This window comes from Pantoea alhagi (genome assembly GCF_002101395.1).
Classification (GTDB): domain Bacteria; phylum Pseudomonadota; class Gammaproteobacteria; order Enterobacterales; family Enterobacteriaceae; genus Mixta; species Mixta alhagi.
Map to the genome: position 1 here is coordinate 1,838,397 of NZ_CP019706.1, position 57,671 is coordinate 1,896,067.

Annotated in this window: 45 protein-coding genes, 5 tRNA genes, 3 rRNA genes and 1 other RNA gene (2 of these 54 cut by a window edge); 43 read left to right on the top strand and 11 right to left on the bottom strand. The window is 53.4% G+C overall.

Annotated features, from left to right (window positions below):
- Positions 1–882 carry the 3' portion of an AbrB family transcriptional regulator gene (locus tag B1H58_RS08635; RefSeq protein WP_085069475.1) on the top strand. 165 nt of this gene lie to the left of the window's left edge, so 882 of the gene's 1,047 nt are visible here — the last part of the coding sequence; its start codon lies off the left edge, out of view; the stop codon is at positions 880–882.
- Here B1H58_RS08635 and rarD read toward each other — a convergent pair.
- Positions 862–1,761 (bottom strand): EamA family transporter RarD, encoded by a 900-nt coding sequence (gene rarD, locus B1H58_RS08640; protein WP_085069477.1) that lies wholly within the window; start codon positions 1,759–1,761, stop codon positions 862–864. The genes B1H58_RS08635 and rarD overlap by 21 nt on opposite strands.
- A gap of 59 nt (positions 1,762–1,820) precedes the next feature.
- Complete coding sequence (locus tag B1H58_RS08645; protein ID WP_085069479.1) at positions 1,821–2,291, bottom strand: thioesterase family protein; 471 nt, start codon at positions 2,289–2,291, stop codon at positions 1,821–1,823.
- A 191-nt stretch (positions 2,292–2,482) separates the two neighbouring features.
- Here B1H58_RS08645 and pldA point away from each other — a divergent pair, with 191 nt between their 5' ends.
- The 3 genes from pldA (at position 2,483) to rhtC (ending at position 6,051) form a co-directional block, all read left to right on the top strand.
- Positions 2,483–3,361 (top strand): phospholipase A, encoded by an 879-nt coding sequence (pldA, locus tag B1H58_RS08650; RefSeq protein WP_085069481.1) that lies wholly within the window; start codon positions 2,483–2,485, stop codon positions 3,359–3,361.
- Between the two features lie 97 nt (positions 3,362–3,458).
- A complete protein-coding gene (recQ, locus tag B1H58_RS08655; protein WP_085069483.1) occupies positions 3,459–5,285 on the top strand; it encodes an ATP-dependent DNA helicase RecQ in 1,827 nt (608 codons plus the stop codon).
- A 136-nt stretch (positions 5,286–5,421) separates the two neighbouring features.
- On the top strand, positions 5,422–6,051 hold the full coding sequence (rhtC, locus tag B1H58_RS08660) for a threonine export protein RhtC (protein ID WP_085069485.1): 630 nt from the start codon (positions 5,422–5,424) through the stop codon (positions 6,049–6,051).
- Between the two features lie 508 nt (positions 6,052–6,559).
- On the opposite strand, the gene rhtB is transcribed toward rhtC, so the two are convergent.
- Positions 6,560–7,183 (bottom strand): homoserine/homoserine lactone efflux protein, encoded by a 624-nt coding sequence (gene rhtB / locus B1H58_RS08665; RefSeq protein ID WP_085069487.1) that lies wholly within the window; start codon positions 7,181–7,183, stop codon positions 6,560–6,562.
- Between the two features lie 99 nt (positions 7,184–7,282).
- Between rhtB and pldB the strand changes: the two genes are divergently transcribed.
- A complete protein-coding gene (pldB, locus tag B1H58_RS08670; RefSeq protein WP_085069489.1) occupies positions 7,283–8,275 on the top strand; it encodes a lysophospholipase L2 in 993 nt (330 codons plus the stop codon).
- Positions 8,276–8,323: 48 nt separating this feature from the next.
- Positions 8,324–9,124, top strand: a complete 801-nt coding sequence (gene yigL / locus B1H58_RS08675; protein ID WP_085069491.1) for a sugar/pyridoxal phosphate phosphatase YigL — start codon at positions 8,324–8,326, stop codon at positions 9,122–9,124.
- 57 nt (positions 9,125–9,181) lie between these two features.
- On the opposite strand, the gene glpQ is transcribed toward yigL, so the two are convergent.
- Together glpQ and glpT are read right to left on the bottom strand one after the other, a co-directional pair.
- Positions 9,182–10,234, bottom strand: a complete 1,053-nt coding sequence (gene glpQ, locus B1H58_RS08680) for a glycerophosphodiester phosphodiesterase (RefSeq protein ID WP_085069493.1) — start codon at positions 10,232–10,234, stop codon at positions 9,182–9,184.
- On the bottom strand, positions 10,231–11,586 hold the full coding sequence (glpT, locus tag B1H58_RS08685; protein WP_085069495.1) for a glycerol-3-phosphate transporter: 1,356 nt from the start codon (positions 11,584–11,586) through the stop codon (positions 10,231–10,233). Before glpT ends, glpQ begins: the two co-directional genes overlap by 4 nt.
- A 370-nt stretch (positions 11,587–11,956) precedes the next feature.
- On the opposite strand from glpT, the gene B1H58_RS08690 reads away from it, so the two are divergent.
- The gene (locus B1H58_RS08690) at positions 11,957–12,802 is read left to right on the top strand and encodes a carboxylate/amino acid/amine transporter (RefSeq protein ID WP_085072263.1); all 846 of its coding nucleotides are present in this window, start codon (positions 11,957–11,959) and stop codon (positions 12,800–12,802) included.
- A gap of 378 nt (positions 12,803–13,180) precedes the next feature.
- On the opposite strand, the gene metR is transcribed toward B1H58_RS08690, so the two are convergent.
- On the bottom strand, positions 13,181–14,104 hold the full coding sequence (gene metR / locus B1H58_RS08695; protein ID WP_085069497.1) for an HTH-type transcriptional regulator MetR: 924 nt from the start codon (positions 14,102–14,104) through the stop codon (positions 13,181–13,183).
- A gap of 233 nt (positions 14,105–14,337) precedes the next feature.
- Here metR and metE point away from each other — a divergent pair, with 233 nt between their 5' ends.
- Entirely contained in the window at positions 14,338–16,608 is a 2,271-nt protein-coding gene (gene metE / locus B1H58_RS08700) for a 5-methyltetrahydropteroyltriglutamate--homocysteine S-methyltransferase (RefSeq protein WP_085069499.1), read from the top strand.
- Positions 16,609–16,658: 50 nt separating this feature from the next.
- Here metE and B1H58_RS08705 read toward each other — a convergent pair whose 3' ends face one another.
- Entirely contained in the window at positions 16,659–17,498 is an 840-nt protein-coding gene (locus B1H58_RS08705) for a dienelactone hydrolase family protein (protein WP_085069501.1), read from the bottom strand.
- Positions 17,499–17,775: 277 nt separating this feature from the next.
- On the opposite strand from B1H58_RS08705, the gene udp reads away from it, so the two are divergent.
- The 9 genes from udp to tatD all read left to right on the top strand — a co-directional run bounded on the left by udp (position 17,776) and on the right by tatD (position 25,975).
- Positions 17,776–18,540, top strand: coding sequence for a uridine phosphorylase (gene udp / locus B1H58_RS08710; protein WP_085069503.1), 765 nt, complete (start codon positions 17,776–17,778; stop codon positions 18,538–18,540).
- Positions 18,541–18,699: 159 nt separating this feature from the next.
- Positions 18,700–20,241, top strand: coding sequence for a DNA recombination protein RmuC (gene rmuC, locus B1H58_RS08715; protein WP_085069505.1), 1,542 nt, complete (start codon positions 18,700–18,702; stop codon positions 20,239–20,241).
- Between the two features lie 79 nt (positions 20,242–20,320).
- Positions 20,321–21,076 (top strand): bifunctional demethylmenaquinone methyltransferase/2-methoxy-6-polyprenyl-1,4-benzoquinol methylase UbiE, encoded by a 756-nt coding sequence (gene ubiE, locus B1H58_RS08720; protein WP_085069507.1) that lies wholly within the window; start codon positions 20,321–20,323, stop codon positions 21,074–21,076.
- Between the two features lie 12 nt (positions 21,077–21,088).
- On the top strand, positions 21,089–21,694 hold the full coding sequence (gene ubiJ / locus B1H58_RS08725; protein WP_085069509.1) for a ubiquinone biosynthesis protein UbiJ: 606 nt from the start codon (positions 21,089–21,091) through the stop codon (positions 21,692–21,694).
- A complete protein-coding gene (gene ubiB, locus B1H58_RS08730; RefSeq protein WP_085069511.1) occupies positions 21,691–23,328 on the top strand; it encodes a ubiquinone biosynthesis regulatory protein kinase UbiB in 1,638 nt (545 codons plus the stop codon). Before ubiJ ends, ubiB begins: the two co-directional genes overlap by 4 nt.
- A gap of 127 nt (positions 23,329–23,455) precedes the next feature.
- Positions 23,456–23,707, top strand: a complete 252-nt coding sequence (tatA, locus tag B1H58_RS08735) for a Sec-independent protein translocase subunit TatA (RefSeq protein WP_085069513.1) — start codon at positions 23,456–23,458, stop codon at positions 23,705–23,707.
- Between the two features lie 2 nt (positions 23,708–23,709).
- A complete protein-coding gene (gene tatB, locus B1H58_RS08740; RefSeq protein ID WP_085069515.1) occupies positions 23,710–24,366 on the top strand; it encodes a Sec-independent protein translocase protein TatB in 657 nt (218 codons plus the stop codon).
- Positions 24,356–25,114: a Sec-independent protein translocase subunit TatC gene (gene tatC / locus B1H58_RS08745; RefSeq protein ID WP_085069517.1), complete on the top strand. Its 759-nt coding sequence runs from the start codon at positions 24,356–24,358 to the stop codon at positions 25,112–25,114. Before tatB ends, tatC begins: the two co-directional genes overlap by 11 nt.
- An 81-nt stretch (positions 25,115–25,195) precedes the next feature.
- Positions 25,196–25,975 carry a 3'-5' ssDNA/RNA exonuclease TatD gene (gene tatD, locus B1H58_RS08750; protein ID WP_085069519.1) on the top strand — a complete coding sequence of 260 codons (780 nt, stop codon included), beginning with the start codon at positions 25,196–25,198 and terminating at the stop codon, positions 25,973–25,975.
- Positions 25,976–25,999: 24 nt separating this feature from the next.
- Here the strand turns inward: tatD and rfaH are convergent, their stop codons facing one another.
- Positions 26,000–26,488 carry a transcription/translation regulatory transformer protein RfaH gene (gene rfaH, locus B1H58_RS08755; protein WP_085072264.1) on the bottom strand — a complete coding sequence of 163 codons (489 nt, stop codon included), beginning with the start codon at positions 26,486–26,488 and terminating at the stop codon, positions 26,000–26,002.
- Positions 26,489–26,843: 355 nt separating this feature from the next.
- Here rfaH and ubiD point away from each other — a divergent pair, with 355 nt between their 5' ends.
- Both ubiD and fre read left to right on the top strand, forming a co-directional pair.
- The gene (gene ubiD / locus B1H58_RS08760; protein WP_085072265.1) at positions 26,844–28,328 is read left to right on the top strand and encodes a 4-hydroxy-3-polyprenylbenzoate decarboxylase; all 1,485 of its coding nucleotides are present in this window, start codon (positions 26,844–26,846) and stop codon (positions 28,326–28,328) included.
- A gap of 40 nt (positions 28,329–28,368) precedes the next feature.
- A complete protein-coding gene (gene fre / locus B1H58_RS08765) occupies positions 28,369–29,070 on the top strand; it encodes an NAD(P)H-flavin reductase (RefSeq protein ID WP_085069521.1) in 702 nt (233 codons plus the stop codon).
- 77 nt (positions 29,071–29,147) lie between these two features.
- Here the strand turns inward: fre and fadA are convergent, their stop codons facing one another.
- Together fadA and fadB are read right to left on the bottom strand one after the other, a co-directional pair.
- Positions 29,148–30,311, bottom strand: coding sequence for an acetyl-CoA C-acyltransferase FadA (gene fadA, locus B1H58_RS08770; protein ID WP_085069523.1), 1,164 nt, complete (start codon positions 30,309–30,311; stop codon positions 29,148–29,150).
- Positions 30,312–30,322: 11 nt separating this feature from the next.
- Positions 30,323–32,509, bottom strand: a complete 2,187-nt coding sequence (gene fadB, locus B1H58_RS08775; RefSeq protein WP_085069525.1) for a fatty acid oxidation complex subunit alpha FadB — start codon at positions 32,507–32,509, stop codon at positions 30,323–30,325.
- Positions 32,510–32,694: 185 nt separating this feature from the next.
- On the opposite strand from fadB, the gene pepQ reads away from it, so the two are divergent.
- The 10 genes from pepQ (at position 32,695) to birA (ending at position 44,369) form a co-directional block, all read left to right on the top strand.
- Positions 32,695–34,026: a Xaa-Pro dipeptidase gene (gene pepQ / locus B1H58_RS08780; protein ID WP_085069527.1), complete on the top strand. Its 1,332-nt coding sequence runs from the start codon at positions 32,695–32,697 to the stop codon at positions 34,024–34,026.
- Complete coding sequence (locus B1H58_RS08785) at positions 34,026–34,643, top strand: IMPACT family protein (RefSeq protein ID WP_085069529.1); 618 nt, start codon at positions 34,026–34,028, stop codon at positions 34,641–34,643. The genes pepQ and B1H58_RS08785 overlap by 1 nt, the downstream gene beginning before the upstream one ends.
- Before the next feature lie 24 nt (positions 34,644–34,667).
- Positions 34,668–36,119, top strand: a complete 1,452-nt coding sequence (gene trkH, locus B1H58_RS08790; RefSeq protein ID WP_085069531.1) for a Trk system potassium transporter TrkH — start codon at positions 34,668–34,670, stop codon at positions 36,117–36,119.
- Between the two features lie 16 nt (positions 36,120–36,135).
- On the top strand, positions 36,136–36,672 hold the full coding sequence (gene hemG, locus B1H58_RS08795) for a menaquinone-dependent protoporphyrinogen IX dehydrogenase (protein ID WP_085069533.1): 537 nt from the start codon (positions 36,136–36,138) through the stop codon (positions 36,670–36,672).
- A 376-nt stretch (positions 36,673–37,048) separates the two neighbouring features.
- Positions 37,049–38,590, top strand: a 16S ribosomal RNA gene (locus B1H58_RS08800).
- A gap of 84 nt (positions 38,591–38,674) precedes the next feature.
- A tRNA-Glu gene (locus B1H58_RS08805) sits at positions 38,675–38,750 on the top strand.
- Between the two features lie 191 nt (positions 38,751–38,941).
- Positions 38,942–41,847, top strand: a 23S ribosomal RNA gene (locus B1H58_RS08810).
- 97 nt (positions 41,848–41,944) lie between these two features.
- Positions 41,945–42,060: ribosomal RNA gene (gene rrf / locus B1H58_RS08815) — 5S ribosomal RNA — on the top strand.
- The 16S, 23S and 5S rRNA genes sit together here with 1 tRNA gene alongside, the layout of an rRNA operon.
- A gap of 312 nt (positions 42,061–42,372) precedes the next feature.
- Positions 42,373–43,410 (top strand): UDP-N-acetylmuramate dehydrogenase, encoded by a 1,038-nt coding sequence (murB, locus tag B1H58_RS08820; protein ID WP_085069535.1) that lies wholly within the window; start codon positions 42,373–42,375, stop codon positions 43,408–43,410.
- Positions 43,407–44,369, top strand: coding sequence for a bifunctional biotin--[acetyl-CoA-carboxylase] ligase/biotin operon repressor BirA (gene birA, locus B1H58_RS08825; protein ID WP_085069537.1), 963 nt, complete (start codon positions 43,407–43,409; stop codon positions 44,367–44,369). The genes murB and birA overlap by 4 nt, the downstream gene beginning before the upstream one ends.
- A gap of 65 nt (positions 44,370–44,434) precedes the next feature.
- Here the strand turns inward: birA and coaA are convergent, their stop codons facing one another.
- On the bottom strand, positions 44,435–45,385 hold the full coding sequence (coaA, locus tag B1H58_RS08830; RefSeq protein WP_085069539.1) for a type I pantothenate kinase: 951 nt from the start codon (positions 45,383–45,385) through the stop codon (positions 44,435–44,437).
- Positions 45,386–45,980: 595 nt separating this feature from the next.
- On the opposite strand from coaA, the gene B1H58_RS08835 reads away from it, so the two are divergent.
- The 14 genes from B1H58_RS08835 to rpoC form a co-directional block, all read left to right on the top strand.
- Positions 45,981–46,056 (top strand) — tRNA-Thr (locus B1H58_RS08835).
- Positions 46,057–46,074: 18 nt separating this feature from the next.
- Positions 46,075–46,159 (top strand) — tRNA-Tyr (locus B1H58_RS08840).
- Between the two features lie 45 nt (positions 46,160–46,204).
- Positions 46,205–46,329: non-coding RNA, RtT sRNA (locus tag B1H58_RS08845), on the top strand.
- A 128-nt stretch (positions 46,330–46,457) separates the two neighbouring features.
- A tRNA-Gly gene (locus B1H58_RS08850) sits at positions 46,458–46,532 on the top strand.
- Between the two features lie 5 nt (positions 46,533–46,537).
- Positions 46,538–46,613: transfer RNA gene (locus B1H58_RS08855), tRNA-Thr, on the top strand.
- 111 nt (positions 46,614–46,724) lie between these two features.
- Positions 46,725–47,909 carry an elongation factor Tu gene (gene tuf, locus B1H58_RS08860; RefSeq protein WP_085069541.1) on the top strand — a complete coding sequence of 395 codons (1,185 nt, stop codon included), beginning with the start codon at positions 46,725–46,727 and terminating at the stop codon, positions 47,907–47,909.
- Between the two features lie 231 nt (positions 47,910–48,140).
- Positions 48,141–48,524, top strand: coding sequence for a preprotein translocase subunit SecE (gene secE, locus B1H58_RS08865; RefSeq protein ID WP_085072266.1), 384 nt, complete (start codon positions 48,141–48,143; stop codon positions 48,522–48,524).
- A 1-nt stretch (position 48,525) separates the two neighbouring features.
- Positions 48,526–49,071, top strand: coding sequence for a transcription termination/antitermination protein NusG (gene nusG, locus B1H58_RS08870; protein WP_085069543.1), 546 nt, complete (start codon positions 48,526–48,528; stop codon positions 49,069–49,071).
- 151 nt (positions 49,072–49,222) lie between these two features.
- Positions 49,223–49,651, top strand: coding sequence for a 50S ribosomal protein L11 (gene rplK / locus B1H58_RS08875; RefSeq protein WP_085069544.1), 429 nt, complete (start codon positions 49,223–49,225; stop codon positions 49,649–49,651).
- A 3-nt stretch (positions 49,652–49,654) separates the two neighbouring features.
- Positions 49,655–50,359 carry a 50S ribosomal protein L1 gene (rplA, locus tag B1H58_RS08880; RefSeq protein ID WP_085069545.1) on the top strand — a complete coding sequence of 235 codons (705 nt, stop codon included), beginning with the start codon at positions 49,655–49,657 and terminating at the stop codon, positions 50,357–50,359.
- 348 nt (positions 50,360–50,707) lie between these two features.
- The gene (gene rplJ, locus B1H58_RS08885) at positions 50,708–51,205 is read left to right on the top strand and encodes a 50S ribosomal protein L10 (RefSeq protein WP_012772934.1); all 498 of its coding nucleotides are present in this window, start codon (positions 50,708–50,710) and stop codon (positions 51,203–51,205) included.
- Between the two features lie 62 nt (positions 51,206–51,267).
- The gene (rplL, locus tag B1H58_RS08890) at positions 51,268–51,633 is read left to right on the top strand and encodes a 50S ribosomal protein L7/L12 (RefSeq protein WP_038629792.1); all 366 of its coding nucleotides are present in this window, start codon (positions 51,268–51,270) and stop codon (positions 51,631–51,633) included.
- Between the two features lie 325 nt (positions 51,634–51,958).
- A complete protein-coding gene (rpoB, locus tag B1H58_RS08895; RefSeq protein ID WP_085069547.1) occupies positions 51,959–55,987 on the top strand; it encodes a DNA-directed RNA polymerase subunit beta in 4,029 nt (1,342 codons plus the stop codon).
- A 96-nt stretch (positions 55,988–56,083) separates the two neighbouring features.
- On the top strand, positions 56,084–57,671 hold the start of the coding sequence (gene rpoC / locus B1H58_RS08900; protein ID WP_085069549.1) for a DNA-directed RNA polymerase subunit beta'. 2,636 nt of this gene lie beyond the right edge of the window; only the first 1,588 of its 4,224 coding nucleotides appear in the window; the start codon lies at positions 56,084–56,086; its stop codon lies beyond the right edge, outside the window.

The following is a 57,671-nucleotide window of genomic DNA, read 5'->3' on the forward strand; positions in this document are numbered from 1 at the left end:
CGGCTGTTTATTCTCTGTCAGGCAGTGCTGGGCTGCATGATTGCGCAAAGCCTGTCGCCCTCGGTGATCGAGCCGCTGATTGCCGACTGGCCGATCGTGCTGACGGTTCTGCTGCTGACGCTGGCAGCCAGCGGACTGTCTGGCTTCTTGCTGGTGCGCTACAGTGATTTGCCCGGGCCAACCGGCGCGTGGGGTTCTTCGCCAGGCGGAGCATCAGCGATGGTGGCGATGGCCGCGGATTATGGCGCTGATGCGCGGCTGGTAGCGTTTATGCAGTATCTGCGTGTGCTGTTTGTCGCCACCGCGGCAGCGATGGTGGCGCGTATCGGTTTGGGTGATGATGCGCAGCATGCCGCGCCGCAGCTCTGGTTTCCGCCGCTGGATATGCGTTTTGTTATTACGCTGGGCATTGTGCTGCTGGGAGCGTTTCTGGGGCAGCGCTTTCGCATCCCTTCCGGCGCGCTGCTGCTGCCTGCACTGGCGGGCGCGGCCCTGCAAAGCAGCGGGACAGTAGAGCTACAGGTGCCGGAGTGGTTGCTGGCGACCGCCTACGCATTAATCGGCTGGTCGGTTGGGCTACGTTTTACGCGCCCGATATTTCGTCTGGCGCTGCGCACGTTACCGCAGATGCTTGCCTCTATTATCGGGTTAATGCTGTTGTGCGGCGCAATGGCCTGGATGCTGACGAAGCTGCTGGATATCGATCTGCTGACTGCTTATCTGGCAACCAGCCCTGGCGGGCTGGATACCGTGGCGATTATCGCGGCAGGGAGCCGCGTTGATATCGCTTTTGTTATGGCGCTGCAAACCCTTCGGCTGTTTACCATTTTACTTACCGGTCCGGCGCTGGCGCGTTTTATATCACGCTTTGCGCGTTCCTGACCGGCGCAGGGTATAGAGCGCATCAATAATAAACAGCGCCAGCGCCAGCCAGATAAAGCCAAAGGTGACTGCTTTATCTGGCGTCATGATTTCGTCATAAAACAGCACCGCCAGCAGGAACATCAGCGTAGGGCCGAGATATTGAAAAAAGCCCAGCGTCGACAGTCGCAGATGCGTGGCGGCGGCGGTGAACAGCATCAGTGGAACGGTGGTGACGACCCCGGCGGCAATCAGCAACAGGTTGAGCGAGGCGCTATTGTTGCCGAGATGGCTGGTGGCACTGTCGGCAATGCCAAACAGATAAATCGACGCCAGCGGAAACAGCCATAATGTTTCAATCAACATCCCGCTCTGAGCATCTACCGCAATTTTCTTACGCACCAGCCCATACAGGGAAAAGCTCAACGCCAGTCCCAGCGCGATAATTGGCAGTGAACCAAACTTCCACAGCTGTACCAGTACGCCGCAGGTCGCCAATGCCACCGCAACCCACTGCATGCGCCGAAAACGTTCGCCCAGAAACACCATGCCGATGACCACGTTCAGCAGAGGATTAATAAAATATCCCAGGCTGGCCTCCAGCATATGATGATTATTTACTGCCCAGATAAACAGCAGCCAGTTGCCGCCGACCAGCGTGGCGGAGAGCGCCAGCAGGAGCACTTTTTTGGGCTGCTGAATGACCGATCTTACGCGCCGCCAGCTGCGGGTCAGTGAGATAAGCCCCAGCATAAACAGCGCCGACCAGATAACGCGATGCGTCATGATCTCGCCGGGAGCCACTTCCTGAAGCAGTTTGAAATAGGCGGGCGCTATGCCCCAGATAAAATAAGCGCACAGCGCACAGAGAATGCCCTGGCGCGTTTGTTGTGTATCCATCACCTTGTTCTCGGGGTAAAGGCGCCAGTGTAAAGGAAAAGCGGGCGCAGCGGTTAAAATTAGCCGACCAGATAGGTTGCGGTAGCGCTGGCGATATGAACGTCCGCATCGTTATGCAACTCGACACGCGCCACGGAAATTTTATTGCCGGCGCGCAGTAAGCTACTGGCGGCAATAAAATGCTCGCCGCGTCCGGGCCGCAAATAATCTACGCGCAGATCAATGGTTCCCATGCGCGCCAGGCGCTGGCGTAATTCCTGTTCGGTAATCTTCTCATGTCGCGTCAGCGAGGCAGTGACGCACACCAGGCCCGCCGCCACATCCAGTACTGAGGCAATAACGCCACCGTGCAAAATCTGTTGAGCTGCATTGCCCACCAGCATCGTTTTATTGGCAAAACGCAGTTCGGCGTAATCGGCATCAAGGCGTTTTAGCTCCAGGCCGAGCGCCTGATTAAAGGGCATATGATAAACAAATGTCTCGCCAATAAGCTGACGTGCCGCTGCCGAAGTTAACTGAGTCTCTGACATAAAAGGTTTTTCCTGAAGCCCATGCGTAATGTGCGATCATGTTAACAAATTGTGTATTCTATGCTGCCAGGAAAGTGCTTTCCACTTTCAGAAAACAGCGCTGAATTCATCCGGAAATTGTGTGTAGAATGGCCTGCTTTTTTTACATAATGGCCCTTTGAATGGCACACAGCGCTTCACCGGAGAATACTATGCGGATGCTAAGAGGATTAGTTGCGGCGGCTTTATTACTGCCCGTACTGGCGCAGGCTAAAGAAGCCACCGTCAAGGAAATACATGATGCCCCAGCGGTACGCGGCAGCATTATCGCTAACCTGCTGGAAAAACATGATAATCCCTTTGTGCTGTATCCCTATGAACGCAACTATCTGCTCTATACCTGGACCAGCGACCTTAACAGAGAAGCCATTGAGTCCTATGATTGGGCTGACAACGCGAAAAAGGATGAGGTACAATTCCAGCTCAGCCTGGCGTTTCCTTTATGGCGCGGTATTCTGGGCGATAATTCGGTGCTGGCCGCTTCTTATACCCAACGTTCCTGGTGGCAGCTCTCTAACCGTGGCGAGTCATCGCCTTTCCGTGAAACGAATTACGAACCACAAATTTTTCTCGGTTGGGCAACGGATTACTCGTTGGCCGGCTGGACGCTGCGCGATGTGGAGTTTGGCTTTAGTCATCAGTCCAATGGGCGCTCCGATCCCACTTCCCGCAGCTGGAACCGCGTTTATGCGCGCCTGATGGCGCAAAACGGCAACTTCCTGGCGGAAATTAAGCCCTGGTATCGCCTGCCGGAAGGCTCCAGCAGCGATGATAACCCTGACATCACTAAATACATGGGTTACTATCGCGCCAAACTGGGCTACCAGATGGGCGACAGCATTTTCAGCATTCAGGGCACCTATAACTGGAATACCGGTTACGGCGGCGCGGAGCTGGGCTGGAGCTATCCGATTAGCGAGCATGTGCGTTTTTATACCCAGGTATTTAGTGGCTACGGCGAATCGTTAATCGATTATAATCACCGCCAGACTCGCGTCGGCGTTGGCGTAACCTTAAACGATCTGTTCTGATCCAGGCCCGCCCGGCGGGTCTGTCACTTAGCTATTCTCTCTTCGGGCGGCATGCCGCCCGTCAAGTCATCATTATGCAGTGCAATACGGGGAAGACGTGTCTACGGCGGCAGTAATCAATCACGAAGCGCTGGCTGAACAGGTATTACGTGATACCTTCGGCTATCAGCAGTTTCGCCCCGGGCAGCAAACCATCATTCAGGCGTCGCTGAGCGGCCGGGATTGTCTGGTAGTGATGCCCACCGGCGGCGGAAAATCGCTCTGTTATCAAATTCCGGCCTTGCTGCGCGACGGCCTGACGCTGGTCGTTTCTCCGCTTATCTCGCTGATGAAAGATCAGGTCGATCAGTTGCTGGCGAATGGCGTGGCGGCAGCATGCCTGAACTCATCGCAAACGCGGGAAGAGCAGCAGGCGGTGATGGCGGGATGCCGTAGCGGCGAGGTGCGATTACTGTATATCGCGCCGGAACGCCTGATGATGGATAACTTCCTCGACAGCCTGACGCGCTGGAACCCGGCGATGCTGGCGGTAGACGAAGCGCACTGTATTTCCCAGTGGGGCCACGATTTCCGCCCGGAATATGGTGCGCTGGGTCAGCTGCGCCAGCGTTTTCCAGCGCTGCCGGTGATGGCCTTAACGGCCACCGCCGACGAAACCACCCGTAACGATATTGTTCGGTTGCTGCAGCTTGAGGATCCGCTGATTCAGATCAGCAGCTTCGACCGGCCCAATATTCGCTATATGCTGGTAGAGAAATTCAAGCCTACCGAGCAGCTCTTGCGTTACGTACAGGATCAGCGCGGCAAAAGCGGCATCATTTACTGCAACAGCCGGGCCAAAGTAGAAGACACGGCCGCCCGCCTGCAAAGCCGCGGTCTGAGCGTTGGCGCCTATCATGCCGGAATGGACAATGCGCATCGAGCTCAGGTACAGGAGGCTTTTCAGCGCGACGATTTACAAATCGTGGTGGCGACTGTCGCTTTCGGTATGGGCATCAACAAGCCCAACGTGCGCTTTGTGGTGCATTTTGATATTCCACGTAATATCGAATCTTACTATCAGGAAACCGGCCGCGCCGGACGTGACGGCCTGCCGGCCGAGGCGATGCTGCTCTACGATCCGGCGGATATGGCCTGGCTGCGTCGCTGTCTGGAAGAGAAGGCGCCCGGCCCGTTGCAGGATATCGAACGCCATAAGCTTAATGCGATGGGCGCTTTTGCCGAAGCGCAAACCTGCCGCCGTCTGGTGCTGCTGAACTATTTTGGCGAAGGTCGCCAGCAACCATGCGGCAACTGCGATATTTGTCTCGATCCGCCACGACGCTATGATGGCCTGGTTGAGGCGCAAAAGGCGCTCTCTACGATTTACCGCGTTGGTCAGCGTTTCGGCATGGGATACGTGGTGGAAGTACTGCGCGGTGCCAGCAACCAGCGCATTCGCGACCAGGGGCACGATAAGCTGCCGGTGTATGGTATTGGTCGCGAGCAAAGTCACGAGCACTGGGTCAGCGTATTGCGCCAGCTGATTCATCTGGGGCTGGTGGCACAGAACATCACGCTACATTCGGCGCTACAGCTTACCGAGGCGGCGAGGCCGATTTTACGGGGTGAAGCGCCGCTGATGCTGGCCGTGCCGCGTCTGGTCACCGTTAAGCCGAAATACAACAACCAGAAAAGCTACGGCGGCAATTACGATCGCAAGCTATTCGCTAAACTGCGCAAGCTGCGTAAAGCGATCGCCGATGAAGAGAATATTCCGCCTTATGTGGTGTTTAACGATGCAACGCTGATTGAGATGGCGGAACAGATGCCAATTACCGCCTCGGAAATGCTCAGCGTCAACGGCGTCGGACATCGTAAGCTGGAGCGTTTTGGTAAACCTTTCCTGGTAATGATCCGCGAACATGTGGATGGTGAAGAGTAAAACCCACCCTAAAAATCGTGCGTGCAGCAATTACTGCAGATAACAGATGAACAGAATAGCCTTTGGCGTAATAATCACAGGCACCCGGGGATAGCCAGACGGCTGTCCCGTTTCATTTACCGGCAAGGAAACTGTTATGCTCGCGCTTTTTCTTACCGTCGCTGCAGTGCATTTGGTTGCACTGATGAGCCCCGGACCAGACTTCTTTTTTGTTTCGCAAACTGCTGCCAGTCGCTCCCGTAAAGAGGCGATGATGGGCGTGCTGGGCATTACGCTGGGCATTGTTATCTGGGCTGGCGTCGCGCTGATGGGGTTACATCTGATCCTGCAAAAAATGGCGTGGCTGCACGAAGTGATTATGGTATGCGGCGGGATCTATCTAACCTGGCTGGGCTGGCAGCTGATGCGCTCGGCGCGTCGGCAGCATCATCAACCCGCTGCAGAAAATGCGGAAGTGCAGGTGGAGCTGGCAAAAAAAGGGCACAGTTTTCTCAAAGGCTTCCTGACTAATCTTTCTAACCCTAAAGCGGTTATCTATTTCGGCAGCGTTTTTTCACTGTTTGTTGGCGATGATGTCTCCGCAGGCGTGCGCTGGGGACTGTTCGTGCTGATTATCAGCGAAACGTTCGCCTGGTTTACGCTGGTGGCGGCGGTCTTCGCGCTCCCCTGGATGCGTCGCCAGTATCAGCGTATGGCGAAATGGATCGATGGCATGGCAGGGGTGTTGTTCGCCGGGTTCGGTATCCACCTGATCCTCTCCCGCTAGGTGTGGCCTGGCTTACTTGCCATTTGCTGACCGGGCAGTACTCGCTTCCTCACGTAGGGTACGCTCGGATCGCTGCGTGCTGGCCGTGTGCTAACAGGTACGGCCTGGTTTACTTGCCATTTGCTGACCGGGCAGTACTCGCTTCCTCACGTAGGGTACGCTCGGATCGCTGTGTGCTGGCCGTGTGCTAACAGGTACGGCCTGGTTTACTTGCCATTTTCTGACCGGGCAGTACTCGCTTCCTCACGTATTATTATACGCTCGGATCGCTGTGTGCTGGCCGTCCAGCAACTGGCTGCGACACCAACGGCCTCTAACCGCAAAGCAAGTATTCAGGGAAGCGGCAGACACCGAAGCCAGGGAAGCGGGGGCAGTCAGCGGAGTAAAGCCTCCGCGTCATGGATGACGCGGCGGAGCCTCCAGGGATGGATTCACGGCGTCTTTACGTAGCTGCCTGCCCCCGCTGAGCGGAACCTGAGCATCTGATTCTCTGCCGCTCCAGCTCTTTCTAAGCCATACGTCGTGCGGAAGCCAACAGCGCTCCTACGGCAACAAACAGCCCGCCAAACACCCGATTTAACAGCTTCATCTGATGCGGCCCTTTAATCCAGACGCCAATACGCCGCGCCAGCGTGGCATAACCGATCATCACCACCACATCCACCACAATGGTCGTCACACCTAAAACCAAATACTGTGCCGCCTGCGGTTGATGCGGAATAATAAACTGCGGAAACAGCGCCGCGAGAAAAACAATACTCTTGGGATTAGTCAGGTTCACTAACACTGCACGCTGAAAAAGACGGCGGCGCGGCATCGCCTCAGCAACCGCATCCAAATCGATCGCTCCTGCGGCCCGCCACTGCTGAATGCCCAGCCAAACCAAATAAGCGGCACCCGCCCATTTCAAAACCTCAAATGCCAGCAGCGAGCGGGAAAACAGCGCACCCAGCCCAATCCCCACTAACACGATATGCATGCCCAGCCCAACCTGCAAACCGGCAATAGATGCCGCCGCACCGCGGTAGCCGTGACTAATGCTGGTGCTCATGGTATTTATCGCTCCCGAACCGGGCGACAGGCTAAGAATGACGGTGGTTAACAGATAAGTCATCCACCATTCAATAGTCATGGTAACGCTCCCTGATTGCGCAGAATTGTGCCACAATACGCCATTGCCAGCGGTTGCGCTACGGCGGCGGCATGCCGAAAGCTGTAAGGGAGTCGAGCTATGACCAGTCATAAAAAACACTGGCCAACACGCGAGCAGGCGTTTGCTGCTTTTGCCACCGGGCCGCTGCTTGATTTCTGGCACCGGCGTCAGGAGTGCGAATTTACTGGCGTAGAAAACGTACCGATTCGCTATGTGCGCTTCACATCGCCGAAACACGATAAAGTCATACTGATCGTGCCGGGACGCATTGAAAGCTACGTCAAATATCCAGAGCTGGCTTACGATCTCTGGCACTGCGGCTATGATGTCATCATCGTCGATCATCGTGGACAAGGGCGGTCGGGGCGGCTGCTAAAAGATGCGCATCGCGGCCATGTTGTGCACTTCGATCACTATGTCGATGATTTAGAAACGCTCTACCTGAAAGAATTGATCGCCGGACACTATCGGCAGCGCTATGCGCTGGCGCATTCGATGGGTGGCGCCATTCTGACGCTATTGCTGGCGCGGAATCCCACCGCATTTAACGCTGCGGTACTGGCTTCACCGATGTTCGGCATCTATTTACCCATGCCCGCCTGGATGGCGCATCGGATCCTTGAGTGGGCGGAAAAACGCCCGGCGATGCGCGATGGTTATGCTTTGGGAACCGGCAAATGGCGGGTGCGCCCGTTCAGCCTGAATCTGTTAACGCACAGCCGTGAACGTTACAGGCGCAGCCTGCGCTTCTATGCAGATGACCCTGCGATTCGGGTTGGCGGGCCAACCTATCATTGGGTGCGCGAAGGCATACAGGCAGGACAAAACATCCTGAACAAGGCGGCGACCATCAGCACGCCGCTGCTGCTGCTGCAGGCTGGCGATGATAAAGTCGTGGATAACCGCTCACAAGACCTTTTCTGTGCGGCAATGCAGGCCGCTGGCCATCCCTGCGAGGGCGGCAAACCCTATGTTATTGAAGGCGCGCGTCATGAGATCCTGTTTGAAAAAGACAATATGCGCGCCGAGGCTTTACATGCCATCGTCGATTTCTTCGCGCGGCATGAATAAATTGCACTACTCAGAACCTTATCACTCTCTTCGAAACCAGAGGTTTTCATGTACCACGTAGTTGCTTCCGATCTGGATGGCACCCTGCTTTCTCCCGATCATCGTTTAACGCCATACACCAAAGAAACGCTCCGCTTGCTCACTGCGCGTGGCGTACACTTTGTTTTCGCCACCGGTCGTCATCATGTCGATGTGTCACAAATGCGTGATAACCTGGAAATCGAAGCGTATATGATCACCTCCAATGGCGCGCGCGTACACAACACCGCTGGCGAGCTGATTTTTAGCCATAACCTCGATGAAGATATCGCTCGCGAACTCTATGCGCTCAAATATGACGATGCCGAAATCCTGACCAACGTCTACCGCAACGATGAGTGGTTTCTTAACCGTCATCGCCCGGAAGAAGAGCGCTACTTCCGTGAATCGGTCTTTACCTACCAGGTTTATGAGCCAGGCGTGCTGCCCACTGACGGCATCAGCAAAGTCTTTTTTATCTGCGATGATGCTGAAAAACTGGTGCCGCTGGAAGAGGCGATTTTGGCTCGCTGGGGCGATCGGGTTAACGTCAGTTTCTCTTTCCCGACCTGCCTGGAAGTGATGGCGGGCGGCGTTTCAAAAGGCCATGCGCTGGAAGAAGTCTCAAAACTACTGGGTTACTCGCTGGCATCCTCTATCGCCTTTGGCGACGGCATGAATGATAAAGAGATGCTGATCATGGCCGGAAAAGGCTACATCATGCGCAACGCGCATCAGCGTCTGAAAGACCTTCTGCCGGAAATGGAAGTGATTGGCTCTAATGCGGAAGATGCAGTGCCGCGTAAACTGCGCGAGCTGTTTCTGGGCTGATCGAAAAAATTAACAATAATGCAGCCAGGGTGCTTCATCAGCGCCCTGGCTTTTTTATTAACGTTCTAAAAAGCGTACGGCCTTATCCGGAAAATCGGTAAACACCCCGTCAACCTGCGCTTTGTTATACAGCGCATCAAACAGCTGATTAATATCCGTTGCGTAAGGCGGCAGCCGATCGGCACGTACCGTATAGGGATGGATCTGTAAATCACTGGCGTGCACCTCCTGCGCTAAAGGGGTCAGACGAATGTCCCCTGGTTTTGAATCGGCGCTGAACAGTTGATGATAATCGGGGCCAATGCCATCAACATACTTCGCCAGCTCCTGCATCGCGCCTGGCTTAAACATCCAGTCGTAGCTGTAATTGACCCATTTCCCCTGTTTTAACTCTTCTGTTTCATGTGAATCGGTTTCGGTAATCAACTGAACCAGCCGGAGATCCATGCCCATCTTTGGCTCCAGCTCATTTTTAATGCGCTTTAGCTCATTGAAATCGAAACACTGTAGCCAGACATTATCCTGCTTAGTGCGATAGCCATACTGCTTCAGTACCTGCAAAACGCTGGTGGCGATATCCTTGCCTTCCTGATGATGAAACCACGGGGCTTTGATCTCGGTGTAGATACCGATATTTTTGCCGGTCGAGTGGTTCAGTCCCTGAATAAATTCAATTTCCTCTTCAAAAGTATGAATATGGAAAGTGGATTTTCCGCCCGGGAAACGGCCCGGCCAGGTTTGCACCTTTTTGCCATCTTTAAACGTAAAGCCTTCGGTAAAGCGCAGGCTGCGGATCTCCGCCAGCGTAAAATCAATGGCATAGTAGCGGCCATCCTTGCGCGCGCGCTGAGGGAAACGATCCGCGACATCGGTAACGCGATCGAGATAGTGATCGTGCAGCACCACCAGACGATCGTCTTTGGTCATGACAAGATCCTGCTCCAGAAAATCCGCGCCCTGCGCATAGGCCATTGCCTTGGCGGGCAGCGTATGTTCCGGGAGATAGCCGCTGGCACCGCGATGGGCAATCACCAGCTTGTCATCAATTTGCGCACTTGTGCCGTAGGCGATACTAAGTAACAGCGCCGCCAGTAACGGATTTATTTTCATTGTCTCTCCTCCTGCTGCAGCCGTTGTTTGTGTTTGTTTTCACTCAGCATGGTGAGCAGCAGCAGAATGACCGCCAGCACGCAACCGCCGATCATAATCAGAAAACCGCCGTCCCAGCCAAAGTAGTCAACGGTATAGCCAACAATAGCGCTGGCCGCGACTGAGCCGCCGAGATAACCAAACAGGCCGGTAAAGCCTGCGGCGGTTCCTGCGGCTTTCTTCGGCGCCAGCTCCAGCGCATGCAACCCGATTAGCATCACCGGACCATAAATCAGAAAGCCGATAACAATCATACAGGCCATATCAACACCAGGATTACCGACCGGATTGAGCCAGTAAATCACCGTGGCAATGGTCACCAGCGTCATAAAGAATACGCCGGTTGCGCCGCGGTTGCCTTTAAATACCTTATCTGACATCCAGCCGCACAGCAGCGTGCCGGGGATCCCCGCATATTCATACAGGAAGTAGGTCCATGACGATTTATCCAGGGTGAAATGTTTTACCTCTTTCAGATAGGTCGGCGACCAGTCGAGAATGCCGTAGCGCAGCAGATAAACAAAAACGTTCGCCAGCGCGATATACCACAGCAGTTTATTGGGCAGGATGTACTGCATAAAAATCTGTTTTGCGGTTAATTCCTGTTCGTGCTGTTCGTTATAGTCAGGCGGATAATCGTTTTTATACTCTTCAATCGGCGGCAGCCCGCATGACTGCGGCGTGTCGCGCATCAAAGCAAATGCGATCAGCGCAACGATAATGGCAGCAAAGGCTGGCATATAGAGCGCTGCTTTCCAGTCGTTAAACCATGCCATACCCAGCAGGAACAGAAGGGGAGGAATACCGCCGCCAACGTTATGCGCACAGTTCCAGACGGAAACAATGCCGCCACGTTCTTTTTGCGACCACCAGTGCACCATCGTACGCCCGCACGGCGGCCAGCCCATTCCCTGAAACCAACCGCAGAGAAACAGCAGCCCAAACATCACCAGAATGCTGGAGGTCGCCCAGGGAACGAATCCCATGAACAGCATGACCAGCGAAGCTAAAATCAGCCCGGCGGGCAGGAAAAAGCGTGGATTAGAGCGATCGGAAACCGAGCCCATAATAAATTTTGAAAAGCCATAGGCGATAGAAATACCGGACAGCGCAAAGCCGAGATCGCCGCGTGAAAACCCCTGTTCCACCAGATAAGGCATCGCCAGCGCAAAGTTTTTGCGAACCAGATAGTAAGCGGCATAACCAAAAAAGATGCCGATAAAAATTTGCCAGCGCAAACGACGATAAAGCGGATCGGTACGATCCGTAGCGACACGTGATTGATGAGGTGCTGGCTTAAAAATGCTAAGCATAAACGGTCTCCGGAGACGCAAAATGGTTTTAAACACTCACTAAATGAGCGAAAAAAGGTTTTTGAATGAAGGATGTTCCATTTCGCGCAAAGAATAGGGGCTGCAAAGAAAGGGGTCTGTGAGGCAGGGCGCAAATGTTACACTTTTATGACAAGACGTTGTAAAGCTCGTCACAAAAACCCGCTTTATGCGCTGCCTGACTCAGGTTAAAAACGCTTTTTTTAACCGAACCACAGACTTTCGCTTTCGCGCATCGCCAGGTAAGGACGGCATGAGTGATGGTAAAGTGTACAGATGTAAACCAGATATCCACTAACGCGCAGGCGCATTCCGCTACAATGGCGTTCTGTTTAACTAATGGATGCGTAATGTGGCGTTACTCATAATCACCACTATTCTGTGGGCATTTTCGTTTAGCCTGATTGGCGTTTACCTGGCGGGGCAGGTGGACAGCGTCTTTGCCGTTCTGGTGCGTCTGATGCTGGCGGCGCTGGTGTTTTTGCCTTTCCTGCGCTGGCGTGGTTACCGCGCCTCTACGCTGCTGCTCTATATGCTGGTGGGCATGATGCAGCTGGGCATAATGTATCTGCTGAGCTTTGAAGCTTACCTCTATCTGACCGTACCGGAATTTTTGCTATTCACTGTGATGACCCCGCTCTATATCACGTTGATTTACGATCTGCTCAGTGGGCGCGGCGTGCGCATGGGCTATCTGTTTAGCGCGCTGTTAGCGGTGCTGGGCGCGGCAATTATTCGTTATGATCAGCTCAGCGATCATTTCTGGACAGGATTGATTCTGGTGCAGCTGGCAAATATCTGCTTTGCCATTGGCATGGTGGGCTACAAGCGTCTGCAGGAAACGCGCCCGATGCCGCAGCATACTGCTTTTTCCTGGTTCTATATGGGCGCAGTATTGATAGCGATTATCGCGTGGTTTCTTTGGGGTAATCCGCAAAAATTACCTACCACTCAACTGCAATGGGGCATTCTGATTTGGCTGGGCATTGCAGCGTCGGGGCTGGGTTATTTTATGTGGAACTATGGCGCAACGCAGGTCGATGCCGGAACGCTGGGCATTATGAACAACATGCATGTTCCTGCGGGACTGTTGGTTAACCTGGCTATCTGGCAGGAGCAACCGGACTGGCCGCCATTTATTGTTGGCGGCGGGCTTATTATCGCCTCTTTATGGATCCATCGACGCTGGGTTCGTTAAGCAAAAAAATACCGGCGTGAACATAACGCCGGTATTAACTGCTTTATTCGCCGATCACGCCGACCTTATAACCCACGTCAAATAGCTTGTTCAGCACATTAACGGTATGCAAAAAGAAATTGCCGTACGCACCGGATAATGTCTCTTGTATCCGGCCTGCGCCGCTGACTACCTGAACTTCTGTTGTGTTAATACTTTCATGATGAATCCCTCTTGATGGCTATTTCCATATAGGGGAAATGACCTCTCCCCGGTGGGATTATGCGTTTCAGGGCTTTATCGTCAATTAACTACGCGTCAGCTTCTAGTTGATCAATCAACCCAAAATAAGGTTACTTTTACGCCAGATGGCTGAATTTATCTGTCCGACATGAAAACTTATCCCGTGGGCAATGCATTGCGCGACGCGTCCCTTACAAAAGGCAAATGCTGGCAGGCGTGCTGACGAGCAGAGCGGATAAAGCCATCAATCACCGGTTGCCGCTGCTCGCCATCCCGGACGGCGGCATAAAGACGGCTCCATAAACCTGCGCCCAGCGTTTTAGTGGTAATCAGGCCCTGACGCTCAAAGTTTTCCACTACCCAGTGCGGCAGAGCGGCTATACCCATATGCGCCGCGACCATTTGCACCAGCAGCAGCGTGTTATCAACGCTTTTCAGCGCCGGGCTAACGCCAGCAGGCTGTAAAAAATGCCGCCAGATATCCAGCCGCTGACGCTGTACCGGATAAATCATCAAAACCTCATGCGCCAGATCTTCCGGCGTGATGGTGGCTGCCTTCGCCAGCGGATGATCCGGTGCCAGCACCAGACGCACCTCGAAATCAAACATTGGCGAATAGTGTAGCCCGCTACGCGTCAGGATATCTGACGTCAGCACGACATCCAGTTCACCCTGCTGCAGGGCTGGCTGGGGATCGAAGGTGACGCCTGATTTGAAGTCCATCATCACCTGCGGCCAGCTTTGACGAAATGTATCCAGCGCCGGCGTCAGCCACTGAATACAGCTATGACATTCAATAGCGATACGCAGCGTGGCCTGGTGCGGCTCATGACAGGCCTGCAGCGCCTGCTGAATCTGCGGAAGCACCTGTTCTGCCAGCTGTAACAAAATTTCTCCCTGCGGCGTAAAGCGCAGCGGCTGACTTTTTCGCACAAACAGGCGGAAACCGAGGCGTTGCTCCAGATCGCTGAATTGGTGAGATAACGCCGACTGAGTCTGATGAAGCTGCGCTGCCGCTGCGGCCAGAGAGCCGGTATTTCTGAGAGCCTGCAGCGTTCGCAGGTGCCTGATTTCGATCATGAGAGTCCTTCACATCGACAATGAACAATTTGCGCTTGAGGAATATACAGTACCTGCAGATTATAGCGGTGTAAACATCTGGACGGCTAAACATCCCAGTCGGCCCGTCATTTTACGTTCGGGCAGGGTTTTGCAACCCGAGAAACGGCATCGCGCCCCGGCTGTTGCGCTGGTCGTACGTAAACTGACTGTGCCGATACCGCTACATCATTAAGCTTTAATGGAGAAACAGTATGACTATTTTAAATCACACGCTTGGCTTTCCTCGTGTCGGCCTGCGCCGTGAACTGAAAAAAGCGCAGGAAAGCTACTGGGCCGGCAACAGCAGCGAACAGGATTTGCTGGAAGTGGGGCGTGAGCTACGTGCTCGCCACTGGCAGCAGCAAAAAGAAGCGGGTGTGGATCTGGTGCCGGTAGGCGACTTCGCCTGGTACGATCACGTGCTGACCACCAGCCTGCTGCTGGGCAATGTACCGGCGCGTCATCAGAACAGTGACGGTTCAGTAGATCTGGATACGCTGTTCCGTATTGGTCGTGGTCGTGCGCCAACCGGCGAACCCGCTGCTGCCGCTGAAATGACCAAATGGTTTAACACCAACTATCACTATATGGTGCCGGAGTTCAGCAAAGGGCAGCAGTTCCGCCTGAGCTGGACGCAGTTGCTGGATGAAGTGGACGAGGCGCTGGCGCTGGGCCATAAAGTGAAGCCGGTTTTGCTGGGCCCGGTAACTTATCTGTGGTTAGGTAAAGTAAAAGGTGAACAGTTCGATCGTCTGACGTTGCTGAAGGATATTCTGCCCGTTTATCAGCAGGTGCTGGCCGAACTGGCGAAACGCGATATTGAATGGGTGCAGATCGATGAGCCAGCGCTGGTGCTGGAGCTGCCGCAGGCGTGGCTGGAAGCGTTCAAACCAGCCTACGCAGCGCTACAGGGCCACAGCAAACTGTTGCTTACCACCTATTTCGATAGCATCGGGCAGAATATCAATACTATCCGCGAACTGCCGGTGCAGGGACTGCATGTCGATCTGGTGCATGGCAAAGATGATATTACCAGCCTGAACCAGCAAATCCCCGCCTCCTGGCTGCTGTCACTGGGCGTGATCAATGGACGTAACGTCTGGCGCGCCGATCTCAGCGCCTGGTTTGAGCGCCTGCAGCCGCTGGTAAGCCAGCGTCAACAGCTGTGGCTCGGTTCTTCCTGCTCGCTGCTGCACAGTCCAATCGATCTGAATAGCGAAACCCGCTTGGATGAAGAAGTGAAAAGCTGGTTCTCCTTTGCGCTACAGAAGTGCGGTGAGCTGGCGCTGCTGAGTCAGGCGCTGAACAACAATGATGCAGCTTCGCTGGAAGCGTGGAGTGCCCCGATCCGTGCGCGCCGTAGCTCTGCACGCGTTCATAACGCGGCGGTCGCTCAGCGTCTGGCAGCAATTAACGCACAGGACAGCGAACGTAAAAGCAGCTACGCCGAGCGCGCTAAAGCACAGCGTCAGCGTTTTCAGTTGCCGGCATGGCCAACCACCACTATCGGCTCTTTCCCGCAGACCACGGAAATCCGCGGGCTTCGCCTTGATTTCAAGCAGGGACGTCTCGACGGCAACCGTTACCGTACCGGCATTGCTGAACACATCAAACAGGCTATCGCTGAGCAGGAGCGCCTGGGACTGGATGTGCTGGTTCATGGCGAAGCTGAGCGTAACGACATGGTGGAATATTTTGGCGAACACCTGGACGGCTTTGTCTTTACTCAAAATGGCTGGGTGCAAAGCTATGGTTCCCGCTGCGTGAAGCCGCCAGTCATTATCGGTGATGTCAGCCGCCCGGAACCGATTACCGTTGAGTGGGCGAAATATGCACAATCACTGACCAGCAAGCCGGTAAAAGGCATGCTGACCGGTCCGGTAACTATCCTTTGCTGGTCTTTCCCGCGTGAAGATGTGTCGCGTGAAACCATCGCTAAACAGATTGCGCTGGCGCTGCGTGATGAAGTAGAAGACCTGGAAAAAGCGGGCATTGGTATTATCCAGATTGACGAACCGGCATTACGTGAAGGTCTGCCGCTACGCAAATCGGACTGGGCCGCTTACCTGACCTGGGCGGTGGATGCCTTCCGTCTTAACGCCGCCGTTGCCCAGGATGATACGCAGATTCATACCCATATGTGTTACTGCGAGTTTAACGACATCATGGATTCCATCGCCGCGCTGGATGCCGATGTGATTACCATCGAAACGTCGCGCTCCGATATGGAATTGCTGGAATCCTTTGAGGAATTTGAGTATCCGAATGAAATCGGCCCAGGCGTATATGACATTCACTCGCCGAACGTGCCTGACGTTGAATGGATGGAAGCGCTGCTGCGTAAAGCGGCGAAGCGTATTCCGGTAGAGCGTCTGTGGGTGAACCCGGACTGCGGCCTGAAAACGCGTGGCTGGACCGAAACACGCCTGGCGCTGGCCAATATGGTGCAGGCAGCACAGAACCTGCGCGCAGAAAACCGCTAATTTATGCGTTAACGTTATGATAACTAAGAGGGGCGCCAGGCGCCCCTTGTTTATTTGCTGGTGGGCTTCACGCCATACTGATGAAACCAGGCCAGCATTCGTTGCCAGCCATCTTTGGCTGACTCTGCATGATAGCTCGGTCGATAGTCCGCGTTAAACGCATGTCCCGCTTCCGGATAAACGATGATTTCCGCCGTCGCGTTGGCTGCATGCAGCGCCTGACGCATTGAATCCACGCTTTCCAGCGGGATCCCTTCATCTTTCGCACCGTACAAGCCCAGCACTGGCGCATTAAGGTCAACGGCGATATCAATTGGATGCTTCGGCTGTTTCATGCTTTTTTCGCCAACCAGACGGCCATACCAGGCGACGCCCGCTTTCAGCTGCGGATTATGCGCTGCATAGAGCCAGACAATGCGGCCGCCCCAGCAAAAGCCGGTAATCGCCATATTACGCATATCGCCGCCGTGTTTCGCCGCCCAGTTAGCAACGTGATCGAGATCCGCCAGCACCTGAGCATCAGGAACCTTACTGACTACATTGTCCAATAGCTGTTTAATATCGCTATACTCGCTGGGATCGCCCTGACGGAAATAGAGCTCTGGCGCCACCGCCAGATAACCTTCTGCCGCCAGACGCCGACAGATGTCGCGGATATGTTCGTGAACGCCAAATATCTCCTGTACCACCAGCACCACCGGCAGCGCGCCTTTAGCCTCTTTGGGGCGCGCAAACCAGGCAGGCATATTTTCGCCCTGGGTATTAATGGTGGTTTCGCCGCCAAGAATGGCGTCGTCATGCGTGATAATGGTTGTCGCGGCCGTAGGGGAGGCCGCCGGGGCGAATCCGCTATCGCCTTCTTTCTTGCCCAGGTTGTTTTCGCTGTTCATTGTTATCTCCGTGCTGCTATTAGCGCATCCGGTAACTATAGCCAAAATCAGCCAAAGACCCCGGCCTGCATGTCCGTCTTCTCTTTAACATTCTGTTGAATAAATACACACAGCAACTTGTAGCAAATCCGTAAGGCAGAATGGCTTAATGTGATGTTAATCACGTTATCTTTGAAGATAAATGTAACTTTCATTTTCTGCGGTGATTGAACTCACATATTTTTGGCGGCACTTGCCGTAGAGTAGCGCCATCAAGTGAATTTTCTCAGGAGGGGCTATGGCTCAGTCAGATGTGTTTCATTTAGGTCTTACCAAAGCGGATCTGCAGGGCGCGACGCTGGCGATTGTGCCCGGCGATCCTGAACGCGTGAAAAAAATTGCGGCGCTGATGGATAATCCTCAGCCTTTGGCCTCGCATCGTGAATTCACCAGCTGGCGTGCAGAGCTGGATGGCAAAGCGGTAATTGTTTGCTCTACCGGTATCGGTGGTCCTTCCACCTCGATCGCTGTGGAAGAGCTGGCGCAGCTGGGTATCCGTACCTTCCTGCGCGTGGGCACCACCGGCGCTATCCAGCCTGACATCCATGTCGGCGATGTGCTGGTGACCACTGCGGCGGTACGCCTGGACGGCGCAAGCTTGCACTTCGCCCCAATGGAGTTTCCGGCCGTTGCCGATTTCGCCTGCACCACTGCGCTGGTTGAAGCCGCGAAAGCCGCAGGCAGTACGCCGCATATCGGGGTTACCGCCTCTTCTGATACGTTCTACCCAGGCCAGGAGCGCTACGATACTTTCTCTGGTCGGGTAGTGAGTCGTTTTCAGGGCTCGATGAAAGAGTGGCAGCAGATGGGCGTGCTGAACTATGAGATGGAATCCGCCACGCTGTTGACCATGTGTGCCAGCCAGGGTCTGCGTGCCGGGATGGTAGCAGGGGTGATCGTTAACCGTACGCAGAAAGAGATCCCTGATGCGGCGACCATGAAGCAGACCGAAAGTAATGCGGTGGCGATTGTGGTTGATGCCGCGCGCCGTCTGCTGGCGTAATTCCTTCGCGCCAGGCGATATTTTTTCGGAATGGCTCTCTGACGCAGCGAGGCGGTCGGGGTTTTCAGGGCTGGCTTATGCCAGCCCATTTATTTGTGTGGACATTCATACAGTGCGCCTCTACCTTTGCTCTGTTTGTAGCGGGAAGGAGAGGACGCGGTGGATAACCAGCTTATTGTTGGGATCGGTTTGGCGCTGGCTGGCGCAGTGGCGGGCTGGCTGTTTGCCTATTTCCGGCTGGCCGGGCAGCTGGCCGCACAGGAAACGGAGCGCCGTCTGCTGGAACAGGCGCTTGCCCAGGCGCAGCAGCAGGAAGCGCGTCAGCAGCAGCTGCATCAGGCAGAACAGCAGCAGCAACAGCTGCGTGAAAAAGAGTTGCGTCAGCTGCATGGCGCGCTGACCGCCGCACAGGAAAAGTTACAGCACTTCGACTACTGGCGTAATGAGTGTGAACAGCTCAGCCGTGAACTGCGTAATCAGCTGGAAGTGAACAGCGCGCAGGAGGCGGAACTGCGTGAAGTGACTATCCGTCTTGAAGAAACCCGCCTTGCCGCTGAAGAGAAACAGCGACTGCTTACCAACAGCGAACAGCGCCTGAGCGCACAATTTGAAAATCTCGCCAACCGTATTTTTGAACAGAGCGGCCGTCGCGTTGATGAGCAGAACCGCCAAAGCCTGAATGGGTTAATTGCGCCGCTGCGTGAGCAACTGGATGGCTTTCGCCGGCAGGTACAGGAAAGCTTTGGCCAGGAAGCGCGTGAGCGGCACACGCTGGCACATGAGATTCGTAATCTACAACAGCTGAATGCGCAGATGGCGCAGGAGGCGATCAACCTCACCAAAGCGCTGAAAGGCGACAATAAAACCCAGGGCAGCTGGGGCGAGATGGTGCTGAGCCGCGTGCTGGAAGCCTCCGGCCTGCGGGACGGGCACGAATATGAAACGCAGGTGAATATTCAGGTTGATGCGCAAAGCCGTATGCAGCCGGATGTGATCGTCCGTCTGCCGCAGGGCAAAGATGTCGTCATTGACGCGAAAATGACGCTGGTTGCCTATGAGCGCTACTTTAACGCCGATGATGAAGTCATGCGAGAACAGGCAATCGGCGAGCATATCACCGCGATCCGCGGCCATATCCGCCTGCTCAGCCGTAAAGATTATCAACAATTGCCCGGTTTACGCTCGCTGGATTATGTGTTGATGTTTATCCCGATCGAGCCGGCCTTCTTACTGGCGATCGATCGTCAGCCGGAGCTGATTAGCGAAGCGCTGCAGCACAATATTATGCTGGTCAGCCCAACCACGCTGCTGGTGGCGTTGCGTACCATTAATAATCTCTGGCGCTATGAGCATCAGAGCCGTAATGCGCAGCGCATCGCCGATCGCGCCGCGCGGCTGTACGACAAAATGCGGCTGTTTGTGGATGATATGACCAGTATGGGGCAGCATCTTGACAGAGCGCAGGAGAGCTATAATCAGGCGATGAAAAAGCTCTCTGAAGGGCGCGGCAACCTGATTGCTCAAAGTGAAAGCTTTCGTCATTTGGGTGTGGAAATAAAGCGCAGTATTAACCCACGGCTGGTGGAACAGGCGATGCCGGAAGCCGGAGTCGTTGACAACGATGAGTCAGAAAACAGCAGGGCGGAAAGCGCGCCGGAACAGGGCGCTGTGGCGTGGCACGACAGCATTCGGCGGCGATGAATAACGCCGGGCTAACGTGCCTGACTACGGGTACTCTGTTACACTGCAAAGATATTTGATTGTGGAGCAGGTGAAGCAGATGGCAGATGAATCCAGGGACACGACACATTTCGGTTTTCGTACCGTAGCAAAAGACGAAAAAGCGGACATGGTAGCGGGCGTATTTCACTCCGTTGCCGCCAAATATGATCTGATGAACGATTTGATGTCGATGGGTATCCATCGTATCTGGAAGCGATTCACCATTGATTGTAGCGGCGTGCGCCGTGGACAACGCGTGTTGGATCTGGCCGGCGGCACCGGCGATTTAACGGCGAAATTCTCTCGTCTGGTGGGCGATACGGGGCAGGTGGTGCTGGCGGACATCAACAGCTCAATGCTGAAAATGGGCCGTGAAAAGCTGCGCAATAACGGCATCATCGGCAACGTCAATTATGTGCAGGCGAATGCCGAAGCGCTGCCTTTCCCGGATAACTATTTTGACTGCATTACCATCTCTTTTGGTCTGCGTAACGTAACGGAAAAAGAGAAGGCGCTGGCCTCGATGTTCCGCGTACTGAAGCCAGGCGGACGCCTGCTGGTTCTGGAATTTTCTAAACCGGTACTGGAACCTCTGAGCAAAGTGTACGACGCTTATTCATTCCATGTGTTGCCGCGTATCGGCGAGCTGGTAGCAAAAGATGCTGAAAGCTATCGTTATCTGGCTGAATCGATCCGTATGCATCCCGATCAGGAGACGCTTAAGTCGATGATGATGGACGCCGGTTTCGAAAACACTTCGTATCACAACCTGACGGGCGGAATTGTCGCTCTGCACCGTGGGTTCAAGTTTTAAGCAGGAAAGCGAATGACGTTAACCCCGCTGTTAACCGCCGGTCTGGAGACCGCACTGAATCGAATTCTTTATCGCGATCGTGGCCTGAAAGCGGCCCGGCAGCGTTTGAATGGCAAGGTTTTACAGCTCCGGTTACAGGAGCTGTCACAGCCGGTTACGCTGGTGTTCAGCGAGCATCAGGTGGACGTGCTGGGTGAATGGCAAGACCGCTGCGACTGTACAGTGATCACCCGCCTGTCGCTGCTGCCGAAACTGCGTGACCGTCAGCAGTTGACCGGCATGATCCGCAGCGGCGAGCTGGAGGTTGAGGGTGACCTTCAGGTGGTGCAGCAGTTTTCGGCGCTGATTGATATGGCCGAACTCGATCCGGCTGAATATCTGGCGCCCTGGACCGGCGATATCGTCGCTCAGGGCATCAGCAATGTCGCCCGTCGCGGATGGCAGCTGCTGCGCGGCGATATTCAGCGTAAACAGCGCTACCTGACGGAAACCCTGACCGAAGAGTGGCGCGTCGCGCCTGGTCCGCTGGAGATGGCCTGGTATGGCGAAGAAGTTGACGCGCTGGAGCGTCAGGCCGGCCAGCTGGAACAACGTCTGCTACAGCTGGAGGCTAAATGACGCCCGGAGAACTACGACGCCTCTATTTCATTATCAAAGTCTTCCTGAGCTACGGCCTGGATGAATTGATCCCTCGTCTGCGCATTACCTTACCGATTCGCCTGTGGCGTCGCGGCATCTTTTGGCTGCCTAATCAGCATAAAGATCTGGCGCTGGGCGTGCGCCTGCGTATGGCGCTGGAAGAGTTAGGCCCGGTGTGGATTAAGTTTGGTCAGATGATGTCTACCCGCCGCGATCTCTTTCCACCGCTGATCGCCGATCAGCTGGCGATCTTACAGGATCGCGTTGCGCCTTTTGACGGTAAGCTGGCTAAAGAGCAGATTGAAAAATCGTTGGGCGGGCCGCTTGAGGCGTGGTTTGATGATTTTGATATTACGCCGCTGGCCTCCGCCTCTATTGCTCAGGTGCATACGGCGACGCTGAAGGAAAACGGCAAAGCGGTGGTCATTAAAGTCATCCGCCCCGATATTTTGCCGGTGATCAAAGCGGATATGCGTTTGATTTACCGTCTGGCCCGCTGGCTGCCGCGTCTGATGCCGGAAAGCCGTCGTCTGCGTCCGGTAGAAGTGGTGGCGGACTATGAAAAGACGCTGATTGATGAGCTGAATCTGCTGCGTGAAGCGGCAAACTCTATCCAGCTGCGACGCAACTTTGAAAACAGCAATATGCTCTACGTGCCGGAAGTCTATTCCGACTACTGCAGCGAAACGATGCTGGTGATGGAGCGCATTTACGGTATTCCCATCAACGATGTGGTCACGCTGGAGCAGCATGGCGTGAATATGCGGCTGCTGGCTGAACGCGGCGTTCAGGTCTTTTTTACCCAGGTATTCCGCGACAGCTTTTTCCATGCGGATATGCATCCCGGCAATATTTTCGTTAGCTATGAACATCCGCACGATCCGCTCTACATCGGCATCGACTGCGGGATTGTCGGCTCCCTGAACAAAGCGGATAAGCGTTACCTGGCGGAAAACTTTATCGCCTTCTTTAACCGTGACTATCGTAAAGTCGCCGAGCTACACGTTGATTCCGGCTGGGTGCCTGCCAATACCAACGTTGAAGATTTCGAATTTGCAATTCGTACCGTTTGTGAGCCGATTTTTGAGAAACCGCTGGCGGAAATCTCTTTTGGACACGTGTTGCTGAACCTGTTTAATACCGCGCGCCGCTTTAATATGGAAGTACAGCCGCAGCTGGTATTGCTGCAGAAAACTCTGCTCTATGTGGAAGGCGTGGGGCGTCAGCTTTACCCGCAGCTCGATTTGTGGAAAACCGCCAAGCCGTTCCTGGAAGAGTGGATTAAAGACCAGGTGGGGATCCCGGCGATTATCCGTTCGGTGAAAGAAAAAGCGCCCTACTGGGCCGAGCGTCTGCCGGAGCTGCCGGATCTGTTTTACGATAGCCTGCGTCAGCACAAGCGTTTGCAGTTTAGCGTTGATCGGCTGGCTAACGAGCTGAGCGTACAGCGTGAAAGGCAGCATCAGGCGCGTTATTTATTTGGCATCGGTGCCACGCTGCTGTTAAGCGGCACGGCACTGTTGATCACCCGTCCGGGTATGGAACTGTTGCCAACGATCATGATGGTCACAGGTTTCTTTGCCTGGATTATCGGCTGGCGGCGTTCAGCCTGATTGATTGTCAGGAAACGTAAAATTTCCGTTTGTGGTCGGGGCGACGGGCTTACGCATCGTCACCGGGCCATAAGCTGGGGTATACTGCTTTTCCATTCGTTTTAGACTTTTCAGCAGAGGCATTCTCATGGGCGGTATCAGCATTTGGCAGTTAATTATCATTGCCGTGATCGTGGTTCTTCTTTTCGGCACCAATAAATTACGTACGCTGGGCTCTGATTTAGGCTCATCGATCAAAGGCTTTAAAAAAGCGATGGGCGATGAAGATAAAGAGACGCCTAAACAGCAGGATGCTGAATTTGAGGCCCGGCCGCTAACCGATAAGCAGGCGACCACGGCAAACAAAGAAGAGGCAAAAAAAGATAAAGAGCAGGTATAACCGTGTTCGACATAGGTTTTAGCGAACTGGTTTTGGTGTTCGTCATTGGGCTGGTGGTGCTTGGCCCGCAGCGTTTGCCGGTTGCAGTAAAAACGGTGGTTGGCTGGATCCGCGCCATGCGTTCCCTGGCGGCTAACGTGCAAAATGAGCTGGCGCAGGAGCTAAAACTGCAGGAGCTGCAGGACAGCCTGAAAAAAGTAGAGCAGGCCAGCAAGAACACCTTTTCCCCGGAATTGAAAGAGTCGATGGAAGAGCTGCGTAAATCCGCAGACTCTATGCGTCGCTCTTATTTGGGTGAAAACGAACAGGCCGATGATGAAGCGCACACTATTCATAATCCGCTGATTACGCGTCCGCAGGATGAACATACCGGCGTCACCCCAGCCACGGCCGACCATCAGGCCAGCGCGCCAGAACAAAAACCCATGCCCGATGGCGACGAGACGCTTACGGCACCTAAACCGCTTGCGGCGACGTCTGCTGCTGGCAACGCTGTACCTGCAACGCCTGCAACGCCTGCAACGCCTGCAACGCCTGCAACGCCTGCAACGCCTGCGGATCAGGCTACCGCTTCTGCTGCAGCGCCTTCGCCAAACGTTTCACCAGAAACGCCTGCGGCTTCTTCTCAACCCACATTGAATGATAAACATGGCCGTTGAAGATACCCAACCGCTGATCAGCCATCTGATTGAGCTACGCAAGCGGCTGCTTAACTGCATTATTGCCGTGCTGGTGATTTTTCTGGCGCTGGCCTGGTTCTCTAACGATATCTACCAACTGGTCGCGGAGCCGCTGATTAAGCAGCTGCCGATTGGCTCCAGCATGATTGCGACCGATGTCGCCTCGCCGTTTCTGACGCCGATCAAGCTCACTATTATTGTTTCTGTGTTCCTTGCGGTGCCGGTCATCCTCTATCAGATTTGGGCATTTGTGGCTCCCGCGCTCTATCGCCATGAACGCCGTCTGGTGATGCCGCTGTTGTTCTCCAGTACCATGCTGTTTTATATCGGCGTGGCTTTTGCCTATTTCGTGGTATTCCCAATGGCGTTTGGCTTTTTTGCTAAAACCGCGCCGCAGGGTGTCACCATGGCGACCGATATCGCCAGCTATCTCGACTTTGTAATGACGCTGTTTATGGCCTTCGGCGTTGCTTTTGAAGTGCCGGTGGCGATTGTGCTGCTGTGCTGGACTGGCGTGACCACACCCGAAATGCTACGTCAGAAGCGTCCTTATATGCTGGTCGGGGCTTTTGTCGTAGGGATGTTGTTAACCCCACCCGATGTATTTTCCCAAACTTTGCTCGCTATTCCGATGTACTGCCTGTTTGAGGTTGGCGTATTCTGTTCGCGCTTCTATGTTGGCAAAGGGCGTCAGGCGCGTGAAGAAGAGCACGAAACCGAATCCTGACGCTCAGTGCAGGGCCCGCTGCGGCGGGGAAAATTCATCGCTAACCGCCCATCCGGGCGGTTAATCTTTTCAGGACATACCATGTTTGATATCGGTGTAAACCTGACCAGCACGCAGTTTGCGAAAGATCGCGAACAGGTTGTGAGGCGCGCGCGTGAAGCAGGCCTCACCGGCATGCTGATTACCGGCACTAACGCGCTGGAGAGCCAGCAGGCGCAAAGCCTGGCACAGCGCCATCCCGATTTCTGCTGGTCAACAGCAGGTATTCATCCTCATCACGCCAGCGAATGGTCGGCAGATACTGCCTCAACGCTGCGTCGGCTGGCAGAAAGCCCGCAGGTGGTGGCTATCGGTGAATGCGGACTCGATTTTAACCGTAACTTTTCCGCGCATAATCAGCAGGAATATGCTTTTGATGCGCAGCTGGCGCTGGCCGCTGAACTGCAAATGCCGGTATTCCTGCACTGTCGTGACGCGCATGAACGTTTTATGGCGGTGCTGAAGCCGTGGCTGCCGCATCTGCCCGGCGCGGTGGTTCACTGCTTTACCGGCACGGCGGAAGAGCTGGCGGAATGTCTGGCATCAGGATTATCAGTAGGCATTACCGGCTGGGTGTGCGATGAGCGACGCGGGATGCAGCTGCGTGAACTGCTGCCGCAAATTCCCGTTGAACGCCTGCTGCTGGAAACGGACGCGCCTTATCTGCTGCCGCGTGATATGCGTCCACGACCGACCTCGCGTCGTAATGAGCCCTGTTTCCTGCCGCATATTGTGCAGCAGGTAGCGCTGTGGCGCGGAGAAGAGGCCGCCTGGCTGGCGCAGCAAACCGCCGACAACAGCCGTCGCCTGTTTCGTCTGTAAGCCACGGCGCTGTAGTGCGAAGCGTCAGGCTTTGCGGAAAGCACTATTTTCCACGCTTTGCTTAACCTGTTTGTTCAGCAGGTTAAGCAGCAGCATAGAGCGGGCCTCGCCGTCAGGCTCGGTGAAGATAGCTTCCAACCCTTCCAGCGCACCTTTAACGATCACCACCTTATCGCCCGGACAAGGCGTGTCGGGATCGACCATAGTTTCCGGGGTGTTGGTGCGTAGCGCGTCAATGACATCGGGCGGCACGTTGGCCGGTTGCGTACCGAAACGCACGAAATGACTTACGCCACGCGTGGCACTGATCGTAGTGGTATGAATAGCTTCCGGATCGAATTCAATAAAAAGATAATTAGGAAACAGCGGCTCTTCTACCGTGGTTCGTTTGCCGCGCACAATTTTTTCCATAGCAATCATTGGGCTAAGGCAGTTTACCGCCTGCCGCTCCAGATGCTCTTTAGCGCGTAATAACTGCCCACGTTTACAGTAAAGGAGATACCAGGATTCCATAATGTCACTTTCCAATTATTGAACGCTAAGAATAGCAAAACTGCTTTCAGAGAGATAGCGACATCACGCCGCTTCAGGGCCACCTTCAGGCCTGGTTTATCGGCCCGAACCGCCTGCACCGAAAACAAAATAGCCGCTGTCGGCGGTCATTTGGCACAAATTGTAGAATTGAAAATTGACGAAGGCAGCGTCCGTGGTTCAGACTCGCAGCGCAACCTGTTAATGAAAAGTAATTGATTGAGCGGGCTCTGCACTACAGGTGCTGTTTCCGCGTCGGGCGTAACCGCACAAACCTCAGCATATCCGTTGAATCCTCCTTATAATGGCCGATTCTGCGGCCTGAATAATGAATCTGATGAAATACCACGACTTACGCGAGTTCCTTGCGCTGCTAGAACAGCGTGGCGAGTTAAAACGTATAACGCTGGAGGTCGATCCTATTCTGGAGATGACCGAGATCGCTGACCGCACGTTGCGTGCCGGCGGGCCAGCCCTGCTGTTTGAAAATCCGAAAGGCTATGACATGCCGGTCCTGTGCAACCTCTTTGGCACGCCGAAGCGCGTGGCATTAGGGATGGGGCAGGAGGAGGTCAGCGCGCTGCGTGAAGTAGGCAAACTGCTGGCGTTTCTGAAAGAGCCTGAACCGCCAAAAGGGTTCCGCGACCTGTTCGATAAAATGCCGCAGTTTAAGCAGGTGCTGAATATGCCAACCAAACGGCTGCGTAGCGCACCTTGCCAGGAGCAGGTATGGCAGGGCGACGAGGTTGATTTATCGCGTATTCCGGTCATGCAGTGTTGGCCAGAGGATGCCGCGCCGCTGATTACCTGGGGGTTAACGGTAACGCGTGGGCCGCACAAAGAACGACAGAATCTGGGCATTTATCGTCAGCAGGTGATCGGTAAAAACCGGCTGATTATGCGCTGGCTTTCTCATCGCGGCGGCGCACTTGATTTTCAGGAGTGGTGCAAAGCTCATCCCGGCGAACGCTTCCCGGTTTCGGTGGCGCTGGGTGCCGATCCTGCGACTATCCTGGGCGCCGTAACGCCAGTGCCGGATACCTTATCGGAATATGCTTTTGCTGGCCTGCTGCGCGGCACTAAATCAGAAGTGGTTAAGTGCCTGTCCAACGATCTGGAAGTGCCGGCCAGTGCTGAAATTGTGCTGGAAGGCTATATCGAACCCGGCGACATGGCACCGGAAGGACCCTATGGCGATCACACCGGATATTACAATGAAGTCGATAACTTCCCGGTATTTACCGTAACCCATATTACGCAACGTCGTAATGCCATCTATCATTCAACATATACCGGTCGTCCGCCTGATGAGCCTGCGGTGCTGGGCGTTGCGCTGAATGAAGTGCTGGTGCCGATTCTGATTAAACAGTTTCCAGAAATTGTGGATTTTTACCTGCCGCCGGAAGGTTGTTCCTATCGTCTGGCCGTGGTAACCATGAAGAAACAGTACGCCGGGCATGCGAAGCGCGTGATGATGGGCGTCTGGTCATTCCTGCGGCAGTTTATGTATACCAAATTCGTGATCGTTTGCGATGACGATGTCAATGCACGTGACTGGAATGATGTGATCTGGGCGATCACCACGCGTATGGATCCGGCGCGCGATACGGTATTGATCGAAAACACGCCGATCGACTATCTGGACTTCGCCTCTCCGGTTTCGGGTCTGGGGTCTAAAATGGGCCTGGATGCCACCAACAAATGGCCGGGCGAAACCCAGCGCGAATGGGGTCGTCCGATTGAGAAGGACCCGGCGGTTACGGCGCGAGTCGATGCCATCTGGGATCGGTTGGGGATTTTTAACGATTTGCCGCCACGCTAATGGCGCAAATTACGCAATGACGACCCGACAGAGGGAACGCATGACAACGTTAAGCTGTAAAGTGACCTCGGTAGAGGCGATTACCGATACTGTTTTTCGGGTACGACTGGTGCCGGAGGCGGATTTTAGCTTCCGTGCCGGACAGTATTTGATGGTAGTGATGGATGAGCGCGATAAGCGTCCGTTCTCTCTGGCTTCAACGCCGATGGAAAAAGATATTATCGAACTGCATATCGGGGCTTCTGAGCTTAACCTGTATGCGATGGCGGTAATGGAACGCATCCAGCAGCAGCGGGAAGTGATAGTGGATATTCCGCATGGAGAAGCCTGGCTGCGGGAGGATAGTCAGCGTCCGATGATCCTGATCGCGGGCGGTACCGGTTTTTCTTATGCCCGCTCTATCCTGCTCACCGCCCTGGCACAGCAGCCGGATCGCGATATTGCTATCTACTGGGGTGGCCGTGAAAGTCATCATCTGTACGATCTGGAAGAGCTGAACGCGCTGGCAGTACGTCATGCAAATCTGAAGGTGGTGCCGGTTGTCGAGCAGACTGACGCTGAATGGCAGGGCCGTAGCGGCACCGTACTGACGGCGGTGATGCAGGATTTCGGCACGCTTGCCGGGCATGATATTTATATCGCTGGCCGCTTTGAGATGGCAAAAATCGCGCGTGAGCGTTTTTGCGCTGAACGGGGCGCACAGGAAGCGCAAATCTATGGTGACGCCTTCGCGTTTATCTAAGCGTCACCGCAGGGCGGCAACGCTGTCGCCCTGGTTATGAAAAAGCCCGCCCCTGACAGGCGGGAAAATCACAACCCTTAAACCCGCTCAAAAACGGTGGCGATGCCCTGACCCAGCCCGATACACATGGTGGCGAGGCCAAACTGCGCATCGCGTCGCTCCATTAAATTAAGAAGCGTAGTGCTGATGCGTGCGCCTGAGCAGCCCAACGGATGCCCCAACGCAATCGCGCCGCCGTTCAGGTTAACCTTCTCGTCTATCTGTTCCAGCAGACCTAAATCTTTGATACACGGCAGCGTTTGCGCCGCGAAGGCCTCATTCAGTTCAAACAGGTCGATATCGCTTACGCTCAGTCCCGCGCGCTTCAAGGCCAGCTTTGACGCAGGAACCGGCCCGTAGCCCATAATCGATGGATCGCAGCCTACTACTGCCATCGCTTTAATACGCGCGCGTGGTTGCAGGCCCAGCGCGCGAGCGCGCGATTCGCTCATCACCAGCATTGCCGCTGCGCCGTCCGAGAGCGCCGATGAGCTGCCTGCGGTGACCGTGCCGTTAACCGGGTCGAATGCGGGTTTCAACGTCGCCAGCCCTTCGATGCTGGTATCGCTGCGAATAACTTCATCAAAATCATAACGTTTCAGTACGCCGTCAACATCGTGACCGCTGGTAGCGACAATTTCATTGCGGAAATGACCTGCCTGGGTGGCGGCCCAGGCGCGCTGATGTGAACGTGCGGCAAAACTGTCCTGCATTTCACGGCTGATATGATGCATACGCGCCAGCATTTCTGCCGTCAGGCCCATCATGCCCGCCGCTTTAGCCACGGTGCGGCTTAATCCTGGATGAAAATCGACGCCGTGATTCATCGGCACGTGACCCATATGCTCTACGCCGCCTATGAGACAAGCGTGCGCATCACCCACCATAATCGCGCGCGCGGCATCATGCAGCGCCTGCATAGAAGAGCCGCACAGACGGTTAACGGTGGTTGCCGGTACGTTATGAGGAATTTCCGCCAGCAGCGCCGCGTTACGTGCAATATTAAAACCCTGCTCCAGGGTCTGCTGAACGCAGCCCCAGTAAATATCATCCAGCGCCGTGGCTTCTAAGGCCGGATTGCGGCTAAGCAGGCTGCGCATCAGGTGGGCAGAAAGATCTTCAGCCCGCACCTGACGAAATGCACCGCCTTTTGAACGACCCATTGGCGTGCGGATAGCATCAACGATAACTACATTTTCCATTATCTTGCTCCTCACGCCGTTGCCAGCGCGGCCTCATTAATTGGTTCAGCAGGTGGATACCATTCTTCATTACGCTGCGCTTTTTCAGTCAGCAGCTGCGGCAGAGCATAGAGCGGGCCCAGTTCAGCAAACTGCTGCGCCTGGGCGATAAAGGCAGCGTTGCCCAGCGTATCCAGATAGCGGAAGACGCCGCCGTGGAACGGCGGAAAACCAAGACCATAAACCAGCGCCATATCCGCTTCGGCCGGGCTGGCGATGACCTTTTCTTCCAGGCAACGCACTACCTCGTTAATCATCGGAATCATCATGCGCGCAATGATTTCTTCATCGGTAAAAACGCGCTTTGGTGCGCTAACGCTTTGCAATAACGCATCGGTCTCTGCATCGGTCACTTTCTGCGCTTTGCCTTTTTTATCGGTTTCCCAGATATAAAAGCCGCGCTGGTTTTTCTGACCAAACCGCTGCGCCTCAAACAGAACGTTGATCGCATCGCGGTACGCCTTTTTCATCCTGCCCGGAAAGCCATCGGCCATTACGCTTTGCGCATGATGCGCGGTATCAAGGCCCACTACATCCAGCAGGGTGGCCGGGCCCATCGGCCAGCCGAACTGTTTTTCCATGACTTTATCGATTTGGCGGAAGTCAGCGCCATCGCGCAGCAGCAGGCTAAAACCTGCGAAGTAGGGGAACAACACGCGATTGACGAAGAAACCGGGACAGTCATTGACCAGAATGGGCGTTTTACCCATTTTACTGGCCCAGGCGACAACTTTCGCCAGCGTCGCCTCTGAAGTTTGTTCACCACGAATCACTTCTACCAGCGGCATGCGGTGCACCGGATTAAAGAAATGCATGCCGCAAAAATTTTCCGGACGCTTTAATGCCCGCGCCAGCTGGCTCACCGGGATAGTGGAGGTATTGGTGGCCAGAACGGTATCTTCCCGCACCAGCGCTTCGGTTTCCGCCAGCACTTTGGCTTTAACCTGCGGATTTTCCACCACCGCTTCAACAACAATGTCAGCGCGTTCAAAGCCGCTAAAGCTGAGCGTAGGCTGAATCGTGGAGATGATGCTGGTTAGCTGAAGAGCAGTGATTTTTCCGCGTTCGAGCTGTTTATTGAGCAATTTTCCCGCTTCGCTCATGCCCAGCGTCAGTGATTTCTCACTGATATCTTTCATGATCACCGGCACACCTTTTGAGGCGGACTGGTAAGCAATGCCGCCGCCCATAATTCCTGCACCCAGTACAGCGGCCTGCTGCGGTATTGTCTGACCCTGCGCCAGTTTCTTCGCTTTGCCTTTGATGTATTGATCGTTCAGAAAGATCCCCACTAACGCCCGCGCAACTTTCGACTGCGCCAGCGGCACAAAGGCTTTGGTTTCCAGCTTTAATGCATCATCACGGCCCAGGCCAGCGGCAGCTTCAATGGTTTTTACCGCCATCATCGGCGCTGGATAATGTTTGCCGGCGGTTTGCTGCACCATGCTTTTTGCGATGGTAAAACTCATTGCCGCTTCAATGGCGCTGAGCTTAAGGGGCTGCAGCTTCGGCTGGCGGCGCTGCTGCCAAAAATGCGCATCTTCAATCGCCATCCGCAGCATGGTGATAGCGCCGTCGCGAAGTTTTTCCGCAGGCACAATCGCATCAACCAGGCCCAGCGCCAGCGCGCTTTTCCCGTCCACATCTTTCCCGGCGGCGATGATTTCCAGCGCGCTATCGGCGCCCAGCAGCCTTGGCAGACGTACGGAACCGCCAAAGCCTGGCATAATGCCCAGTTTGGTTTCCGGCAACCCAATGCGTGCATCCGGCGTAGCGATACGGAAGTCCGTAGCCAGAACACATTCACAGCCGCCGCCAAGCGCATAGCCCTGAATGGCGGAAATGGTGGGCACCGGCAGATCCTCCAGACGGTTAAAAATGCTGTTGGCGAATGTCAGCCATTGCGTCAGCTTTTCCGCTGGGGCATTAAACAACGACAGGAATTCAGTTATATCCGCGCCAACGATAAACGCAGTCTTCGATGAGCTGAGCAAAACGCCTTTCAGCGCCGTCTGTTTTTCCAGCACGGCAATGGCTTCGCCCAGGCTGGCTACAGTTTGTGTGTCCAGCTTATTGACTGAACCGGGGGCATCAAAAATTAGCTCGGCGATGCCGTCGTCCAGCCAGTTCAGGGAAAGTGTGTCGCTTTGGTAGAGCATGTCCGTCTCCTGAAACCGCATGTAAGGGATCTGGTCGTACCAGATGATCGGAGTGTGGGATTGATGTTAATCATTTGCAAACGAAACATTGCTCATTTGCAAACAAGATCACAGGCGGCGGCGACACGGCATCCTCTGGCCTGCTGTGGTAAGATGCGGTCAATTCTCTGATGCGGAGTGCAGAAATGGATACCCTGGTTACCTTGTACAAAGAACACATTGCTACTTTACAGCAGCGTGCGCAGCAGGTGCTGGCGCGCTTTGAACTCGACGGCATGTTGATTCATTCGGGCGAACTTTTAACGGTGTTTCTTGACGATCATGACTACCCGTTTAAGGTTAATCCTCATTTCAAGGCCTGGGTGCCGGTAACGCAGTTGCCGAACTGCTGGTTGTGGGTTGATGGCGTCAATAAGCCGAAGCTGTGGTTTTATTCGCCGGTCGACTACTGGCATAGTGTAGAGCCGCTGCCGCACAGCTTCTGGACCGATGAAATAGAGATTGTGGCGCTGAGGAAGGCAGATGATATCGGCGCGCTATTGCCGCAGCCGCGTCAGAATGTGGCCTATATCGGTCCGGTGCCGCAGCGCGCAATGCAGCTGGATATCAGCGCCGATCATATCAATCCGCAGGGCGTGATAGATTTTCTGCATTACCACCGCTCGTATAAAACCGATTATGAACTCGCCTGCATGCGTGAAGCGCAAAAGCTGGCCGTTGCGGGGCATCGCGCGGCAAAAGAGGCGTTTCTTTCCGGCATGAGCGAGTTTGATATTAATCTCGCCTATCTAACAGCCACAGGTCACCGCGATACCGACGTTCCCTATGGCAACATCATCGCCCTGAATGAACATGCGGCCGTGCTGCACTACACTAAGCTCGATCACCAAACGCCGCCGCAGCGCCGCAGTTTTTTAATTGACGCCGGTGCCGAGTATAACGGCTACGCCGCCGATCTGACACGAACCTACGCAGCACAGAGCGATTCTCTGTTTGCCCAAATAGTGCGTGAGATGAATCAGCACGAACTGGCCTTGATCGATACGTTAAAAGCAGGCGTTCGCTACAGCGATTATCATCTGCAAATGCATCAGCGCATCGCCGGATTATTGCTGAAGTTTGATCTGGTGCGCGGTATCAGCGAAGAGGCGATGGTGGCGGAAAATCTGACCGGGCCGTTTATGCCGCACGGTTTAGGTCATCCGCTTGGGTTACAGGTGCATGATGTGGCTGGTTTTATGCAGGACGATAAAGGAACGCATCTGGCAGCGCCACAGCAATATCCTTTCCTGCGTTGCACGCGCGTGCTTGAACCGCGCATGGTGCTTACCATCGAGCCGGGCTTCTATATTATCGAGTCGCTTCTGAATCCATGGCGGGAAGGGAACTATAGCCAGCACTTCAACTGGCAGGCGATTGATGCCTTACAGCCGTATGGTGGTATTCGCATTGAGGATAACGTGGTGATCCATGCTAACCGCGTTGAGAACATGACGCGCGATCTGCATCTGGAATAATGGACGCTTATGATATTCCCGCTGAGCCATTGAGTATCAGCGAAGAGACCATCAAAAAAAGCCGCTTCATTACGCTGCTGGCGCATACCGAAGGCGTTGAGGCGGCGAAAGCGTTTATTCAGCAAATTAAAACTGAACATCCAGCTGCCCGCCATCACTGTTGGGCCTATGTTGCCGGGCCTCCTGATGATTCACAGCAGTTGGGCTTTTCTGACGACGGCGAACCGTCTGGCACGGCAGGAAAACCTATGCTGGCGCAACTGATGGGCAGCCAGGTTGGAGAAATTACTGCCGTAGTGGTGCGCTACTATGGCGGAGTTATGCTCGGGACCGGCGGCCTGGTAAAAGCGTATGGCGGCGGTGTGCAGCAGGCGTTAAAACAGCTGGATCGCAAACAAAAGATACCAATGCGCCGTTTTCAGCTACGCTGCGATTATGCCCAGCTTGGTGATGTAGAGCGCCTGGTTCAGCGTTTTGAAGGAGAACTGCTTAAGACGGAATTTCTGGATGTTGTCTCGCTAACTTTGGCATTACCCCATGCGCAGGTCGCCGGGTTTACCCAAAATTTAACGGACATTAGCCGCGGAGCCTTAGCGCTTGAGCCGGTAACCCCCTAATTTTTATCTTAAGGAAACGGCAGAATGCATTTTCGTGCCATTACCCGAATCGTTGGGCTACTGGTCATTCTGTTCTCCGGAACAATGATCGTACCCGGCTTAGTGGCGTTAATTTATCGCGATGGCGCAGGGCGCGCATTCAGTCAGACATTTATTATGGCCTTGCTGATTGGCGCGATATTGTGGTGGCCTAACCGCAAACAGAAAAATGATCTGAAGCCGCGCGAAGGTTTTTTGATTGTGGTGCTGTTCTGGACCGTGCTGGGCAGCGTAGGGGCAATGCCCTTTATTTTTTCCGAACATCCCAGCCTCTCTGTTACTGATGCATTTTTTGAATCCTTTTCTGGCCTAACGACCACCGGTGCCACGACGCTGGTGGGGCTGGACTCTTTACCCAAAGCGATTCTTTTTTATCGTCAGATGCTGCAATGGCTTGGCGGGATGGGGATCATTGTATTAGCCGTGGCGATCTTGCCAATTCTGGGCGTAGGGGGAATGCAGCTTTATCGCGCGGAAATGCCCGGCCCCCTGAAAGATAACAAGATGCGTCCCCGGATTGCCGAAACGGCTAAAACGCTATGGCTTATCTATGTATTGTTGACGGTGGCTTGTGCAGTGGCGTTGTGGCTGGCAGGTATGCCAGTGTTTGATGCCATTGGCCATAGCTTCTCAACCATCGCCATCGGCGGCTTTTCTACCCATGATGCCAGCATCGGCTATTTCAATAGTCCTGCCATTAATACCATCATTGCTGTTTTCCTGCTGATATCGGGCTGTAACTATGGCCTGCATTTTTCGCTATTAAGCGGACTGAATCTCCGTGTCTACTGGCGTGATCCGGAGTTTCGTATGTTTATCGGCGTACAGATGACGTTAGTCGTGATATGTACGCTGGTACTGTGGTTCCATAACGTCTATGCCAGTGGGCTGCAGACGCTAAATCAGGCGTTTTTCCAGGTCGTATCAATGGCGACGACAGCGGGCTTTACGACCGACAGCATTGCCCGCTGGCCGCTCTTCTTGCCGGTATTGCTCCTTTGTTCTGCCTTTATCGGCGGTTGCGCGGGGTCAACCGGGGGAGGTCTGAAAGTGATTCGTATTTTGCTGCTGTGTAAGCAAGGGTCGCGTGAACTGAAACGGTTGGTCCATCCTAACGCGGTCTATACCATCAAGCTGGGTAATCGCGCTTTGCCGGAACGCATTCTGGAAGCGGTATGGGGCTTCTTCTCAGCTTACGCGCTGGTGTTTTTGCTTAGTATGCTGGCAATTATCGCCACCGGCGTTGATGATTTTTCTGCATTTGCTGCCGTAGCCGCTACGCTGAATAACCTTGGCCCTGGATTGGGCGTTGTGGCAGATAATTTCACTTCCATGAATGATGTCGCAAAATGGATTTTGATTTCGACCATGCTTTTTGGTCGTCTGGAAGTATTTACATTGCTGGTACTGTTCACGCCTACCTTCTGGCGTGAATAAACCCAAGGAGAGAATAATGAAAGCGCTGATTCTGTTTTCCAGCCGTGACGGACAGACGCGGGAAATCGCTTCTTATATAGCAAACACCTTGAAAGCACATCAGGAGTGCGACGTCATTAATATCCTGCATGCGCAAGACGTTGACTGGGCGCAGTACGATCGGGTGTTGATAGGCGCATCGATCCGCTATGGGCATTTCCAGCCGGTGGTAGCGCGTTTCGTGAAGAAACATCTGGTCGAACTGCAACAGCGCGTTAGCGGCTTTTTCTCCGTTAACCTGACAGCACGCAAGCCAGAAAAACGTACACCGCAAACCAACGCCTATACGCGTAAGTTTTTGTTGCAGTCGCCATGGCAGCCCGATAGCTGTGCAGTCTTTGCCGGCGCGCTGCGTTATCCGCGTTACGGTTGGTTTGACCGGGTAATGATCCAGTTTATTATGCGTATGACAGGCGGTGAAACCGATCCGCATAAAGAAGTCGAGTACACCGACTGGCAGCAGGTAGAGCGTTTTGCTGAAGAATTTGCCCAAATGAGCAGCAAATCGCGTTAAAAAAAGACGGCTTGCTGAAAAATAAACCTAACGATCATTTTTTTGAAATAAACACTTGTCAGGGGGCGAGAACTCCCTATAATGCGCCTCCATCGACACGGCACAACGGCTTACGCCACGCGGTGTTGAGCGGTTCAGTAAGATGAATCGCCGGAGAAAAACTTCTGAAAAAAGAGGTTGACTCTGAAAGAGGAAAGCGTAATATACGCCACCTCGCGACAACGGCACGAAGCGCCGGTCGCACTGCTCTTTAACAATTTATCAGACAATCTGTGTGGGCACTCACGGACGGGATATCGCAAAAACTATTGCAGTATCAAGTCTCAGAGTGAACACGTAATTCATTACGACGTTTTTCTTTGAGCATCAGACTTTTAAATTGAAGAGTTTGATCATGGCTCAGATTGAACGCTGGCGGCAGGCCTAACACATGCAAGTCGAACGGTAACAGAGAGCAGCTTGCTGCTCTGCTGACGAGTGGCGGACGGGTGAGTAATGTCTGGGGATCTGCCCGATGGAGGGGGATAACCACTGGAAACGGTGGCTAATACCGCATAACGTCGCAAGACCAAAGTGGGGGACCTTCGGGCCTCACACCATCGGATGAACCCAGATGGGATTAGCTAGTAGGTGGGGTAACGGCTCACCTAGGCGACGATCCCTAGCTGGTCTGAGAGGATGACCAGCCACACTGGAACTGAGACACGGTCCAGACTCCTACGGGAGGCAGCAGTGGGGAATATTGCACAATGGGCGCAAGCCTGATGCAGCCATGCCGCGTGTATGAAGAAGGCCTTCGGGTTGTAAAGTACTTTCAGCGGGGAGGAAGGGAGCGAGGTTAATAACCTGGTTCATTGACGTTACCCGCAGAAGAAGCACCGGCTAACTCCGTGCCAGCAGCCGCGGTAATACGGAGGGTGCAAGCGTTAATCGGAATTACTGGGCGTAAAGCGCACGCAGGCGGTCTGTCAAGTCGGATGTGAAATCCCCGGGCTCAACCCGGGAACTGCATTCGAAACTGGCAGGCTAGAGTCTTGTAGAGGGGGGTAGAATTCCAGGTGTAGCGGTGAAATGCGTAGAGATCTGGAGGAATACCGGTGGCGAAGGCGGCCCCCTGGACAAAGACTGACGCTCAGGTGCGAAAGCGTGGGGAGCAAACAGGATTAGATACCCTGGTAGTCCACGCCGTAAACGATGTCGACTTGGAGGCTGTGAGCTTGACTCGTGGCTTCCGGAGCTAACGCGTTAAGTCGACCGCCTGGGGAGTACGGCCGCAAGGTTAAAACTCAAATGAATTGACGGGGGCCCGCACAAGCGGTGGAGCATGTGGTTTAATTCGATGCAACGCGAAGAACCTTACCTGGCCTTGACATCCACGGAATTCTGCAGAGATGCGGAAGTGCCTTCGGGAACCGTGAGACAGGTGCTGCATGGCTGTCGTCAGCTCGTGTTGTGAAATGTTGGGTTAAGTCCCGCAACGAGCGCAACCCTTATCCTTTGTTGCCAGCGATTCGGTCGGGAACTCAAGGGAGACTGCCGGTGATAAACCGGAGGAAGGTGGGGATGACGTCAAGTCATCATGGCCCTTACGGCCAGGGCTACACACGTGCTACAATGGCGCATACAAAGAGAAGCGACCTCGCGAGAGCAAGCGGACCTCATAAAGTGCGTCGTAGTCCGGATCGGAGTCTGCAACTCGACTCCGTGAAGTCGGAATCGCTAGTAATCGTGGATCAGAATGCCACGGTGAATACGTTCCCGGGCCTTGTACACACCGCCCGTCACACCATGGGAGTGGGTTGCAAAAGAAGTAGGTAGCTTAACCTTCGGGAGGGCGCTTACCACTTTGTGATTCATGACTGGGGTGAAGTCGTAACAAGGTAACCGTAGGGGAACCTGCGGTTGGATCACCTCCTTACCATGCTGAATCCCGGCCGTGAAGTGCTCACACAGATTGTCTGATGAAATGTACGAGCAAGGCGTCTTGCGAAGCAGACTCAGTGTCCCCTTCGTCTAGAGGCCCAGGACACCGCCCTTTCACGGCGGTAACAGGGGTTCGAATCCCCTAGGGGACGCCACTTGCTGGTCTGTGAGTGAAAGTCACCTGCCAAATTATCTTAAAACTGACTTACGAGTCGGCTTTAAGATATTGCTCTTTAACAATCCGGAAACAAGCTGAAAATTGAAAACGGAACAACTTTAATCCAGTTGTTCACGATTCTCTCAATTCTCGCACTCACGAGTGTCGCAAGACGCTTGCGGGTTGTGAGGTTAAGCGAATAAGCGTACACGGTGGATGCCCTGGCAGTCAGAGGCGATGAAGGGCGTGCTAATCTGCGATAAGCGCCGGTAAGGTGATATGAACCGCTATTAACCGGCGATACCCGAATGGGGAAACCCAGTGCAATCCGTTGCACTATCATGTCATGAATACATAGTGGCATGAGGCGAACCGGGGGAACTGAAACATCTAAGTACCCCGAGGAAAAGAAATCAACCGAGATTCCCTGAGTAGCGGCGAGCGAACGGGGAACAGCCCAGAGCCTGAATCAGCATGTGTGTCAGTGGAAGCGTCTGGAAAGGCGCACGGTACAGGGTGACAGTCCCGTACACGAAGATGCATGTGTTGTGAGCTCGATGAGTAGGGCGGGACACGTGGTATCCTGTCTGAATATGGGGGGACCATCCTCCAAGGCTAAATACTCCTGACTGACCGATAGTGAACCAGTACCGTGAGGGAAAGGCGAAAAGAACCCCGGCGAGGGGAGTGAAACAGAACCTGAAACCGTGTACGTACAAGCAGTGGGAGCCTCTTTATGGGGTGACTGCGTACCTTTTGTATAATGGGTCAGCGACTTATATTCTGTAGCAAGGTTAACCGTATAGGGGAGCCGTAGGGAAACCGAGTCTTAACCGGGCGCTAAGTTGCAGGGTATAGACCCGAAACCCGGTGATCTAGCCATGGGCAGGTTGAAGGTTGGGTAACACTAACTGGAGGACCGAACCGACTAATGTTGAAAAATTAGCGGATGACCTGTGGCTGGGGGTGAAAGGCCAATCAAACCGGGAGATAGCTGGTTCTCCCCGAAAGCTATTTAGGTAGCGCCTCGTGAATTCATCTCCGGGGGTAGAGCACTGTTTCGGCTAGGGGGCCATCCCGGCTTACCAACCCGATGCAAACTGCGAATACCGGAGAATGTTATCACGGGAGACACACGGCGGGTGCTAACGTCCGTCGTGAAGAGGGAAACAACCCAGACCGCCAGCTAAGGTCCCAAAGTCATGGTTAAGTGGGAAACGATGTGGGAAGGCCCAGACAGCCAGGATGTTGGCTTAGAAGCAGCCATCATTTAAAGAAAGCGTAATAGCTCACTGGTCGAGTCGGCCTGCGCGGAAGATGTAACGGGGCTAAACCATGCACCGAAGCTGCGGCAGCGACACGTAAGTGTTGTTGGGTAGGGGAGCGTTCTGTAAGCCGCTGAAGGTGGACTGTGAGGTCTGCTGGAGGTATCAGAAGTGCGAATGCTGACATAAGTAACGATAAAGCGGGTGAAAAGCCCGCTCGCCGGAAGACCAAGGGTTCCTGTCCAACGTTAATCGGGGCAGGGTGAGTCGACCCCTAAGGCGAGGCCGAAAGGCGTAGTCGATGGGAAACGGGTTAATATTCCCGTACTCGGTGTTACTGCGAAGGGGGGACGGAGAAGGCTATGTTGGCCGGGCGACGGTTGTCCCGGTTTAAGCGTGTAGGCTGACTTTCCAGGCAAATCCGGAAAGTTAAGGCTGAGGCGTGATGACGAGGCACCACGGTGCTGAAGCAACAAATGCCCTGCTTCCAGGAAAAGCCTCTAAGCATCAGGTAACAACGAATCGTACCCCAAACCGACACAGGTGGTCAGGTAGAGAATACCAAGGCGCTTGAGAGAACTCGGGTGAAGGAACTAGGCAAAATGGTGCCGTAACTTCGGGAGAAGGCACGCTGGCGCGTAGGTGGAGGGACTTGCTCCCCGAGCCGAAGCCAGTCGAAGATACCAGCTGGCTGCAACTGTTTATTAAAAACACAGCACTGTGCAAACACGAAAGTGGACGTATACGGTGTGACGCCTGCCCGGTGCCGGAAGGTTAATTGATGGGGTTAAGGGCAACCTGAAGCTCCTGATCGAAGCCCCGGTAAACGGCGGCCGTAACTATAACGGTCCTAAGGTAGCGAAATTCCTTGTCGGGTAAGTTCCGACCTGCACGAATGGCGTAATGATGGCCAGGCTGTCTCCACCCGAGACTCAGTGAAATTGAACTCGCTGTGAAGATGCAGTGTACCCGCGGCAAGACGGAAAGACCCCGTGAACCTTTACTACAGCTTGACACTGAACATTGAGCCTTGATGTGCAGGATAGGTGGGAGGCAGTGAAGTGCGGACGCCAGTTCGCACGGAGCCATCCTTGAAATACCACCCTTTAATGTTTGATGTTCTAACCTGGCGCCATAATCTGGCGTGGGGACAGTGTCTGGTGGGTAGTTTGACTGGGGCGGTCTCCTCCCAAAGTGTAACGGAGGAGTACGAAGGTCAGCTAATCACGGTCGGACATCGTGAGGTTAGTGCAATGGCATAAGCTGGCTTGACTGCGAGAGTGACGGTTCGAGCAGGTGCGAAAGCAGGTCATAGTGATCCGGTGGTTCTGAATGGAAGGGCCATCGCTCAACGGATAAAAGGTACTCCGGGGATAACAGGCTGATACCGCCCAAGAGTTCATATCGACGGCGGTGTTTGGCACCTCGATGTCGGCTCATCACATCCTGGGGCTGAAGTAGGTCCCAAGGGTATGGCTGTTCGCCATTTAAAGTGGTACGCGAGCTGGGTTTAGAACGTCGTGAGACAGTTCGGTCCCTATCTGCCGTGGGCGCTGGAAGACTGAGAGGGGTTGCTCCTAGTACGAGAGGACCGGAGTGAACGCACCGCTGGTGTTCGGGTTGTCATGCCAATGGCACTGCCCGGTAGCTAAGTGCGGAAGAGATAAGTGCTGAAAGCATCTAAGCACGAAACTTGCCTCGAGATGAGTCTTCCCTGGGGCCCTGAGCCCCCTGAAGGGACGTTGAAGACGACGACGTTGATAGGCCGGGTGTGTAAGCGCAGCGATGCGTTGAGCTAACCGGTACTAATGACCCGTGAGGCTTAACCTTACAACGCCGGAAGCGTTTTGGGAACTGAGAGTATTTTCAGCCTTGTTGACGGATATGCGTGCGTGGCCCTGCGGGCGGCGTGCGGAAACAGAATTTGCCTGGCGGCGAGAGCGCGGTGGTCCCACCTGACCCCATGCCGAACTCAGAAGTGAAACGCCGCAGCGCCGATGGTAGTGTGGGGCCTCCCCATGCGAGAGTAGGGAACTGCCAGGCATCAAAACAACGACGGAGCCTCAGCGAAAGCTGAGGCTTTTTCGTGTCTGGCGATCGGTAAAAAAGCCACGTTTGTGGCGAAAAGATCGTCAGTACCCGCCTGTAGATCCTGTCCTGCAACTATTTTTCATTCCCTTCTGCTTTTAGCTGGGCCAGGCTCCTTGATAATATTCATTGCCGTCAGCGCCCCGCCTTTAGTTTTTCACTATGAGGCTTATTAACGAATATGCCTTCCAGACCGACAGGATAAAATTTTCTTCCCACTGTATCGATCGGGTAAACTGAGCGCAGTTAATCGGAAAAGGCCGCTTCATGTCCAGTCCTGCATTCTCACTTAAAAAACTACATACCTTTGCCATCGAAACAGGCGCAGAAAAAGTTGTATACGCAGAAACGCCGCAAGATATCCTTGCAGCCTGGCGTGAGTGTCATCAGCGCGATTTGCCCTTCTTATTATTAGGTGAGGGTAGTAATGTCCTGTTTCTGCAAGCTTTCAGCGGCATAGTGGTAATAAACCGTATTAAAGGAATTACTATTACTGAAAGTGATGAGCACTGGCATCTACAGGCAGGAGCCGGTGAAAACTGGCATGCTCTGGTCGCTTACACGCTACAGCAAAACATCGCCGGACTGGAAAACCTTGCTTTAATACCCGGCTGCGTCGGCTCTTCGCCTATTCAAAATATTGGTGCCTATGGCATTGAGATAAAGGATGTTTGCGAGTGGGTTGACGTCCTTGAGCTGGAAAGCGGCCAGACTCACCGGCTGACGGCAGCAGAATGTGAGTTTGGCTATCGCGATAGTATCTTCAAGCATCGGCTACAGAACGGTTATGCGATTACCCGCGTTGGTTTTAGCTTACCCAGGCAGTGGCAACCTGTAATGAGCTATGGCGATCTGGCTAAGCTCGATCCCACAACCGTAACTCCTCAGCAGATTTTTGATTCTGTTTGTCATATGCGCCGTAGTAAATTGCCCGATCCGGCGTTAACCGGAAACGCTGGCAGCTTCTTTAAAAATCCTGTGGTTAGTGCAGAGCAGGCTAAAACATTACTGGCAACTTTTCCGCATGCTCCCCATTATCCGCAAAGTAACGGTGAAGTTAAGCTGGCTGCTGGCTGGCTTATTGATCAATGCCAGTTGAAAGGCTATCGCATTGGCGGAGCGGCCGTACATCAGCAGCAGGCCCTGGTATTAATTAATGCGGAAGAGGCGAGCGCAGAAGATGTTGTTGCATTAGCCCGTGAAATCAGACAGCGCGTGGGACAAAAATTTAACGTCTGGCTGGAGCCGGAAGTGCGTTTTATTGGCGCTGACGGAGAAAAAAATGCCGTTGAGATTATTTCATGAAAGATAACAGCGTACCGTTAAAATTAGTTTCTATCCTGGCTGATGGGGAATTCCATTCAGGTGAACAAATTGGCGAAAAGCTCGGTATGAGCCGCGCCGCAATAAACAAACATATTCAGACTTTAAAAGAGTGGGGGCTGGATGTCTTTACCGTGACAGGAAAAGGCTATTGTTTGCCTGCTCCTGTACAGTTACTGGATGAAGCGGAAATTAACCGCAACCTGGAACAACAAGGACTGGCGGTAATACCCGTTATAGACTCCACTAACCAGTATCTGCTGGAACGCATGGGATCGCTACAAACGGGCGATGCCTGCGTGGCTGAATATCAACAGGCAGGGCGTGGACGCCGTGGCCGTCAATGGTTTTCTCCTTTCGGCGCTAATCTCTATCTCTCAATGTACTGGCGTCTTGAGCAGGGACCGGCTGCAGCGATGGGCTTAAGCCTGGTTATCGGTATTGTTATTGCTGAAGTATTGCAGCGGCTGGGTGCTGAAGGCGTAAGAGTAAAGTGGCCGAACGATCTTTATCTGAACGATCGAAAGCTGGCTGGCATCCTGGTCGAAATGATCGGGAAAACAGGCGATGCCGCACAAATCGTATTTGGCGCAGGCATCAATTTGAAAATGCGTACTCCTGATGCTACGGTAGTAAACCAGGGCTGGATTAACCTGCAAGAGGCGGGTATTGCTATCAACCGCAACGAACTTGTAAGTCTGTTAGTAAATCAATTGCGTCATAGCCTGCGTGATTTCGAACGGGAAGGATTAGTACCTTTTCTTTCTCGCTGGCAGCGGCTGGATAACTTTATTAACAGACCGGTTAAGTTATTGATTGGCGATCGTGAAGTATTGGGCATCGCTCGTGGTATTGATCAACAAGGCGGGTTACTGCTTGAGCAGGATGGCGTAACGAAATCCTGGGTAGGTGGCGAAATATCCTTACGACCACAGAACTGACGGCTTACTTTATCGACAGAGTGCTTCTGAAGGCGCGTATAGCTTTTCAGAAGCACTATTCTGCTTTATTTACGTAACCGCACCTGTTCAACAGCGTGGTTAGCACTTTTGCTAAGGATCAGACTGGCACGCTCACGTGTGGGTAAAATATTTTCCTTCAGGTTACGCCAGTTAATCTCTCTCCATAGTTGGGTTGCGATATTAACGGCTTCCTCTTCGGACAGCTGTGCGTAATGATGAAAATAAGAGTCGGGATCGGTAAAGGCCCCTTTGCGGAACTTCAGAAACCGGTTGATATACCAGTCTTCCAGCAGCTCTTCAGGCGCATCGACGTAAATAGAAAAATCAACAAAATCAGAAACAAATACGTGATGTGGATCGTGAGGATAATCCATCCCGCTTTGCAGCACGTTTAATCCTTCGAGAATTAAAATATCGGGCTGCTGTACGACTTTATCGCCGTCGGGGATGACATCATAAATCAAGTGAGAATAAACCGGCGCCGTTACTTCAGTTGCCCCCGATTTCAGGTCAGCAACAAAATTGACCAGGCGGTGCATGTCATAAGACTGCGGAAAGCCTTTTTTCTTCATCAGGTCGCGTTCTTTTAATACGGCGTTCGGATGAAGAAAACCATCGGTGGTAATTAATTCGACGCGACGATGTTCAGGCCAGCGGCTTAGCAACGCCTGTAAAACGCGCGCAGTAGTGCTTTTACCTACGGCTACGCTACCGGCAATGCTGATGATATACGGGATCTTTTGCCCGCTGGTACCTAAAAACTGCTCCAGTACTGCCTGACGACGCAAATTAGAATTAATATAGAAATTCAGCAGACGGGACAAAGGCAGATAGATTTCAGCTACCTCTTCCAGTGAAAGATCTTCATTAATGCCTTTCAGACGAGCGATCTCATCCTCTGATAATGTCATCGGAACAGAATCACGCAACGCAGCCCATTGTTGGCGACTGAATGTCAGATACGGGGTGGTAAATGAGGACTCTTTATTACTCATAAGCATGCTTCTGCCAGCAGATATTTACCGAATGGCAACAGGTAAGCATAGCCATCTTCCTGTGCCCTGAAGGTAATTTCAGAAAACAATGCGCAGGAGGTTAACACCAGTAACAGGAGAAAAAGAAGGAAAAAAATGGATTGCTAAAGGTAATCAGAACGATCCTCGCAAATTTTGTTATTGATAAGCAGCAGGAACTAGGGAAGGTTTAGATAAAAAGTTCAATGCTCCTTCAGGCGGTAAAGCGGGCTAAACAATACAATGAGTTTAATCGCCATCAATGAAGGTGTGACGTCGATCACAAAAGTGAATTTTGCACGCTTTTATCTGTAGCGCTTGCCATAGTCAGGTGGGCAATGTAGCACCTCGGAAGAGAAAAGTAGTTATTCCGCAGCCAAAATTTTCATGCAAAAGAATAGCGTTATAAGTAAAAAACACGCTTTGATAACCCAGAGCCAACAGCAGGAACGGTTGTTTTTTCTTCAAAAAAACGTAAATTTGCGAAGAATTGCACAAATAGTGACCGATAGAACATTTATCGCGATTTTTTTGTTGCATACCTCAGCCGGTCTTCCTAGAATGCGCCTCACTTGATGCCGGCTTAGCTCAGTAGGTAGAGCAACTGACTTGTAATCAGTAGGTCACCAGTTCGATTCCGGTAGCCGGCACCATCAAGTATCCAAATATCAGGTGGGATTCCCGAGCGGCCAAAGGGAGCAGACTGTAAATCTGCCGTCACAGACTTCGAAGGTTCGAATCCTTCTCCCACCACCATATTTAAGCTTTGGCAACAGAGCTAAACCAAACTGAATCGCCTAAAGGTTTTCGGTTTGGAGAAGGTGAAAACCTTCGTTAAGGTTCGAGTCGAGCAGCGCGAGACAACACGCGCAGCGTGGCCCGAAGGGTGAGGAGCGAAGCGACGAGTAATCCTTCTCCCACCACCATATTCAGACTGAGCTCAAGCACAGTCGGAGTCAGCAAGCAACGCAAGTTGGCTCGAAGCTCGAATAATAAGCATCCTTAACTTATTATTCATTTGCTACAGAAAGAACAGGTAGCCGAGTTCCAGGTTGCGGGCATCGTATAATGGCTATTACCTCAGCCTTCCAAGCTGATGATGCGGGTTCGATTCCCGCTGCCCGCTCCAGATGTGCTGATATGGCTCAGTTGGTAGAGCGCACCCTTGGTAAGGGTGAGGTCCCCAGTTCGACTCTGGGTATCAGCACCACTTCTTTATCTCCCTCCCTGATTCTTCCTGTACAAAAAATTCAACAGCACAGGCGATGCCTGGTTGATGTGGTGATATCACCGATTTAACCGTGTCTTAGAGGGACAATCGATGTCTAAAGAAAAATTTGAACGTTCAAAACCGCACGTCAACGTCGGTACTATCGGCCACGTTGACCACGGTAAAACTACCCTGACTGCAGCTATCACTACCGTTCTGTCTAAAACTTACGGTGGCCAGGCTCGTGCATTCGATCAGATCGATAACGCGCCGGAAGAAAAAGCTCGTGGTATCACCATCAACACCTCTCACGTTGAATATGACACCCCGTCTCGCCACTACGCGCACGTTGACTGCCCGGGCCACGCCGACTATGTGAAAAACATGATCACCGGTGCTGCTCAGATGGACGGCGCTATCCTGGTTGTTGCTGCGACTGACGGCCCGATGCCGCAGACCCGTGAGCACATCCTGCTGGGTCGTCAGGTTGGCGTTCCTTACATCATCGTGTTCCTGAACAAATGCGACATGGTTGATGATGAAGAGCTGCTGGAACTGGTTGAAATGGAAGTGCGTGACCTGCTGTCACAGTATGACTTCCCGGGCGACGACACTCCGATCGTTCGCGGTTCCGCGCTGAAAGCGCTGGAAGGCGAAGCAGAGTGGGAAGAGAAAATCATCGAGCTGGCTGGTCACCTGGATTCTTACATTCCGGAACCTGAGCGTGCGATTGATAAGCCGTTCCTGCTGCCGATCGAAGACGTATTCTCAATCTCTGGCCGTGGTACCGTTGTTACTGGTCGTGTTGAGCGTGGCGTGATCAAAGTTGGTGAAGAAGTTGAAATCGTTGGTATCAAGGATACTGCGAAATCTACCTGTACCGGCGTTGAAATGTTCCGCAAACTGCTGGACGAAGGCCGTGCTGGTGAGAACGTTGGTGTTCTACTGCGTGGTATCAAGCGTGAAGAGATCGAGCGTGGTCAGGTTCTGGCTAAGCCGGGCTCTATCAAGCCGCACACCCAGTTCGAATCAGAAGTTTATATTCTGTCCAAAGACGAAGGCGGCCGTCACACTCCGTTCTTCAAAGGCTACCGTCCTCAGTTCTACTTCCGTACTACTGACGTGACTGGCACCATCGAACTGCCGGAAGGCGTTGAGATGGTAATGCCGGGCGACAACATCAAAATGGTTGTTACCCTGATCCACCCGATCGCGATGGACGACGGTCTGCGTTTCGCAATCCGTGAAGGCGGCCGTACCGTAGGCGCGGGCGTTGTTGCTAAAGTTCTGGGCTAATTGCCGATAACATTTGACGCAACGTACAAGAAGAGGGCATCATTTGATGCCCTTTTTATACGCTGTAACATAGAACCTGGCTCATCAGTGATTTTCCGCTCATAATCATTGCTGAGACAGGCTCTGTAGCACGGCGTGATCGACCGAGTTACGCCTCAACAGCTGCATTCGGTTTGGCTGCCTCGCATGCGCGGGGCAAAATTGTTTCTGATTTATGTGGCAGGTTGGTTTATGAGTGCTAATACCGAAGCTCAAGGAAGCGGGCGCGGCCTGGAAGCGATAAAGTGGGTAGTCGTCGCCATTTTGCTGATCGTAGCAATCGTAGGTAACTTCTATTATCGCGAAGTGACCTTACCGCTGCGCGCATTGGCTGTTGTTGTTCTCATCGCGTTGGCGGGCGGTATCGCACTGTTAACGACGAAGGGTAAAGCAACGCTGGCTTTCGCTCGTGAAGCCAGAACCGAAGTGCGCAAAGTCATTTGGCCTACGCGTCAAGAAACGCTGCATACCACGTTAATCGTTGCCGCGGTTACCGCCGTGATGTCACTGATTTTGTGGGGGCTGGATGGTATTCTGGTCCGTCTGGTATCGTTTATCACTGGCCTGAGGTTCTGAGATGTCTGAAGCTCCAAAAAAGCGCTGGTACGTCGTTCAGGCGTTTTCCGGTTTTGAAGCGCGCGTAGCACAGTCGCTGCGTGAGCATATCAAATTGCACAACATGGAAGAATTGTTTGGCGAAGTCATGGTGCCCACTGAAGAAGTGGTAGAAATCCGTGGCGGCCAGCGTCGTAAAAGCGAGCGCAAATTCTTCCCAGGTTACGTCCTGGTGCAGATGGTTATGAATGACGCGAGCTGGCACCTGGTGCGCAGCGTTCCACGTGTTATGGGTTTCATCGGCGGAACTTCCGATCGCCCGGCACCAATTAGCGATAAAGAAGTTGATGCGATCATGAACCGCCTGCAGCAGGTTGGCGACAAACCCCGTCCGAAGACGCTGTTTGAGCCGGGTGAAATGGTTCGCGTTAACGATGGTCCGTTTGCCGACTTTAACGGCGTGGTGGAAGAGGTTGATTATGAGAAGAGCCGCCTGAAGGTGTCTGTTTCTATTTTCGGCCGTGCCACACCGGTTGAGCTGGATTTCGGCCAGGTCGAAAAAGGCTAAATTGCCCGATCGAAATTTTCGATTATGAGTTGCAAAAGGCGCGAAATTGCCCTACAATTTCGCGCCTTTTGTTTTTATGTGGCTTTAATGCCATGTGAAAGATTAATCACGGGAAGCCTTAAACGGCGTTATACCCAAAAGAGGAAATATCATGGCTAAGAAAGTACAAGCCTACGTCAAGCTGCAGGTTGCAGCTGGTATGGCTAACCCGAGTCCGCCAGTAGGTCCGGCTCTGGGTCAGCAGGGCGTTAACATCATGGAATTCTGTAAAGCGTTTAACGCCAAAACAGAAAGCATTGAAAAAGGTCTGCCGATTCCGGTTGTTATTACCGTTTATTCTGACCGTTCTTTCACCTTCGTTACCAAAACGCCTCCGGCAGCTGTGCTGTTGAAAAAAGCGGCGGGTATCAAGTCTGGTTCTGGCAAGCCGAACAAAGACAAAGTGGGTAAAGTAACCCGTGCTCAGGTACGTGAAATCGCAGAAACCAAAGCTGCGGACATGACTGGTGCTGACGTAGAAGCGATGACTCGCTCTATCGAAGGTACTGCTCGTTCCATGGGCCTGGTAGTGGAGGACTAAGAAATGGCTAAGCTGACCAAGCGCATGCGTGTGATCCGTGACAAAGTTGATGCGACTAAACAGTATGACATCAACGAAGCTGTTGCTCTGCTGAAAGAACTGGCTACCGCTAAATTCGTTGAAAGCGTTGACGTTGCTGTAAACCTCGGCATCGACGCTCGTAAATCCGATCAGAACGTGCGTGGCGCAACTGTACTGCCGCACGGTACCGGTCGCTCTGTACGCGTTGCTGTATTTACCCAAGGCGCAAACGCTGAAGCTGCGAAAGCAGCTGGCGCAGAGCTGGTAGGTATGGAAGATCTGGCTGAGCAGATCAAAAAAGGCGAAATGAACTTTGACGTTGTTATCGCATCTCCGGATGCAATGCGCGTTGTTGGCCAGCTGGGCCAGGTTCTGGGCCCGCGCGGCCTGATGCCGAACCCGAAAGTGGGTACGGTTACGCCGAACGTTGCTGAAGCAGTTAAAAATGCTAAAGCTGGCCAGGTTCGCTACCGCAATGACAAAAACGGCATCATCCATACCACTATCGGTAAGGTTGATTTCGGCGCTGACAAACTGAAAGAAAACCTGGAAGCTCTGCTGGTTGCGCTGAAAAAAGCAAAACCGTCTCAGGCGAAAGGCGTGTACATCAAGAAAGTTAGCCTGTCTACCACCATGGGCGCTGGCGTTGCCATCGACCAGTCTGGTCTGACTGCAGTGGCGAATTAATAATCGCTTTACGCGGGCGAAAGTTTCTACTAGAATCTTACGCCCGTTGTTCTGTTAAAACAGAACGCATGCCTGAAGTTTGATTTTTAGCATCCGTAACGATGCCAAAGAAAAAACAAGGCAACAGATTTTCGGTTGGAGCCTGGCCTTATCCAGGCCTCCGTCCAAGACCGCAGGTGTTTCGAAAGGAACTTAATATTCCTGCGTAGACGGTGACAGAGCCTGAAGAATATTTTTATTTTCTGGATTCTGCTCACCGTGTTTTAGCGCCTGGCTTCCTTCCGGTCGCCAGGTGAAGTGAGTTCCGGTGGAATTTTTCCTCCGGCTAAAATCCAGGAGCAAAAGCTAATGGCATTAAATCTTCAAGACAAACAAGCGATTGTTGCTGAAGTCAGCGAAGTAGCCAAAGGCGCGCTGTCTGCGGTAGTTGCGGATTCTCGTGGCGTTACCGTTGATAAAATGACTGAACTGCGTAAAGCAGGTCGTGAAGCTGGCGTTTACATGCGTGTTGTTCGTAACACCCTGCTGCGCCGCGTCGTAGAAGGTACTCAGTTCGAGTGCCTGAAAGACACGTTTGTTGGTCCGACCCTGATTGCATACTCTATGGAACACCCGGGCGCTGCTGCTCGTCTGTTCAAAGAGTTCGCGAAAGCGAATGCAAAATTTGAGGTCAAAGCTGCAGCCTTTGAAGGTGAGCTGATCCCGGCGGCACAAATTGACCGTCTGGCAACGCTGCCGACCTACGAAGAAGCACTGGCACGTCTGATGTCGACCATGAAAGAAGCCGCTGCAGGCAAACTGGTCCGCACTCTGGCTGCCGTACGCGATGCAAAAGAAGCTGCTTAAGGCCTTCTTTTACTACGCACTTTTACGTACACACTATTTTCTGATTCTTAGGAACAATTGTCATGTCTATCACTAAAGATCAAATTCTGGAAGCAGTAGCCGCTATGTCCGTAATGGAAGTGGTTGAACTGGTTTCCGCTATGGAAGAAAAATTCGGCGTTTCTGCTGCTGCTGCTGTAGCTGTTGCTGCTGGCCCGGCTGAAGCTGTTGAAGAAAAAACTGAGTTCGACGTAGTCCTGAAAGCTGTTGGCGCTAACAAAGTTGCTGTGATCAAAGCAGTACGTGGCGCAACTGGCCTGGGCCTGAAAGAAGCGAAAGATCTGGTTGAGTCTGCACCGGCTGCGCTGAAAGAAGGCATCAGCAAAGACGACGCTGAAGCTCTGAAAAAATCCCTGGAAGAAGCTGGCGCTGAAGTTGAAGTTAAATAAGCCAACCCTCCAGGTTGCAGCCTGACTTTTTAGGCTGATGGCTGGTGACTTTTTGGTCACCAGCCTTTTTGCGCTACAGGGCTTCAATGGGGTTTCGCACTGTTTGTCCATTGAACGTCTTCAATATCTTTTTCTATCGACGCCTTAATATACTGCTTCCCTGCAGGGTTCCCTGCCCATGCAACAGCAATGAAATGATTTAAGAGTGATAGAAAGACGTATTGCGGAAAGTCTCTCGTACTTTCCGGCAAACAAAATAGTGTTGCATGAACTGTCCTTCAGGACGGACAGAGTGGGTCGACTTGTCAGCTAGCTGAGGAACCCTATGGTTTACTCCTATACCGAGAAAAAACGCATTCGTAAGGATTTTGGGAAACGTCCACAGGTTCTGGACATTCCTTATCTCCTTTCTATCCAGCTTGACTCGTTCCAGAAGTTTATCGAGCAAGATCCGGAAGGCCAATACGGTCTGGAAGCTGCATTCCGTTCCGTATTCCCAATCCAGAGCTATAGCGGCAACTCTGAGCTGCAGTATGTCAGCTACCGCTTAGGCGAACCTGTATTTGATGTGAAAGAGTGTCAGATCCGTGGCGTGACATATTCTGCTCCGCTGCGCGTTAAACTGCGCCTGGTGATCTACGAGCGCGAAGCGCCGGAAGGCACCGTTAAAGACATCAAAGAACAAGAAGTTTACATGGGCGAAATTCCGCTCATGACCGAAAACGGTACCTTTGTTATCAACGGTACTGAAAGGGTTATCGTTTCTCAGCTGCATCGTAGTCCTGGCGTATTCTTTGACAGCGATAAGGGTAAAACCCACTCTTCGGGTAAAGTGCTGTATAACGCACGTATCATCCCTTACCGCGGTTCATGGCTTGACTTTGAGTTTGACCCGAAAGACAACCTGTTCGTCCGTATTGACCGTCGTCGTAAGCTGCCGGCCAGTATCATTCTGCGCGCACTGAGCTTCACCACTGAACAGATTCTCGATCTGTTCTTCGAAAAAGTGGTGTTTGAAATCCGTGACAACAAGCTGCAGATGGAACTGGTGCCTGAGCGTCTGCGTGGCGAAACTGCCTCTTTCGATATCGAATCGAACGGCACAGTCTACGTTGAAAAAGGCCGTCGTATTACCGCGCGTCATATTCGTCAGCTGGAAAAAGATAATATCCAGCATATCGAAGTGCCGGTGGAGTACATCGCAGGCAAAGTGGTTGCTAAAGACTACGTTGACGAAAGCACCGGTGAGCTGATCGTATCCGCTAACATGGAGCTGTCGCTGGATCTGCTGGCTAAGCTGAGCCAGGCGGGTCATAAGCGTATCGAAACGCTGTTTACCAACGACCTTGACCACGGTGCCTATATCTCCGAAACGCTGCGCGTTGACCCAACCAACGATCGCCTGAGCGCGCTGGTTGAGATCTATCGCATGATGCGTCCGGGCGAGCCGCCGACGCGTGAAGCTGCGGAAAACCTGTTTGAGAATCTGTTCTTCTCCGAAGATCGTTATGACCTTTCTGCGGTAGGCCGCATGAAGTTCAACCGCTCTCTCGGCCGTGATGAAATCGAAGGCTCTGGTATCCTGAGCAAAGATGACATCATCGAAGTCATGAAGAAGCTCATCGGTATCCGTAACGGTAAAGGCGAAGTGGATGATATCGACCACCTCGGCAACCGTCGTATCCGTTCCGTAGGCGAAATGGCCGAAAACCAGTTCCGTGTAGGTCTGGTGCGCGTTGAGCGTGCGGTGAAAGAGCGTCTCTCTCTGGGCGACCTCGATACCCTGATGCCACAGGATATGATTAACGCTAAGCCGATCTCCGCAGCGGTGAAAGAGTTCTTTGGTTCCAGCCAGCTGTCTCAGTTTATGGACCAGAACAACCCGCTGTCAGAGATTACGCATAAGCGTCGTATCTCTGCCCTGGGCCCAGGCGGCTTGACGCGTGAGCGTGCAGGCTTCGAAGTGCGAGACGTACACCCGACTCACTATGGTCGCGTATGTCCAATCGAAACGCCGGAAGGTCCGAACATCGGTCTGATCAACTCCCTGTCGGTATATGCGCAGACTAACGAATACGGTTTCCTTGAAACGCCGTACCGTCGCGTTATCGATGGCGTGGTCACCGACGAAATTCATTACCTCTCTGCTATCGAAGAGGGTAACTACGTTATCGCTCAGGCGAACACCAACCTCGATGAAGAAGGTCATTTTGTCGATGATCTGGTGACTTGCCGTAGCAAAGGCGAATCGAGCCTGTTCAGCCGCGACCAGGTTGACTACATGGACGTTTCCACCCAGCAGGTGGTTTCTGTCGGTGCGTCCCTGATCCCGTTCCTGGAGCACGATGATGCTAACCGCGCCCTGATGGGTGCGAACATGCAACGTCAGGCGGTTCCGACTCTGCGTGCTGATAAGCCGCTGGTAGGTACCGGTATGGAGCGTGCGGTAGCGGTTGACTCCGGTGTAACCGCCGTAGCGAAACGTGGTGGTACCGTACAGTATGTTGATGCTTCTCGTATCGTTATCAAAGTTAACGAAGAAGAGATGTATCCGGGCGAAGCCGGCATCGACATCTACAACCTGACTAAATATACCCGTTCTAACCAGAACACCTGCATCAACCAGATGCCGTGCGTTTCTCTGGGTGAGCCGGTTGAGCGCGGCGACGTGCTGGCTGATGGTCCGTCCACCGACTTGGGTGAACTGGCGCTGGGTCAGAACATGCGCGTAGCGTTCATGCCGTGGAACGGCTACAACTTCGAAGACTCCATTCTGGTCTCCGAGCGCGTAGTACAGGAAGATCGTTTTACCACGATTCATATCCAGGAACTGGCATGCGTGTCGCGTGACACCAAGCTGGGGCCTGAAGAGATCACCGCTGATATCCCGAACGTGGGTGAAGCTGCGCTCTCCAAGCTGGATGAATCCGGTATCGTTTATATCGGTGCGGAAGTGACCGGCGGCGACATTCTGGTTGGTAAGGTAACGCCGAAAGGTGAAACCCAGCTGACGCCAGAAGAGAAACTGCTGCGTGCGATCTTCGGTGAGAAAGCGTCTGACGTTAAAGACTCTTCTCTGCGGGTACCAAACGGCGTTTCAGGTACCGTTATCGATGTGCAGGTCTTTACCCGCGATGGCGTGGAAAAAGACAAGCGCGCATTGGAAATCGAAGAGATGCAGCTGAAGCAGGCGAAAAAAGACCTGACTGAAGAACTGCAGATCCTCGAAGCCGGCCTGTTTGCCCGTATCCACTCAGTGCTGGTTTCCGGCGGCGTGGAAGCGGAAAAACTGGACAAGCTGCCGCGTGAGCGTTGGCTGGAGCTGGGCCTGACCGACGAGCAGAAACAGAATCAGCTGGAGCAGCTGGCTGAGCAGTACGATGAGCTGAAGCACGAGTTTGAGAAGAAACTTGAAGCGAAGCGCCGCAAAATCACTCAGGGCGATGACCTGGCACCGGGCGTGCTGAAAATCGTTAAAGTGTATCTGGCCGTTAAACGTCAGATCCAGCCTGGTGACAAGATGGCAGGTCGTCACGGGAACAAAGGTGTTATCTCCAAGATCAACCCGATCGAAGATATGCCTTACGATGAGAACGGTACGCCGGTCGATATCGTACTGAACCCGCTGGGCGTACCGTCACGTATGAACATCGGTCAGATTCTGGAAACGCACCTGGGCATGGCTGCCAAAGGCATTGGTGACAAGATCAATGCGATGCTGAAGAAGCAGGAAGAAGTCGCCAAGCTGCGTGAGTTTATCCAGCGTGCTTACGATCTGGGCGCCGACGTACGTCAGCGTGTTGATCTGAACACCTTCTCTGATGATGAAGTGCTGCGCCTGGCTGAGAACCTGAAAAAAGGTATGCCGATCGCAACGCCGGTGTTTGATGGCGCGAAAGAGAGCGAAATCAAAGAGCTGCTGCAGCTTGGCGATCTGCCGACTTCTGGCCAGATCACCCTGTTTGATGGCCGTACTGGCGAGCAGTTCGAGCGTCCGGTTACCGTTGGCTACATGTACATGCTGAAACTCAACCACCTGGTTGATGACAAGATGCACGCACGTTCTACCGGCTCTTATAGCCTGGTTACTCAGCAGCCGCTGGGTGGTAAGGCACAGTTCGGTGGTCAGCGCTTCGGTGAGATGGAAGTGTGGGCGCTGGAAGCATACGGCGCGGCCTACACGCTGCAAGAAATGCTTACCGTTAAGTCTGATGACGTTAACGGTCGTACCAAAATGTATAAAAACATCGTGGACGGCAACCATCAGATGGAACCGGGCATGCCGGAATCCTTCAACGTACTGTTGAAAGAGATCCGCTCGCTGGGTATCAACATCGAGCTGGAAGACGAGTAATTACCGCAAGGTAGCACTCGCAGTCGTACTGGTTACAAGAGAGTCCGGGCTTGCCCGGGCTTTCTTGAGAAGTCTCACTCCGACGGGAGCTAATCCGTGAAAGACTTACTTAAGTTTCTGAAAGCGCAAACTAAAACCGAAGAGTTTGATGCGATCAAAATTGCTCTGGCCTCGCCAGACATGATCCGTTCCTGGTCTTTCGGTGAAGTGAAAAAGCCGGAAACCATTAACTACCGTACCTTCAAGCCAGAGCGTGATGGTCTGTTCTGCGCCCGTATCTTCGGGCCGGTAAAAGACTATGAATGCCTGTGCGGTAAGTACAAGCGCCTGAAACACCGCGGTGTTATCTGTGAGAAGTGCGGCGTTGAAGTGACCCAGACTAAAGTGCGCCGTGAGCGTATGGGCCACATCGAGCTGGCTTCCCCGACTGCGCACATTTGGTTCCTGAAGTCTCTGCCGTCCCGTATCGGTTTGCTGCTGGATATGCCGCTGCGTGATATCGAACGCGTACTGTACTTCGAATCCTATGTGGTGGTTGAAGGCGGTATGACCAACCTCGAGAAGCGTCAGATCCTGACTGAAGAGCAGTATCTGGATGCGCTGGAAGAGTTTGGCGACGAATTCGATGCGAAGATGGGCGCGGAAGCGATCCAGGCGCTGCTGAAGAATATGGATCTGGAGCAGGAATGCGAGCAGCTGCGCGAAGAGCTGAACGAAACCAACTCCGAGACCAAACGTAAAAAGCTGACCAAGCGTATCAAACTGCTGGAAGCGTTCGTGCAGTCTGGCAACAAGCCGGAGTGGATGATCCTGACCGTGCTGCCGGTTCTGCCGCCGGATCTGCGTCCGCTGGTTCCGCTGGACGGCGGTCGTTTTGCGACTTCTGACCTGAACGATCTTTATCGTCGCGTCATTAACCGTAACAACCGTTTGAAACGTCTGCTGGATCTGGCTGCGCCAGATATCATCGTACGTAACGAAAAACGTATGCTGCAGGAAGCGGTAGATGCGCTGCTGGATAACGGCCGTCGTGGTCGCGCCATCACTGGCTCCAACAAGCGTCCGCTGAAGTCGCTGGCTGACATGATCAAAGGTAAGCAGGGTCGTTTCCGTCAGAACCTGCTGGGTAAACGCGTCGACTACTCTGGTCGTTCCGTTATTACCGTAGGTCCTTACCTGCGTCTGCATCAGTGCGGCCTGCCGAAGAAAATGGCGCTGGAACTGTTCAAACCGTTCATCTACGGCAAGCTGGAGCTGCGTGGTCTTGCTACCACCATCAAAGCCGCCAAGAAAATGGTTGAGCGTGAAGAAGCGGTGGTTTGGGATATCCTGGATGAAGTTATCCGTGAGCACCCGGTTCTGCTGAACCGTGCGCCAACGCTGCACCGTCTGGGTATTCAGGCTTTTGAACCGGTTCTGATCGAAGGTAAAGCTATCCAGCTGCACCCGCTGGTTTGTGCGGCCTATAACGCCGACTTCGATGGTGACCAGATGGCTGTTCACGTACCGCTGACGCTGGAAGCCCAGCTGGAAGCGCGTGCGCTGATGATGTCGACCAACAACATTCTGTCTCCGGCGAACGGCGAACCGATCATCGTTCCGTCTCAGGACGTTGTACTGGGTCTGTACTACATGACCCGCGACAAAGTGAACGCCAAAGGCGAAGGCATGGTGCTGACTGGCC

Coding starts and splice junctions, on each gene's coding strand:
- rplJ (WP_012772934.1), top strand. CDS start 50,708: ATGGCATTAAATCTTCAAGACAAACAAGCGATTGTTGCTGAAGTCAGC.
- ubiJ (WP_085069509.1), top strand. CDS start 21,089: ATGACGTTAACCCCGCTGTTAACCGCCGGTCTGGAGACCGCACTGAAT.
- rhtC (WP_085069485.1), top strand. CDS start 5,422: ATGCTCGCGCTTTTTCTTACCGTCGCTGCAGTGCATTTGGTTGCACTG.
- rfaH (WP_085072264.1), bottom strand. CDS start 26,488: ATGGAATCCTGGTATCTCCTTTACTGTAAACGTGGGCAGTTATTACGC.
- pldB (WP_085069489.1), top strand. CDS start 7,283: ATGACCAGTCATAAAAAACACTGGCCAACACGCGAGCAGGCGTTTGCT.
- metE (WP_085069499.1), top strand. CDS start 14,338: ATGACTATTTTAAATCACACGCTTGGCTTTCCTCGTGTCGGCCTGCGC.
- rarD (WP_085069477.1), bottom strand. CDS start 1,761: ATGGATACACAACAAACGCGCCAGGGCATTCTCTGTGCGCTGTGCGCT.
- rhtB (WP_085069487.1), bottom strand. CDS start 7,183: ATGACTATTGAATGGTGGATGACTTATCTGTTAACCACCGTCATTCTT.
- fadA (WP_085069523.1), bottom strand. CDS start 30,311: ATGGAAAATGTAGTTATCGTTGATGCTATCCGCACGCCAATGGGTCGT.
- ubiE (WP_085069507.1), top strand. CDS start 20,321: ATGGCAGATGAATCCAGGGACACGACACATTTCGGTTTTCGTACCGTA.
- rplA (WP_085069545.1), top strand. CDS start 49,655: ATGGCTAAGCTGACCAAGCGCATGCGTGTGATCCGTGACAAAGTTGAT.
- rpoB (WP_085069547.1), top strand. CDS start 51,959: ATGGTTTACTCCTATACCGAGAAAAAACGCATTCGTAAGGATTTTGGG.
- ubiB (WP_085069511.1), top strand. CDS start 21,691: ATGACGCCCGGAGAACTACGACGCCTCTATTTCATTATCAAAGTCTTC.
- pldA (WP_085069481.1), top strand. CDS start 2,483: ATGCGGATGCTAAGAGGATTAGTTGCGGCGGCTTTATTACTGCCCGTA.
- rplK (WP_085069544.1), top strand. CDS start 49,223: ATGGCTAAGAAAGTACAAGCCTACGTCAAGCTGCAGGTTGCAGCTGGT.
- fadB (WP_085069525.1), bottom strand. CDS start 32,509: ATGCTCTACCAAAGCGACACACTTTCCCTGAACTGGCTGGACGACGGC.
- nusG (WP_085069543.1), top strand. CDS start 48,526: ATGTCTGAAGCTCCAAAAAAGCGCTGGTACGTCGTTCAGGCGTTTTCC.
- murB (WP_085069535.1), top strand. CDS start 42,373: ATGTCCAGTCCTGCATTCTCACTTAAAAAACTACATACCTTTGCCATC.
- tatC (WP_085069517.1), top strand. CDS start 24,356: ATGGCCGTTGAAGATACCCAACCGCTGATCAGCCATCTGATTGAGCTA.
- B1H58_RS08645 (WP_085069479.1), bottom strand. CDS start 2,291: ATGTCAGAGACTCAGTTAACTTCGGCAGCGGCACGTCAGCTTATTGGC.
- birA (WP_085069537.1), top strand. CDS start 43,407: ATGAAAGATAACAGCGTACCGTTAAAATTAGTTTCTATCCTGGCTGAT.
- tatA (WP_085069513.1), top strand. CDS start 23,456: ATGGGCGGTATCAGCATTTGGCAGTTAATTATCATTGCCGTGATCGTG.
- B1H58_RS08785 (WP_085069529.1), top strand. CDS start 34,026: ATGGACGCTTATGATATTCCCGCTGAGCCATTGAGTATCAGCGAAGAG.
- glpQ (WP_085069493.1), bottom strand. CDS start 10,234: ATGAAAATAAATCCGTTACTGGCGGCGCTGTTACTTAGTATCGCCTAC.
- secE (WP_085072266.1), top strand. CDS start 48,141: ATGAGTGCTAATACCGAAGCTCAAGGAAGCGGGCGCGGCCTGGAAGCG.
- yigL (WP_085069491.1), top strand. CDS start 8,324: ATGTACCACGTAGTTGCTTCCGATCTGGATGGCACCCTGCTTTCTCCC.
- trkH (WP_085069531.1), top strand. CDS start 34,668: ATGCATTTTCGTGCCATTACCCGAATCGTTGGGCTACTGGTCATTCTG.
- tuf (WP_085069541.1), top strand. CDS start 46,725: ATGTCTAAAGAAAAATTTGAACGTTCAAAACCGCACGTCAACGTCGGT.
- tatD (WP_085069519.1), top strand. CDS start 25,196: ATGTTTGATATCGGTGTAAACCTGACCAGCACGCAGTTTGCGAAAGAT.
- ubiD (WP_085072265.1), top strand. CDS start 26,844: ATGAAATACCACGACTTACGCGAGTTCCTTGCGCTGCTAGAACAGCGT.
- coaA (WP_085069539.1), bottom strand. CDS start 45,385: ATGAGTAATAAAGAGTCCTCATTTACCACCCCGTATCTGACATTCAGT.
- pepQ (WP_085069527.1), top strand. CDS start 32,695: ATGGATACCCTGGTTACCTTGTACAAAGAACACATTGCTACTTTACAG.
- rplL (WP_038629792.1), top strand. CDS start 51,268: ATGTCTATCACTAAAGATCAAATTCTGGAAGCAGTAGCCGCTATGTCC.
- hemG (WP_085069533.1), top strand. CDS start 36,136: ATGAAAGCGCTGATTCTGTTTTCCAGCCGTGACGGACAGACGCGGGAA.
- fre (WP_085069521.1), top strand. CDS start 28,369: ATGACAACGTTAAGCTGTAAAGTGACCTCGGTAGAGGCGATTACCGAT.
- B1H58_RS08705 (WP_085069501.1), bottom strand. CDS start 17,498: ATGAACAGCGAAAACAACCTGGGCAAGAAAGAAGGCGATAGCGGATTC.
- metR (WP_085069497.1), bottom strand. CDS start 14,104: ATGATCGAAATCAGGCACCTGCGAACGCTGCAGGCTCTCAGAAATACC.
- glpT (WP_085069495.1), bottom strand. CDS start 11,586: ATGCTTAGCATTTTTAAGCCAGCACCTCATCAATCACGTGTCGCTACG.
- udp (WP_085069503.1), top strand. CDS start 17,776: ATGGCTCAGTCAGATGTGTTTCATTTAGGTCTTACCAAAGCGGATCTG.